This window comes from Paenibacillus sp. FSL M7-1046, assembly GCF_038007405.1.
In the GTDB taxonomy this organism is placed as follows: Bacteria; Bacillota; Bacilli; order Paenibacillales; family Paenibacillaceae; genus Paenibacillus_AQ.
The window spans coordinates 3,863,154-3,920,824 of sequence record NZ_JBBOXB010000001.1; the positions used below are offsets into that span (position 1 = coordinate 3,863,154).

Sequence of the window (57,671 nt, forward strand, 5' to 3'; positions counted from 1 at the left end):
CGAAATCAGCGGACTTGATGATCTGAAGCAGGATGAGGACGTTCTCGATACATGGTTCAGCTCCAATCTGTGGCCGTTCGCTACACTGGGCTGGCCGGATGAAAGCAGCAGCGACTATCAGCGGTTTTATCCGAACAATGTCCTGGTTACCGGCTATGACATCATTTACTTCTGGGTAGCGCGCATGATCTTCTCCGCGCTGGAGTTCACCGGCAAAAAGCCGTTCTCCGATGTATTCATGCACGGCTTGGTGCGGGATGCCGAAGGACGTAAGATGTCCAAATCGCTCGGCAACGGGATCGATCCGCTGGATGTTATCGAGCAATATGGTGCAGATGCTATGCGTTATATGATTTCGACAGGCAGCACAGCCGGACAGGATCTGCGTTTCCGCATGGAGAAGGTAGAGCAGGCGCGTAATTTTGCCAATAAGATCTGGAATGCCTCGCGCTTTGCACTGATGAATCTGGAAGGCGTAAACTTTGCAGATATTGACATTACAGGTGAGCTTAGCACGGCGGACCGCTGGATTCTGCATCGCTTGAACGAAACTTCTCGTGATATTACGCGTCTAATTGACTCGTACGAGTACGGCGAGACCGGCCGCCTCTTGTATAACTTCATTTGGGATGATCTGTGTGACTGGTATATCGAGTTCGCGAAGCTGTCGCTTTATGGAGCTGACGCTGCTGCCAAAGCAAAGACGCAATCGGTGCTGGCCTATGTGCTGGACCGTACGCTGCGCCTGATTCACCCGTTCATGCCGTTCATTACCGAAGAAATTTGGCAGCATCTACCGCATGAAGGCGAAACGATCACCCTGGCGGAATGGCCAAAATATGATGCGGCGCTTGAGAATCCGCAGGCAGTGGCAGAAATGACCCTGCTGATGGACATCATTCGTGCAGTTCGTAATATCCGCGCCGAGGTGAATGTGCCGATGAGCAAGAAGGTAGAGCTGATCATCAAAGCCGGAAATGAAGACACCTTGAGCATCATTACCCGCAACGACAATTACATTGGACGCTTCTGCAACACATCTTCGTTCGAAGCAAGCCTTGATCCGCAGACACCGGATAAAGTCATGTCCGCAGTAGTTACGGGCGCAGAGCTTCTTCTGCCGCTGTCGGGGCTGATCGATATTGAGCAGGAAATTATCCGTCTGGAAAAAGAAGTTCAGAGTCTGAACAGCGAAGTAGAGCGCGTGGAGAAGAAGCTCGGCAATCAGGGCTTCGTGGCCAAGGCGCCGGCAAAAGTCATCGAAGAGGAACGTGCAAAGCAGGCGGACTATTCCGCAAAACGCGAGAAAGTGCTCGCCCGCATCGCAGAGCTGAGAGGATAAGGGATATGGAAGAGATCATCGGGAGCGGCGGTACCGCTCCCTTAAGTTCCTATACAGAAGCGGTAGAATGGATCAACAGTCTGATTCCTTTCGGCATCCGTCCGGGTCTGGAGCGGATTGAGCTGCTGATGGAGAAGCTGGACCGTCCGCATCGCAAGCTGAAATTCATTCACGTGGCAGGGACGAACGGAAAGGGCTCAACCTGCGCTTTTTTGACCAGTGTGCTGATCCAGAGCGGTTACAGTGTAGGGACCTTTACTTCGCCCTATATCACCAAGTTCACTAACCGTTTCCAGTACAATGGGACGGATATTCCCGAAGATACTTTGCTGGAGCTGTCGAATAAGCTTCGCCCGCTGGTACAGGAAATTGCAGACAGCGAGCTTGGTTCACCGACGATGTTCGAGGTGGCCACAGCGCTGGCGATTCTCTACTTCGGGGAGGTCTGTTATCCGGATGTAGTCGTATGGGAGACGGGGCTTGGGGGAAGGCTGGATGTAACAAACATCGTGACACCTATTGTGTCCGTGATTACGAATGTCGGACATGATCATACCGATGTGCTGGGAGATACGCTGGAGGAAATTGCCGGTGAGAAGGCCGGAATTATCAAACCGGGTGTTCCTGCAGTCAGCTGTGTGAGCCAGCCGGAAGCGATAGCGGTGCTTAAGGCCAAAGCGGCAGACAGCCGCTCTACCCTCTATCTGGCCGGAGAAGATTTCAGCTATGAGCTAGCCGGAATCAAAGACGGCGTGCAGAGCTTTAACTTTAAGGGGCCTTTCCGCTCCTTTGAGATCGGCATTGCCATGAAAGGCGAGCATCAGCTCAGCAATGCGGCCGGGGCCATGATGGCGCTGGAGGTTCTGCGGCAATATATGGCCTTTATGCTGGAGGATGAGGATGTGCTGGAGGGTTTCAGAAGCACATTCTGGGCAGGGAGGCTGGAAGAGGTAAGTGCTTCTCCGCGCATTGTACTGGATGGGGCGCACAACCCCGAAGGTGCGGAGAGCCTGGCCAAGAGCCTTCCGCAGTTTTATAAATACGGTAAATTAAATTTGCTCATGGGGATGCTGGCAAATAAGCATCATGAGTCATACTTCAAGCATATACTGCCTATAGTGGATACGCTCATCCTGACCGAACCGGATTTCCGGAAGAAAATGGACGCGGAAGATCTGCAGGCCATCGCAGAACGTCTGCGTGAGAAATATGCTAAAGAAAACTTAAAAATCATAGTAGAACGTAATTGGGGTAAGGCGCTGCAACTGCTGCAATCGATCACAGCGGAAGACGACCTTGCTGTCGTGTCCGGAACGCTGTATTTGATTTCTGATGTACGAAGTACGCTTTTGCAGCAACCCGATTCTGAAAAAGGCTGGTGACGAACTGTTGGATACTACTGAACGTGTGCATTTTATAGGGATCGGCGGCTACGGAATGAGCGCGATTGCCCGGGTGATGCTGGAAATGGGATATACGGTTACGGGCTCCGATGTGGCAGCTCAGGAATTAACCGAGAAATTGATTGCCAAAGGTGCCAAAGTCTATATTGGACATACTGCGGAACAGGTTAAGGGTGCAGATCTGGTTGTTTATTCTACGGCACTCGCAAGTGATAATGTGGAATGGGTAGAGGCAGAACGTCTCAAAATCCCGGTTCTGCACCGCTCGCAAATGCTGGCCCGGCTGCTGAATGAACGCAAAGGGGTAGCTGTCGCCGGCGCGCACGGCAAAACTACCACCTCTTCGATGATCGCGCTGATCATGGAAGATTGCGGAGTGGACCCGACCTATATTATCGGTGGAGAGATTATGAATGTCGGTACGAATGCCAAGGCAGGACAAGGGGAGTATGTTGTGGCCGAAGCGGATGAAAGTGACGGCTCTTTCCTGCAGTATCATCCTTGGCTGGGGATCGTAACGAATATTGAAGCGGATCATCTGGAGAATTACGGCGGTGACTTCGGCCGCCTGAAGGCCGCTTACGTGCAGTTTATGAACCAGCTGCGCGAAGACGGCACCGCGATTGTGTGTGCAGATGATGAGACTGTCAGCGCCCTTTTACCTGAGGTTAAGGGCTCGGTGATTACCTACGGTATTCATCAGAACGCTGATTATATAGCCACTGACATCGTGCTCGGCGACCGGCAGGTGGCGTATACAATGAACAGCGGCGGTCAAGTGCTGGGGCGCATTGAGCTCTCCATTCCCGGACAGTACAATCTGTACAATTCAATGGCTGCGGTCATTGCATGTCTGAAGTCAGGGATTGCATTTGAAGAAATCGCTGCAGCTATCGTGAAATTCCATGGAGCGAAGCGCCGGTTTCAGGTGCTTGGCGAAATCAATGATATTCTTGTAATAGACGATTACGCCCATCATCCAACGGAGATCCAGGCAACGATCAGCGCAGCCAAAGCAACCGGCAAACGGATTATTGCCGTGTTCCAGCCGCAGCGCTACACCCGTACCTTCTTTCTGCTGGATGCGTTCAGCCGCGCCTTCAGCGAAGCTGATGAAGTGATCATTACTGATATCTATTCGCCGGCCGGAGAGAAGCAGATTGAAGGCGTCACTTCCGCAAAGCTGGTGGAGCTGATTATTCAGAACAGCAACGCCGGTGCAAGGCATCTGCCTACCAAAGAAGCCGTGCTGGCTGACCTGCGGGGCCGTATCGCTCCCGGTGATCTGGTGATCACGATGGGCGCAGGAGATATCTGGAAGGTTGGGTATGCACTGGCTGATGACTTGCGGGAACTTGAAAAATAAGAATAGAATGACTTCTGTGAGCCGTTAATGCAGAACTGATTCTCATGAAGCCAAAGCGTATTTTGTCCGTTATGCCGGACAAAATACGCTTTTTGCTATAGAGTCTTAAATCTGCAAATGATGTTGCGGGCAGAGTCTTGGAATGCTATAGTTTTGTGACAACAGAGTACTGATTTCCGTGTATATGGTGGTGTATTCATGAACTTCCAGCTTGATATTACAACGCTGTTATACTTGTTTATTTTTGGGAATTTATTTATTGCCTTGCTCGTCACCTTTTACCGCTTCTACTTCCCGAAGGACATTGCTTCATGCGTATTTATTGCTGCAAAGTGGGTGCATGTCCTGTATTGGAGTTCAATCCTGCTGTGGGATGTTATCCCGCGGTTTATTGGAATTCCACTGAGCAATGGGCTCATTCTTGCCGGAGGCTTCATGGAGATTGCAGCGCTGCTAATGATGATGGGCATGTTCGGGCGGAAGGTGAAGCTGTACTATTTAGTGCTGATCGTGGGCAGTGTAATCAGCTTTTGTATAATCGCGCTGTTTTTTAACCGTCCGAATTTGCGGGTCGCGTCTACATCGCTGTGGTCGATGTTTTTTGTGATTTTGCCGGCGTATCTTCTGACCTCTAACAAGGAGAGAACACCGCTTCAGAGTATGCTGGGATTCGTATTTTATGCGTTTGGCCTGTCAATGCTGGGACGGGCGTTCACGGCTCTGTTTCTGGAACCCGGCATGGGCGCCTTGTCTGCGAATACCGTGCAATATCTATATTATCTGGGAATGTTCTTTTTGCTGATTGTAGGTACCGCAGCCTTTATTCTCCTCTCCAATGAGCATTCTTATAAAAAGCTGAAGAAAATGGCCACCTACGACACGTTGACCGGGATCTTGAGCCGGCGGGCTTTTCTTCTGGAGGCAGAAGTGAAGCTGACTCTCGCGGTCAGAAAACAGGAGTATTATTCCCTTTTACTGCTGGATCTGGACCACTTCAAGGAAGTCAATGATACCTATGGTCATGATAAAGGGGATAAGGTATTGCAGGATTTTGCATTTACGATTGAGAGCAGCCTTGGAAACGACGATTTGTTCGGCAGAGTGGGCGGCGAAGAGTTTGCCGTTCTGCTCTATGGGCTGAACGAAGAGGACAGCGGCCGCAAAGCGGAACAGCTGCGCACCGCTGTGATGGATGCCCCAAAGTTGAATCTGCCTTGCGGGTATACAGTCAGCATCGGTGTGATTACCGTTCTGCCCACTCCCCGGACATTCTTTAATATGCTGTATAAGCTCTCAGACCGGGCATTATACCAGGCGAAGCAGCAAGGCCGAAATTGTGTAGTGATCTCCCGGTAAGCGCAGATGCTCAGGTGGATTGGAGAATACATATGCCTATGGTTATAGATGCAGGAAGGTGAAATTTATAGCTGTCCATTTTGATCTTAAGACATTGCTCGTTTGCCTTTTTTTCGCTGATCTTTTTACGGTGCTGCTGGTATTGGCCTACCATTCCCGTTACCCGAGGGATGGAACCTCCAGATTATTTATTGTTGCAAAGCTGCTTCAGCTGGTGATCCTGATTTTGCTGCTGCTGGAGGATTCTACACCCTTCAAGTTTCTTCGGTTGATCCTTGCGCTGGGCTGCCTGGCGGGAGCAACCGCAGAGATGTTAGCTCTGCTGAAGCTGCTCGGAGCAAGCACAGACCGGGTGATGAGAAGGTACTATACGCTTGCAGGCTGCTCCGGGGCCGGACTGCTGGTGATAGAAATGCTGTTTCCCTTGAGGGTTCAGCCTATTGTCATCGTCTGGACATCCCTGTCCATTGTGGGGCTGATGGCTTATCCGGTGTATATTCTCTGCGTGAAGCTGAAAGAGACTCCGCTGCAAAAAATTATGGGCCTGCTCTACAGCCTCGTGATGTTGTCGCTGCTGGGACGGGCGGTTGAGCCGTTCTTAGGAACCGAGGCAGCAGAAACTGCGGCTTCGGGGTTGTTGCAAGCGTTTTTTTATATTGCTGTCTATCTGTTGTTGTTCCTGTGGACAGCAGGTTTTATGCTGCCTTCCCGGGAGCGGATCTATGCAGAGCTGGAGCGGGTATCGACCTATGACGAGCTGACTGGAATTCTTAACCGCAGAGCGTTTGTGCAACGTGCCGGCCCCCTGCTTGCTGCTGCTGCCAATGAAGCTTCCCCTTTCTCGTTCCTGCTGCTGGACGTGGATCATTTCAAGAGTATAAATGATACCTATGGCCATGATACCGGGGACAAGGTGCTGCGGGATTTTGCAGGTAAAATCGAAGGGCAGCTCGCTAACGGTGATCTGTTCGGCAGGTTCGGCGGCGAGGAATTCGCCGTGTTTCTGCACCGTGCGGACGAGGCAGCAAGTGATGAAATCGCCGAACGGCTGCGCCTTTCCGTACTTGATACGGTTGTCGAAGGGCTACCGATGCCCTATACCATAAGCATCGGGGTAATTACCGTCACCTCGGCAGAAATGGTTCCGCTGAATACACTGTATAAGCTGAGTGATAACGCCTTGTACGAAGCGAAGCAGCAGGGCCGGAATTGTGTCTCCAGAAGCCGGCTAACGAGAACCTTGCCTCTGCCCTAACGGGAGGGGCGAGGTTCTTGACATTCCGGAAATTCGGGCTTTTTTGAAATTTTTTTCTCGAAAATCCATAAAACGACAAAAAGAAGATACACTTTGGGGTAATATATGCTAGACACATAACATCGCTATAGAACATACAGAAAAAAATGGAGATTAGGAGACAAAAATATGAGGGAGAAATTACTGTTCATATCCGCAGAGAATCCGTTTCCGCAAGATAGTGGAGGCAAGCTCAGAACCGGAAATATTCTAAATATTCTGCTAACCAAATATGATGTGGATCTCCTGACCTTCAGGAATCAGAGGCAGGTTGATAAAGAAGAGGCCATACCCGCACTTACTGTGCATGAAGTGGAACGAACCATGAATTACCGCAAGGCGATGCTGCGTTCACTTTATACATGGCGCAACTGTTCTTATATGAGCCATGTCGATGTGGACATGAAGGATGCAATTAAGAGACTGTGTAATCAGAACAGCTACAGCCATGTGTTTATTTCACACAGCTTGCTTGGCTGCTGCATTGATATTGTACGGAGCGAGTTGCCGGAGGCTGTCATTGTCACCGATGCCCATAATTTCGAGAGCAACCTGTCAGCCCAGCTGGCGCATAAGAAAAGCGGATTCGCTAAGCTTTTCTATTCATTGAATGCGCATTGGACGAAACGGGATGAGCTGAAGCTGATGGACAAAACCAACCTGCTGCTGACTACTTCGGAACAGGATGGTTTAGCGTTCAAGTCGATCTCTGTCAAGAATGCAAATAAAGTGCATGTTATCCCTAATTTCATCCGTATCAGCGATTACCGTACAACTGTTAATGCCCCTAAGGAAAAATGGATTATTCTTCCGGGTAATATGAACTATTTCCCAAATGTGAATGCAGCGACCTACTTTTTCCGTGATATTTATCCGCTTGTGAAAGCCCGGGTACCAGAAATCAAATGGTATATCGTAGGACGGGATGTACATCCTGAGGTGGCTGCTCTGGGTGGAAAAGATCCTTCCATTGTGATTACCGGCTATGTGGACAGCGTAGCGGATTATGTCCGTAAGGCCCAGGTAGTTATCGCCCCCTTGCAGGAAGGCAGCGGAACACGTCTGAAGATCCTTGAGGCATGGGCGCTGAAGACACCTGTTGTGTCTAGCACAAAGGGAGCTGAAGGCCTGTTGTACGAGCATTCCCGGAATATTCTGATTGCTGATGATCCCGTAACTTTTGCAGACAGTGTGGTGAACCTTCTCCTGGATCGTGAACAGGGCCTGGTACTCGCAGACCGGGCGCATGAGACACTGATGGCAAATTATGAGGCTGAAAGTGTCAGGGAAAAGCTGCTCAGTTTGGTCTAAATTAAATAAATAATCTTTTCTCCCATAAATCGACAATCTTTCGATTGAAAATGCGGTACTATTGATCTACAACTAAAGTTTCATAAAAAGTGGCAGGACGCTTACCTCTCCTGCTTTTTTTTTCTGAATCTTATTAGAAGAACAATCATTTTCATAGAACCAAGGAGCTATAGTCATGAGAGAGAGAATGCTGTTCCTATCCGCACATCATCATTATCCGGAAGATTCTGAGAGAGAAATAAGAACGGAGAATTATCTAGGCATATTGCTGGAGAGATTCGATATTGATCTGTTGGAATATTGCCACTGCGACTGGGAGGCCACCTATACGGCTGGACCGGCGCTTAAAGTCCACAGGGTAACACGGGTGCCCGGGAAGCGAAGCTCATTGCTCGGTTCCTTGAACAAGCTGCGCAGCAGCACTATTTTGGCCGATGCCAACAAAGACTTGCGTGCGGAGATCACTGCGCTCAGCCGTTTGCATACATACAGCCATGTGTTTATAACGCATCCCTTGCTTGGAAACTGCATTGATATGATCTCTTCTTTGTTACCCGACGCAATGATTATTACGGATGCCCATCGTTTGGAGAGCAGGCAGTCGGAAGGAAAAGCTGCCGGCAAAAGGGGTTTAAGCAGACGTTACCATCAATTGAATGCAGCATTGTACCGCCGGGAAGAACGCAAATTAATGAATAAAACGGCTCTGCTGCTGACAGCCTCCGAGTGGGATGCCCTGTCCTTTAAGGCTTTATCCTTTGCAGATGCCGGCAAGGTGCATGTAGTCCCTCCATTTATCGATTTGAATGACTATTGCGCTGCTGAACCGGCCGTTAAAGACAACTCCATTGTCCTTCACTGGAATATGCATACGAACCAGGGCAGAAATGCTGCATTGGTATTCTATCGAAAGGTTTACCCTTTCATTAAGGCGAAAGTACCGGACTGCAGATGTTATATTTTCAGTGGTCAGACACATCCCGAAATCCTGGCTTTGGCCAAAAGTGATCCCTCAATTGTAATTGTTGAAGAGCCTAGGCAGGAGGGGGAATACATACGCCGGGCGAGGGTCGTTCTCGCAACATTGCGTGAAGGCTGCGGCGGGCATTCGAAGATTCTGGAGGCATGGGCGCTCAAGACTCCGGTAGTTACTAGCCTGAAGGGCTCGGAAGAATTGATCTGTGAGCCGGGGCGGAATATTTTGCTGGCAGGCACAACCGGCGGGATAGCCGACCATGTGGTGAAGCTGCTCCAGACACCGGAGCTGGGTGCAATTATTGCGGACCATGCCTACCGGACGCTGCAGAAACATTACGAAGCGGACAATGTTAGGGCTAAAGTGCTCAGCTTGGTCTAATCATATCAAAATAGCATAATCCTCTCTTCTCTATCATATATTCTCATATAGATTAGACGATAGCGAGGTGTGACGCTTGATGAACGGAAGAATGACTTTCCGGTTTGATATCGATAAGGACAAGGGCAAGCTTGAACCGGTGGAACGGCGTTCCAGTGCGGGACTGGGGACGGCAAGAGACTATGAGAACAAGGAGCTTCACCGCACTCCGGTTTCCCAGCATCATACAGGGGCCTACGATACCGGCTTTACTATTGGAGGGGAAGAACCGCCGGATGATATCGGGAATGACGATCTGGAACCTTATAATTCTCACGGTCAGGAGTGGGAGGGAGCCAGATGGGAAGCCGAGCCGTCCAAGCAGCCGTTGTTAGCCCCGTATCCTGACCCCGATGTGTGGGAGAGGGCTCCGCAGTATCCTGGTGAGGAGTGGAATGATAGCGCTGAGCGGTTCGGTGACATTTCAATGTCAAGTGCCGGATATGGCGGCTCTTATCATACCCGCCGTCCCTCCTACTGGTGGAAGTTTGCACTTTCCATAGCTGGAGCCGTTGGTACGGGACTGCTGCTCGGATACGCTGCATTGTCTTTCATCAGCGGAGGGAGTCCGCAGGTTGGAGAGTATGCCAAGCCAGACGCTGCAGCCATGCAGAATCAGAACGCCGGGACAGCTAACCAGCCGGTAGCCGGAGACACGGGCTTGCCGAATGCTGGTCCAGCGGGCAGCGAAGTAGGCCGCATTCAGGTAGCGGTAGCGGCGCAAAGCTATTATCTGCTGCAATATGGCGTGTTCAGCACACCTGATGGAGCTGCGCAGGCTCAGCAGGAACTGCTTACCGCCGGACTTGCCGCAGGGCTGGATCCTTCAGACGGCAACCGGGTGTACGCAGGGATATCGCCTGACCGCGAACAGGCCAAGCTGCTGAGCAGCGGCCTGAAGAATCAGGGGATTGAGCTTTATGTAAGAGGGGTGGAGCTGCCGGCCGCAGAGCAGGTTGCTTATGCCGGAACGCCGCAAGCTGTGGAAGGTTATTTCGCAGCCAGCGGGCAACTGCTTAATGAGCTGAGCAGCCTGTCCGCATCCTTGTTAAGCGGGGAAGTCCAGACGTTGGACAAATCGGCAGTCAGCAATTTTCATATGGAGTGGACCGAGGCGCTCAAATTACTGAAGCCGGGTCTGACCCCTGAAGGGCAGAGCATATGCGCCGGGCTTGAGAAAGCTATGAGCCGGGGAATAGCTGCCCTGAATGAATATGAGAAGAACAAAGCACCAGGTCTGCTTTGGGAAGTGCAGGAATCCATGTTGAGCTTCCTGACCGGTCAGAAGGGCCTGATGTCAACTTTGGTGTAAGCGTAAATACAAAATCCCCCATCCGGCTGCGTCTGTTGGATGGGGGATTTTATGTGTTGCTTGCAGGGTTATACTCAGGTAAGGTTAAATGAGCCGCAACCCCAGTTAGCTCCACTACACAGTTGCCTCGTGACTGCTTGTATGGTAATCATTTCCGCACCGGATTTTGCGTTTGTATTGAACTCAGTTTCACCGTATAATAATTAAGGTGTCAAAAAATGGCGAGGGAAGACTTAGATGAAGAAGAAAAATGTAGGAACACTGCTGTTATTTCTCATTCTGGGCTGGCTGGCCGGAGCGTGGATCGCGAAGCTGCTGGAGCCTGTAAAAACTTTGTCTTTTCTTACAACCTCGACGGTACTCAAGTGGTCCCCGCAAGCCGATTTGGACATCATAACCTATGACATCACTATTCATTTGAAATTGTGCTTGCTCAGTCTTGCCGGAATGATAACTGCCGTATGGCTGTACCGGAGGCTGTAATGGTCACTGCTGATTGGGAAGGGGCGTTTATACGTGGGATCTGACAATTCACGCCTCATTATTCTTGCTTCGGGTTCGCCGCGCCGCCGGGAATTACTGTCTTTGCTGGGTTTGCCTTTCGAGGTGATTTCCAGTGATGCGGACGAGAGTACACCGCCGGACTTCACGCCGGAGATGATTGTGCGCAGTCTGGCTTTGCGTAAAGCGGAGGCTGTGGTCCATGCTGCCGGCAAGCGTAATGCCGTTATCGTCGGCAGCGACACGATTGTTGTGCTGGATGATAAGGTGCTTGGTAAACCTGTGGACGAGCAGGACAGCAGGGTTATGCTGGGATTGCTTCAAGGCAAGACCCATCAGGTGTACACCGGAGTAGCCTGCATCGGGCTGCCAGAGGGCAAGATTCTGGTAGAGCACCGGGTAACCTCAGTAACTATGAGAGCATTAAGCGAAGCGGAAATCTCCGCCTACATAGCGACTGGAGAACCTGCCGACAAGGCCGGTTCCTATGCGATACAAGGACTTGGTGCCACCCTGGTGGAGAAGATTGAAGGCTGTTACTTTAATGTGGTTGGACTGCCGTTGTCGCTGCTTGGGCGTATGCTGTCCCGGGTTGGCATTTCGGTGCTGGGCCGGCAAGGATAGCGGAGGAAAGAGGGATCGGGATGGAGTCGCAAACATTTATGCTGCGGGACCTCCCCCATGAAGAACGACCACGAGAGCGCATGATGCATTATGGGGCGGAATCATTAAGTCAAGCGGAGCTTCTGGCTATACTGCTGCGTACAGGCACACGCCGGGAATCAGCTATTCATATCGCCCAGCAATTGCTGGGACGGGCTGGTGGTCTCCGCGGACTGGCGGACCTGAGCATTGACGAACTGACGAATATTAAAGGCATCGGCCCTGCCAAGGCCGTGCAACTGAAAGCTGGCATAGAGCTGGGAAGACGGATGGCGAACTCCAGGCTTACCGAGCCGGTTACCATCCGCAGTCCGCAGGACGCGGCGGAGATTCTGACCGAGCAGCTGCGTTATTTGCAGAAGGAGCATTTTGTCTGTCTCTTTTTGAATACGAAGAATCACGTTATAGCGCAGGAGACATTGTCCATGGGCAGTCTCAACGCCTCTATTGTGCATCCCCGTGAGGTGTTTCGGGCAGCCATGAAATGCAGCAGCGCAGCCATTATATGCGCACATAATCATCCGAGCGGCGATCCTACGCCAAGTCCGGAGGATATCTCCCTGACATCCAGACTTCTTCAGGCAGGCGAGATTGTCGGAATTGACGTACTGGATCACCTGATTATCGGAGACAGCAGCTTTGTAAGTTTGAAAGAAAAAGGGTACATGTAATATAATTGTCCAGATTCACTGGGAAAAGGAGAATACAAGCATGTTAGGTGGTTTTACGAAAGATTTAGGGATTGACCTGGGGACAGCAAATACGCTCGTCTACGTACGCGGCAAGGGGATTGTGGTAAGAGAACCTTCCGTGGTGGCCATTAATACCGATACCAAGACAATTGAAGCTGTAGGCGAATCCGCCAAAAAAATGATCGGCCGTACACCGGGCAATATTCGTGCCATTCGTCCGATGAAGGACGGAGTTATTGCCGATTTCGAAACGACGGCAACCATGATCAAATATTTTATCCGTCAGGCCCAGAAGCAGCGTTCGATGTTCCAGCGCCACCCGAATGTAATGGTCTGCGTTCCGTCCGGCATCACTGCAGTTGAGCAGCGTGCCGTTGAGGATGCTACCAAGCAGGCGGGGGCCCGCGAAGCTTATATTATCGAAGAGCCGTTTGCCGCTGCTATTGGTGCGGATCTTCCGGTATGGGAGCCGACAGGCAGTATGGTCGTTGATATCGGCGGCGGTACTACCGAAGTGGCTGTCATCTCTCTGGGCGGAATCGTGACCAGCCGTTCAGTTCGCGTAGCCGGTGATGAGGCTGATGAGTCGATCATCCAGTACATCAAACGCCAATACAACCTGATGATCGGGGAGCGCACCTCGGAGCAGCTCAAGATGGACGTGGGTTCTGCCCTGCCGCTGGAGAAAGCCGAAACGATGGAAATCCGCGGCCGCGATCTGGTGACCGGACTGCCGAAGACACTCACGATTACTTCCGATGAAATTTGCGAAGCTTTGTCGGATACGGTCAATGCCATTGTCGAAGCAGTTAAAGTGACTCTGGAGAAATGTCCGCCGGAGCTTGCTGCCGATATTATGGATCGTGGTATTGTCCTTACGGGCGGAGGTGCGCTGCTGCGCAATTTGGACAAGCTGCTGGCACGTGAGACTGGAATGCCGGTGATTGTCGCCGATAACCCGCTGGACTGTGTAGCTATCGGAACAGGCAAAGCGCTTGAGAATATTCATCTCTTCAAGAGCCGCAGCGGATCGAGCCTGCGCTCCAAACGTTAGAATCCGACTTGGTTTGTTGCCTGTCAACCCCTGTTGTGGGAGAAATACGGTTGTTAGAGGGTGTTGAAATTGTTTAAGCTGTTTAACAATAAACGTCTATTCATATTGCTGATTACACTAGTCATGTTTATCGTAGTAATGGGGTTCAGCCTGGGGACAAGAAAGTCCTTGTCCTGGCCTGAGAATTTCCTCCGTGATACGACCGGTTTCGTGCAGAATCTGTTCTACAAGCCCGCTGGATATGTAGCGGGCTTGTTCCAAGATATCCGGGAGTTGAGTGAACTGGCCGAGGAAAATAAACGCCTGAAGATTCTAGCTGCCCAATATACGATAGATAAAGCGAATTACAATTTTATTAAGTCGCGTTATGAGGATCTTCAGGAGCAGCTTCATTTCACTAAAGCGCAGAAGGAATTATATAAATATACCTATACTAATGCCCAGGTTCTTAGCCTGACCACGGAACCCAGCAATAGCACGCTTGTGATCGACCTTGGCTCCAGTGATGGCATGAAGCCCAATATGTCTGTAATTTCCGTAGATGGGCTCGTAGGTGTTATCAGTAAGGTGAGCAATTTTACTTCTACAGTGAAGCTGATGACTATGATGGATGTGAATGATCCGAATTCCCAGCCGCCTATAGCGGCCACAGCCATCGGTAAAGAGGGTAAGACCTTCGGCATGATTGAAAGCTATGATCAGGAAACCGGAATGCTCAAGATGAACAAGATTCCGCAGGGCGACCCTATCGCTGTGAAGGATACTATCGTTACCTCCGGCATCGGGAGATTGTATCCACAAGGTTTGACGATAGGAACCGTAATGAGTGTTGAGGAAGGACAATTCGGATTAACTTCGACTGCAATCATCAAGCCCAGTGCCGAATTTCAGGACTGGAAACTGCTGATTGTTGTATCTCAGGAGGAGCGTGCCGAATAGTGAAGATGCGCAGGTCGGTTCTTATTCTCTTATTGTTTCTTCTGTTTATCTTGGAAGGCGCCATTCTGCCCTGGCTGCTTCCGGACGCCTGGCAGTTGCGGATTATTCCGAATCTTGTATTTATCGTGATCCTGTTCGTCACGGTATACCATCATCGTCATACTGCACTTATACTAGGATTATCTTTTGGCATGCTGCATGATGTCATTTATTACGGCAGAATTCTCGGTGCTCATTCCTTTGCCATGGGGTTGTCCGCCTATTTAATTGGTCTCATTTTTCAGATCCCGCGCGCACCGCTGCCGATGATGATGACTGTTGTCCTGCTTGGCAGTCTGCTTCAGGACAGCGTACTGTTCGCTATTTACAGCGTGTTTAATTTAAACCAGGAGCCTTATAATTGGGCGCTCCTGCATCATATGCTGCCTACCATGCTGTTTCATTTTGCTATGGCCCTGCTCCTCTACATTCCGCTGCGGCGTCAACTCGAGCTGCTGAAGAAGGAGACCCGTAAGGAGGAAACGGCGTGAAGCGGCCTGCATTTCTTTCGGCTGAAAGAAGGAATTTGCCCGGCCCGGCACGAATGATTCAGGATAGGGGGACAGGCATATGACAGTAAAATCCAAGCATGTGAGGATTAAGGGCATCAAGGACGGCCTGGTATTCCTGCTAGACGACAAGTGTCCCTTTGAAGATCTCTTAAGCGAGCTTCGCTATAAGCTGGAGCACAGCCATCAAAATATTCTGACTGGACCGATTGTGCATGTAGATATTAAGCTGGGCAGCCGAATTGTGACGGAGGATGACAAGGCAGCTGTGCTGGAGATTCTCAAAAGTCAGGGCAATTTGCTGATTCGTTCCATTGAAGCGTTCGAAGTGCCGGGCATTGAGGATACCGACGCATTGTTTCTGATGAGCGGCATGGTTCGTTCCGGCCAGGTGTTGCATCATCAAGGTAATTTGCTGTTGTTGGGCGATGTGAACCCGGGAGGAATAATTACATGCTCGGGTGATATTTATATCCTCGGTGCGCTCAGAGGTATGGCTCATGCTGGAGTAGACGGCAATCAGGAAGCAATTATTGCTGCTTCTCTGCTGTCTCCGACACAGCTGAGGATCGCCGACGTTATCAGCCGGCCTCCGGATGAATGGGGAACCCGGGAGAGCACCATGGAATTTGCTTATTTATCAAGCGGAGCGATGCAGATCGACAAAATTCATAATATAGTCAGATTACGTCAGGGTTTAAATGTGTTTAAAGGGGTGTAGCCTCCATGGGAGAAGCGATTGTCGTAACCTCGGGCAAAGGCGGAGTTGGCAAAACGACCACAACAGCCAATATTGGAACCGCACTTGCATTGCAGGGCAAAAAAGTATGTCTGGTTGATACCGATATTGGGCTGCGCAATTTGGATGTAGTCATGGGGCTGGAGAACCGGATCGTTTATGATCTGGTGGATGTGGCAGAAGGGCGCTGCCGGTTGAATCAGGCACTGGTCAAGGACAAGCGTTTTGATGAGCTGTACATGCTGCCTGCGGCTCAGACCAAAGACAAGACCTCCGTGACCCCGGAGCAGGTGAAGGATATTATTCTTGAACTCAAGAAGGAATATGAATATATTCTGATTGATTGTCCTGCCGGGATCGAGCATGGTTTCCGTAACGCCATTGCGGGTGCCGACAAGGCGATTGTAGTCACTACGCCAGAGCATGCGGCAGTGCGGGATGCAGACCGGATTATCGGTCTTCTGGAGCAGTCTCATGTGGAGTCGCCAAAGCTGGTCGTTAACCGTATTCGGCCTGGATTGGTGAAGTCGGGGGACATGCTGGACATTGAGGATATTCTTCAGGTACTGAACATCGATCTGATCGGAATTGTTCCGGATGATGAGCTGGTCATTAAAGCGGCGAACAGCGGGGAGCCAACGGTGATGAATCCCGACTCTTCTGCAGCGATAGCCTACCGTAATATTGCCCGGCGGATTCTGGGGGACGCAGTGCCTTTGATGCAGCTGGACCGCAAGCCGGGGGCTTTCAAGAAATTAAAGAAATTTTTCGGCATGGCTTGAACCTGCTGCAAGCAATCCTATAAAGTTATCCCTTAGATAAGAAACCCCGCCGGCAGAGAAATCTGCGGCGGGATTTTTTGTGATAAATAGGTTGCCGGAGGGTTATGGGCTGTAGCCGCAGATACCAATAAGTTTGGGCGCCAAAAGAAAGCTCGCCGCATTTCCATGTTCCGCTTGGCTAAGGCTTGTTCTAAAGCACCTTCCATACTTCATAAAATGGATATAAAACAAGCCCCCGGAGGGATCGAGATGGAACAGAAATCAGGCGTTAAAGGCCGCCGCAAAGAACGTATCCGCAACCTGCTGGAGGACAACCAGGATACCGTGGCAGTGCCGCCGCTTTTTGCTTTGCCCGAGAAGACAGCAAGCTTTAAGGAATGGGGAGCAGATCTTAAAAATGATCTGGCTCCATCAGCGGAGCCGGATCCCGAGGTCATGTGGAAGGAACGCCGCGGGGGCTGGGAGGACGAGGGAGGCGGCGGCAGATCACATTTTTCTGCCGGATTTATCCGGCGGACTGTCGCAAGCCTCCTTGTATTCGGAGCAGTATGGGGCATATTTTTTCTGCACCAGCCCTGGGCGCTGAAGGCGCAGGATTTTGTTTCGGATGCCCTTAATAAGGATATGGACTTCGCCGCGGCCCAGGTATGGTATGAGGAGCACTTTGACGGTGCGCCTTCGTTCATCCCGATCTTCGGGGACGAGGAACAGCCGGCTCAAAAAGTTACGGCTGCCCACGCCTTGAGCGCTCCACTCGAGGGCAGTATTGTCCGTCCATTTGCGGCTACACTGAAAGGTGTGGAAATTATGCCTGCGGAGGATTCAAAGGGCAGTATCACGGTGAAAAGTGTAGACACGGGACGGGTGTTATCCGTGAACAATGAGGCGCAGGGCGGCATTCGGGTTACTGTACGCCATACGGGCAGCGTAACGGCGGAATACGGTCATTTGAGCGGAACAAAGCTTGCGGTGGATGACTGGATACAGAGCGGTGACACTGTTGGCTGGATGCAGGAGACGAAGGACGCTGAAACAGGGCTGCTTTTTTTTGCAATTATGAAAGACAAGACTTATATTGATCCTGCCGAAGTGGTATCGTTTGATTAGGATATTTGGTATTGAACTGTCGCTGCATCCGCTCTTTGTGCTGATTTTGCTCTTTTCCGTGTTAACTGGACAGTTTCTGGAGCTGCTCACGCTCTTTACCATAGTGCTTATCCACGAATTGGGACATGTCTGCGCAGCTTTGCTCGCCGGGGTTACGGTCAGATCCGTTCAGTTGCTCCCCTTCGGCGGAGTGGCCGTGATTGAGGATCACGGGCGGCTTACGGCGAGCCGGGAGATTGGTATCGCGCTGGCTGGACCGCTGCAGAACGGAATCATGATCCTGCTGGCTGTTATGCTACAGCAGGCAAATGCCGGCAGTACTGCTTTTCTTGCTTATTTTATTCAGGCAAATGCGATTATCGCACTCTTCAATCTCCTGCCGGTTCTTCCCCTGGACGGGGGCAAGGTTCTTCAAGCTGCGCTAAGTATGTTTCTGCCGTATTATTATACTTTGCTGTGGGGCGGCAGAATAAGCATCGGAGCAAGTGTGCTTGTCATTGGCTACGCGCTGCTGCCGCTTGGGACAGGTGGCGGCCTCCGTCTGAATCTGCTGATGATCGGGGCGTTTCTGCTCTATTCCAATAGGACGGATCATCGGAATTTGCCCTACCGCTTCATGGCATTTCTGATGAACAGAGAGGCAATGTATGCGCGCCATTTGCGTTCCAATAGCGAAGCTCGTCCGATTGTTGCGGATTCCGCGAAACCTTTAGATGATATATTGCGTCTATTTAAACGTAATCAATATCATTTTATTTATGTGATGAACGATGATAGAAATATAGTAGCGGTTGTACCGGAGCAGCGCCTGATCTCTACTTATTTTGGAAAGTAGAACAGGGCTTCCGTGCGGCCGGTGGCGATGAATGATTGATTGAAACCCAGAGGTGAAGCCATGAAACAAATGATCGTTCACTGCACACAGCATGTTACCCGGATGGCTCTTCTGGAGAACGGGAGGCTGGTGGAATACGCGGCCGAACGCGACCAGCAGCAAGGTCTGGTCGGCAGTTATTACAAGGGCCGGGTTATGAATGTTTTGCCAGGCATGCAGGCTGCTTTTGTCGATATTGGACAGAAGAAGAATGCTTTTTTATATGTAGACGATGTGCTGCATCCCCATTTGGATAAGCAACCGGCGGTGAAGCCCTCCATTGAGACATTGCTACAGCCCGGCCAGGAGCTTGTCGTTCAGGTCCGCAAAGAGCCGCGGGGCGGCAAAGGAGCACGTGTGACCACCCACTATACACTGCCGGGACGCTGGATGGTATACATGCCTTTCGCAGAATACGTAGGAGTTTCCAAAAAAATCAGCCGGGAATCCGAACGGAGCCGGCTTAAAGCGATCGGTGAGCGGCTGCGCCGCAGTGAAGAGGGGCTGATCATGCGGACAGTCTCCGAGGATGAGCCGGCGGATGCCGTCGAAGGCGACCTGTCCTTTCTGCGTGCGCAGTGGGAGATGATTGTCCGCCGCGCCGAGGAGGCCGTAGCTCCGGCCCTGCTGCACTGCGATCTGAGCATCGTTCAGCGATTTATCAGAGACGCCTTCAATCCGCAGCTTGATGAGCTGATGATTGATTCGGCTCATGCGGTGAGGGAAGCGGAGGCATTCCTGGATGATATGGCTCCCGAAGGGTACAAGCCTGTTGGATTGTACCGGGGACAAGAGTCCATCTTTACCGCATATGGTGTGCAGGAGCAGCTGCATAAAAGCTTCAACCGGAAGATTATTCTGGAGGGCGGGGCAACGCTAATTTGGGACGAGACAGAAGCGCTGACCGTTATTGATGTCAATACAGCACAATACACCGGGAGTACCACGCTTGAGGAGACCGTAACGCGAACAAATCTGCTGGCCGCAGAGGAAATTGGCAGGCTTATCCGTCTACGCGATACCGGAGGCATCATCATTGTTGATTTTATTGATATGGAACGCGAGGAGCACCGCAGGCTAGTAACGGAACGGCTGGAGAGTGTGACGAGCCGGGACCGCACCAAGACGCATATTCTGGGCTGGACACATCTTGGTCTGCTGGAAATGACCCGTAAGAAGGCACGGCATGATTCGGCTAGCTTTGCCCCTGTGATCTGCCAATGCTGTGGAGGGACGGGGAAAGTTGGAGCCTGGCTGGAATAAGAATAATCAGCAAATCCAAACAGCTTCATTTATCCGCTTCTCTATACCATTGACTATCTGGATTAAGTATGATAATATCTTCAAGTATGTGTTTGATTGTTCTAATCCTGCACATGCTGTAACCGCTCCGATCGGGTACATAAGCGCAGATTTCTACGGGGATTTGCCACCTAGACTAGGCGAGTCTGAGACATGAGGAGGTGCAAGTACAATGTATGCAATTATCGAAACTGGCGGTAAGCAGTACAAAGTCCAAGAGGGCGATGTATTGTTCATTGAGAAGCTGGAAGCTGAAGACGGCGCAAGCGTAACGTTTGACCGTGTATTGGCTGTTTCTAACGAAGGTGGTCTGACTGCAGGAACTCCGCTGGTAAGCGGCGCGTCTGTAACAGCTAAAGTCGAGAAACATGGTAAGGGTCATAAGGTTGTAGTTTACAAATACAAACCTAAGAAGAACTACCACAAGAAACAAGGCCATCGTCAACCGTACACTAAAGTAACTATCGAGAAGATTCAAGCGTAAGAAGGTGCGTTAATGATTAACGTGCGGATTACACGGGCTTCAGCTCAAGGTACGATTGTCGGTTTTGCCGTTAAAGGGCATGCGGAATACGCGAAGAATGGCAGGGATATCGTCTGCGCCGGTGTTTCCACCGTCACGGTTGGAACGGTGAATTCGATTGAAAGTCTGACGGGCGTTGTTCTGGATACTTCGATGAAGGATGGTTTTCTAAGCGGAACTCTGGTTCCGGTAGATGATCCCGAAGTTTCCGCCAAGGTTCAGCTATTGCTGGAATCCATGGTGCTTATGCTCCAGGATATCGCTAAATCTTACAGGAAATATATTCAGATACAGGAAGTCATTATTTAAAGAAGGAGGTTGACCAACATGTTGAAATTGGATCTTCAATTATTCGCATCGAAAAAAGGTGTAGGTTCCACAAAAAACGGACGTGATTCCCACTCGAAACGTCTTGGCGTGAAACGTGCTGACGGTCAAGCAGTAACCGGCGGTAACATCCTGGTTCGTCAACGCGGAACTAAAATTCACCCAGGCACTAACGTAGGCATCGGTAAAGATGATACGCTCTTCGCATTGGTGGATGGCGTAGTGAAGTTCGAACGTTGGGGCCGCGATCGCAAAAAAGTGAGCGTGTACCCGGTTGATGTCGCTCCGGTAGCAGCGGCACTGGAAGCGTAAGCTTTCCGAACATTATTTGCATGTAGAAGCCTCCGGCATGAGTGCCGGGGGCTTTTTTGAAATATTAGAATTTATAAGCTTCACGCTATAAATTATCCTTCTATTTCTCGCTGAAGCGGATACCGTCCTTTTGAGGACGGCGAAGCCGGTTCCACTTGACAAAATGGGATTCATCTTTTTAGGGTCGCCACAAAGTATCTGCGTAAGCATCGAACCCAAGACCCCACTTTGTGGGGTTATTTTGCAGGGGAACGGGCGATATTTCATTCACTTGCTCTCTGAATGCTAATGATTGCCGTGAAGGCCTGTGTTATACTGGAAAATGGCATATGCTTCATCAATGTGAATATTGAATTAGACATGAATTTTGCGAACTGAGGGACGGGGAGAAAGAATGAAATCCTGGAAAAGTTTCGTCTGGGCAGTCATGTTATCCGTATTGCTTCCTTTAGGTCTCGTGTATTGGCATACCTCCCTTTTCACATGCCTGCTGCTTGGAATATGGGTAGCTGGGGTGCTTGCTTTCAGCTTTATTTACAACCGGCGTCATTTTGAAGAGGAACTGCGCATACAGGAGAAGACTCTGCAACAGGCGGCGAACCGGACACTGAATCATCATCGTCATGATTGGATGAATGATCTGCAGGTGCTTTACGGATATATCCAGTTGGGCAAGCCTGATAAATCCGTGCAATGTGTGGAAAGAATAAAGGAACGTATAGCGCTTGATAGCCGTATCGCCAAATTGGGAATCCCTTCGCTGGTGTTTTATTTGCAGTCTTTCCGCACATTCCGCAGCAATCTGGAGCTGGAAGTGCAGGTGGAGGAAGGCTTGCAGCTGGAGGACAAGCTAAGTCAGGAGAAAGGCGACGAGCTTACTTCGGTGATTATGCAGACGGTAAGGGCATACCAATACAGCGGACTTGTTCCGCAGGGCGATACCCAAAGACTCCGCCTAAGCTTTATACAGGATGGAGGAGACATTCTGATCTCTTTCGAAGGTGAGGGTGAGCATAGCAATCCCGAGCTGCTGCAGGGGCAAATTTATAATATAGTCCAAGGAAAAATTATGAAGGCGGAGCAGTTGGAGCAGGACAGAGCTCATGTGAAACTGCGTTTACCGCTGGAGATGTAAGGAAGGTGAACATGAATGTTCGTAGATAAGGCTAAGATTTATGTTAAAGGCGGCGACGGAGGCGATGGACTGGTAGCGTTCCGGCGTGAAAAGTATGTGCCGGAAGGCGGGCCTGCCGGCGGTGACGGCGGACGCGGCGGCGACGTTATTTTCCGGGTGGATGAAGGTTTGCGTACACTGATGGATTTTCGTTATCAGCGCCATTTTAAAGCAGAACGTGGTGTAAAAGGCCGCAACAAGAGTCAGCATGGTGCCAATGCCGAGCATATGATCGTGCGGATTCCTCCGGGAACTGTATTGATCGACGACGACACCCAGGAAGTGATCGCCGATATGACCCGTCACGGACAGCAGGTTGTTGTAGCGCGCGGCGGACGGGGCGGACGGGGGAATACCCGGTTTGCCACTGCTGCCAATACAGCGCCTGAGCTGGCTGAGAATGGGGAAGAAGGCCAGGAACGTTATGTAGTGATGGAACTGAAGGTAATGGCTGATGTAGGCTTGGTTGGATTCCCGAGTGTCGGGAAATCGACACTGCTGTCGGTAGTCTCCGCAGCTCAACCGAAGATCGGAGCCTACCACTTCACAACGATTACTCCGAACCTGGGTGTGGTGGATGTCGGCGACGGCCGGAGCTTTGTCATGGCGGATTTGCCCGGACTGATTGAAGGGGCCAGCGAAGGCATCGGCCTGGGACACGAGTTCCTGCGCCATGTCGAGCGCACACGCATTATTATCCACGTCGTGGATATGTCCGGTTCCGAGGGGCGAGATCCCTTTGAGGATTGGGTCATGATTAATGATGAGCTGAAGCAGTACAACGCAAGTCTGATTGACCGTCCGCAGATTGTCGCGGCGAACAAAATGGATATGCCTGAATCGGAGGAGAACCTCAGTTCTTTCCGTGAACGGGTAGCCGAGCTGCGTCCGGATCTGGAGATTATGCCGATCTCCTCACTTACACGCCAAGGGGTGCAGGAGCTGCTCTACCGCGCCACAGATATCCTTGACAGCATTCCGGTTGCTCCGGTGGTTGAAGAGGTGGCAGAAACCTCTGAACGCAAGGTATATAAGCTGGAGGCGGAAGAGGATAACTCCTTCACCATCACCCGCGACAACGATGCGTTTGTTGTTAACAGTCCGCGCATTGAGCGGATGATCAAGCGTATGCAGTTGAGTACGCATGATGCGATCCTGAAGCTGGCCCGTACCCTGCGCCACATGGGTGTAGATGCGGAACTGCGTAAGCGTGGGGCTGTAGAAGGCACGATTGTCCGCATTGCCGATTTCGAATTCGAGTTTGTAGAGAACAGCAGCTACTATTAATAGTGGTGCAGGCTGCACGTTACACGCTATAAAGCAGATAGAAGAAACGCCGACTACGTTTTTCCTGGCAAGGAGGACGGAGGCGGCGTTTTTTTATGTAATATTCTGTTTGGTTTAGGTTAATTGGCATACATTAAAGTGCTGAGAGACTGTCCGTTAGCTGCTTAGAGGACGTGGGGAGCTTCATTCTTGCAGTGTATTCATGACCCCCGTGTGAAAATGTGTTGCGTTATTCGGGTTGAATCCTATATAATGTCCACTAAGAAAACACAAAAGTCTTTGGGGTGAGGACGTTCGTGAAAGAACGCTATTATTTGGTCCGTGAGGACATATTGCCTGATGCTGTGCTGAAGACGATGCAGGTCAAACAGCTGCTTGAGGCGGGAGATGCCAAGACGGTGCACGAGGGTGTTGAGAGGGTTGGACTTAGCCGCAGCGCTTTTTATAAATATAAGGACGGCATACATCTGATTCATCAACTGGAGCGCGAACGCATTGTCACGATCTCCATTGATCTGGAGCATGAGTCCGGTATGCTGTCCAAGGTACTCGGCTGTGTGGCAGTTCACGGAGCCAACGTGCTGACGATCCACCAGAGTATTCCGCTCCAAGGGCGGGCCAATGTTGTGATCTCCGTGGAGATCTCGCATTTGAATGAAGAAATGGGCGACATGCTTGATGGTCTGAAGGAAATTTCTGGAGTGAAGCGCGCTTTTATTATCGGCCAGGGTTAAGATGTTTACGAAGCAGTTTTATCGCGATCATTATTCTGTGAAGTATAGCTTCATATAACTTTTAGGAGGATTCAAATGAAGCCGGTTAAAGTTGGTTTATTGGGGCTGGGAACAGTAGGTACGGGCGTGGTCCGTATCGTAGAAGGAAATCAGGAGGATCTGAGCAGTCAAGTGGGCTCCCCGATTCTCATTGAGCGCATTGCTGTGAAGAATACGGATAAACCCCGTGAAATCGAAGTAGATGCCTCCAAAGTGACTTCAGATCCATGGGAGGTTATCCGTGATCCTGAAATTGATGTCATCGTCGAAGTGATGGGCGGCATTGCCGGAACGAAGGAATATATCCTTGAAGCGCTGGAACGCGGCAAACATATTGTAACCGCCAATAAAGATTTGATGGCGCTGCACGGCTCGGAGATTCTGGCCAAAGCGCAGGAGAAGCAATGTGATGTGTTTTATGAGGCAAGTGTTGCCGGAGGAATTCCGATTATCCGCACGCTGATCGAAGGCTTTTCATCAGATAAGATTATTAAGATTATGGGGATAGTGAATGGAACAACCAATTACATACTGAGCAAAATGAGCCAGGAAGGCGCGTCCTACAATGATGTTCTTAAGGAAGCGCAAGGACTTGGATATGCTGAGTCTGACCCGACCTCCGACGTTGAAGGTCTCGATGCTGCACGCAAGATGGCGATCCTCGGCACGCTTGGCTTCCGTACAAATGTTGAACTCAGCGATGTCAGTGTGAGAGGCATCTCGGGAGTGAGTAAAGAGGATATCGCGTTTGCTAAACGTCTTGGTTATGAAATGAAGCTGCTGGGAATCGCGGAATGTGAAGACGAGGCGTTCAGTATCAGTGTTCAGCCGACAATGATCCGGGCCAGCCATCCGATCGCTTCCGTCAACGGTGTCTATAATGCGGTGTATGTATTCGGGCAAGCGGTAGGAGAGACTATGTTTTATGGTGCGGGAGCAGGTGCGATGCCTACAGCAACCTCTATCGTTGCCGATCTGGTGGCGGTTATCAAGAACCTGAAACTGGGCGTTAACGGTCTTAAGCAGATTGTCCCATATAAGCAAAAGAAGCTGAAGAGCGACGAGGACATCTTTTTCAAGAACTTTTTGCTGCTGCATGTAGATGATAAAGCGGGTGTACTGGCGAAGATCACCCAGGTGTTTGCCGAATACGATGTCAGCCTCGATTCCGTTGTGCAGCAAGCCAACCCAAATAATACTGATGCGGAGATCATAATTGTGACGCACAATGCAAGCAAGGCGAGTATGAATAAGGTAATGCGGCATTTGGAGCAGCTTGCGGTCATCCACCGGATCAAGAGCCATTATCGTGTGGAAGGCTGACAACGGAGTAAGTTCCAGATATCAGGAACCGCGTAAAAATAACGAAGGAGATTTCATCAGCCATGAGTATTTACGGAAGGTCTAGAGTTAAAGTCCCTGCCAGTACCGCCAATCTTGGACCGGGTTTTGATACACTGGGTATGGCCTTGTCGCTGTATGCCTGGATTGAGATGGAGGAAGCTGCGGAAACCGTTTTTCACCTACATGGTGATGAGATGAAGGGTGTGCCCCAGGACAAGAATAACTTGCTCTACCAGGTAGCCCAAATGGTTTTTGCGGAAGCTGGGGTTACCATCCCTGAGTTGTCGATTTCCATGTATTCCGAGATTCCGCTGACACGGGGGCTTGGCAGCAGCGCTTCAGCCATTATTGGCGGAATGGCAGCAGCTAATGCTATGATTGGTACACCGCTGGACAATGCCCGACTGTTTGATATGGCCACTGCACTGGAGAAGCATCCCGACAATGTTGGAGCGTCCCTGTTCGGGGGAATCATTACGGCTGTCTGGGATGGCGGGCATGCCGACTATATCCGTCTGGAGCCGCCACAGGATCTGGAAGTGCTTGTTGTGATCCCTGAATTTGAGCTGGCCACGGTCAAAGCGCGTGGGGTCATTCCCTCCGAAATCACGGTGGGCGATGCAGTGTTTAACATCAGCCGTACCTCATTGCTGACGGCGGCACTGGCCTCTGGCAGGCTTGATCTCATCAGCCGGGCCATGCAGGACCGGCTGCATCAGCCATACCGTGCGCCGCTGGTGCCGGGGATGGAGAAGCTGCTCGCCGAAGCCCCGCAGCATGGAGCGCTGGGAATTGCTCTTAGTGGCGCGGGCCCTACACTTCTTTGTCTGGTCGACCGGCGCGAGGGCAGGAAGCAGGAGCTTGAGCGATTTTTGAAAGAAACGATGCAGCAGCACGGGATCCCGGCTCGCACTCGCTGGCTGCCTCCATGTACTTCCGGGGTTACCACTGAGCTGCTTGAAAGAAACGGGATGCAAAAGCAATCATTTTTGGATATGATAAAAGGAGAAATACAGTCATGAAGTCAATAGCGGTATTGCCGCAGGGTACCGTCTCCCACGAAGCGCTGCTGCACTTGTTTGGTGCTGAGTCTGTAAAGCTTGAACATCATAAGCTGATTTCCGACGTTTTTCTCTCTACGGCAGGCGGTGCCACTGATTACAGTGTCATTCCCATTGAGAACACGATTGAAGGTTCGGTCAGTCTGCATATCGATTGGCTCATTAATGAAGTGAATCTTCCAATGCAGGCGGAGTGGATCTTTCCGTCGATACAGAATCTCATCTGCAACCCGCAGGAGTTCAAGGATGACAGCGGAAATAAGGATTATACTAAGATTGTAAAGATCCTTTCCCATTCTGTTGCCATGGCCCAATGCCTGCAGTTTATCCGTGAGCATGCCCCTTGGGCTGAGCTGGAGTCGGTCGGAAGCACTTCCGAAGCAGTGGAAATTGTAAAGAACAATCCGGGTAAAGGTTGGGCAGCAATCGGCACGGCACTCGGTGCCACAACGCATGGCCTGGAGATCCTTGACCGGAAAATCACAGACCACCATAATAATTACACAAGGTTTGTGCTTGTAGGCCCGCACAAGCTGAAGATTCCCCGCAAGAGTGTTGGAGACAAGACGAGTATTCTTGTAACCCTGCCGGAGGATTTTCCGGGAGCCTTACATCAGGTGCTGTCTGCATTTGCATGGCGGCGTCTGAATTTATCGCGTATTGAATCACGGCCTACGAAGAAGAAACTGGGTACTTATTATTTTTACATTGATGTGCTGGAACCGATAGAATCGGTCCTGCTCCCGGCGGCGATTGAGGAGATCAAAGCATTGGGCTGTCAGGTGCGGATTCTTGGCTCCTATCCCACATACACCTATGAGGAAGAGAAAGCGGAGGTGCAGTAAGTTCATGGCTGAGCAATGGATCTATCTGGATGGACAACACGTAACAAAGGAAAATGCAAAGGTATCCGTTTTTGATCATGGATTCTTATATGGAGACGGCATTTTCGAAGGCATTCGCATTTATAACGGCAACATCTTCAAATGCAAAGAGCATCTGGACAGGCTGTATGATTCGGCCAAGTCAATTATGCTGGACATTCCGCTGACTTACGATGAAATGCTGGAGGCTATGGCTGAGACGATTCGCTTGAACGATATGCGCAACGGCTATATCCGTCTGATCGTTTCGCGGGGGCCCGGAAATCTGGGGCTGGATCCACGGCGTTGCCCTAAGGCGAGTGTGATTATCATTGTGGAGCAGCTGGCTATCTATCCGGAGCAGGCTTACCTTAACGGTTTGCGGGCGGTTTCCGTATCACAGCGGCGCAATATCCCGGATGCACTGAATCCGAAGATCAAATCACTCAACTACCTCAATAACATCCTCGTCAAGATTCAGTCCAATCTCGCTGAGGCTGACGAAGCGATTATGATGAACGCTCAAGGGTACGTAACGGAAGGTTCGGGGGATAATATCTTCATCGTCAAAAGAGGTGTGGTGTACACGCCGCCTTGCTACCTTGGTGCACTTGAAGGAATTACCCGTCTGGCCATTATCGAACTCTGTGAGAAGCTGGGACTTCCGCTGAAGGAAGAGCCGTTCACCATGCATGATGTCTATATTGCCGACGAAGTCTTTTTCACCGGAACGGCAGCCGAGGTTATTGCAGCCCGCGAAATCGATGGACGGATTATCGGAGCAGGGCATGCCGGACCGATTACACTGCAATTGCTTGAAGAATTCCGTAATGCGGTGGATAAAGACGGCTACAAAGTCTGGGAATAGTGATTCAACTAAATTATTGATTTAACATAAGCAAATCCTTTCATGCCAGTCATGAAAGGATTTTTTTTGTTCACATGATGTCAATCGCCCATGGGCTGCATAAGATGTAGTAACGAAGGAGGCGGCTGTACCGCATTTTACGATGCTTGAGAGCAGAGCCGGGAAATCGGAATTGCCTAGAGCGGGGGTTGCAGCATAGCTGTAAAGAATGCATCGCTTCACAACTCTTTGGCATATGCCGTCTAGGTCAGGAATGTGTCGTACTGATCTGGATGCATAGGCTCACAAAATTTGTAGGAGGTAAATGCTGCGTGAAAATACACATTGTTAAAAAAGGCGATACGCTGTATGCATTATCACAAAAGTATGGAGTAACGCTCCAAAAGATTATTGAGGCTAACCCGCAGATCAGTAATCCAGAAGTGCTTGTTATTGGGGATAAAGTTAAAATCCCTGCGGCTCCGATGCTTGTTCCGGAAAACAATGAGCTTTACTACAAGCACACCGTTAAACAAGGCGATACGTTGTGGAAATTATCCAAAGCATGGGGAATTACCTTGAAAGAGATCATTGACGCCAATCCGCATCTCAAGAATCCTAATGCGCTCATGACCGGTGAAGTTGTCAATATTCCCAAAAAGGCGAATGAGCCGACTCCAATTCAGGCTCAGTCCATGCAACCTATGCAATCCAATGCGAATGCGAATGCAACTCCGGTTCAGCCGCTTGCTGTATCGCCTGAGGTGGTAGACAAAACAAAGGTTGGCGGAAAAACCTATACCGGACCGAAGGAAGAGCCCGTTAAGACGATCTCCCCTGTCTCAACCCCGGCTCCGAATCCCGCACCGGCTCCTGTTCAGGTTGCCGCACCTCTTCCGAATAAAGCGCCTGAAGTAGCTCCCATTCAGGAAGTAGTGCATGAAACACAAAGTCTGTTTGTACAAATTTCTGTGCCTGCGCAGGAAGCCATAACCTATGAGATGCCCAAAGAAAAGGAGAAATCTGAGGTGCAGCCGGCAACCTGGCCTGACCATAAGGACTCACCATGCGAAAAAACAGCAGGTTATCCCGGGTTAAACGAAAATCCATATTATTTCGATTGCCCCCCGGCATATCCGTATTATGAGCAGCCGATGCCAGTGATGGGTATGAATGCGGCCCCGGGTTTTATCCAGCCGAACGCGTATATGCCGGACTGTGCTTCTCCGTATGATTATCCGGGTAACATGTATCCCGCAACTGACTATTCCAATGCTTGGTATCCAAATGCAGCCCCCGAGTATGTAAATGCGGCTATGGCTGAGAATAATCCTCCTGTTGATTATTCTGCGTACGCAGTTCCGCAGTACGGCGGTCAGTCCATGAACCTTCCTTGGCCGACCTGCGGCTGTGGTGGAGGAATGCCGGTTCAGCCCTATACTTATGAGCAGCCTGCATATAATAATATGTCACCCTATATGCCACAGCCCGGTGCGGTTTCTCCTTACGGAGCTGGACCCTTCTCAATGCCGAATGAGGCCGCTGTTGCCCCGTTAGGAATACATGGGATTCCTGGATATCCGATGTATCCGGGGATGGAGAATTATGCTCATCACAATCGTGTGCCAGAAATTCTTGAGCCGGAGGTTATTGCGCAGAATGTTCCTCAAGCAGCGGAAGCCGTCAGTGCAGGAACCGCAGTTAAGAACAAAGCCAGCTCGGGAAAAGCGGGTACACCAAAAGTTAAAACCTCAGGTCTATCTGCTGACAAATCAAATAAAACTGCACCTAAACAACGTTCGAAACAATCAGGCCGCACGGGAACTTCGAAGAAAAGTAAAAATCCATGGATATCAAATTAAATTAGGCTTGGATTGAGATTTGCCTATTGCACCAGAGGGCCTGCATCTTATGATGCAGGCCCTCTGGTGTTTGTCTATTCATCATTAGGAAGAGCGTCATGCATAGTATAGCTAACGATACTAATAGTACTAAAATAAAAATGGTAAATCCTGTGGGTTGTTTTTGTTAGAGGTTACATGTTATATTATAAATCCAGTCGCAAGCAGAAGGAATGCTTGGATGATTGGAACGTGTTGAACGATTGATATTGCTAACATGATGAAAAATAAGTGTTGCATTGAATCGGAAAACATGATATATTATAAGAGTTGCTGGTGACGAGATAAACGACACTGACAACGAGCTTGATCTTTGAAAACTGAACAACGAGTGAGTATGGAAATCACGCAAGTGAGATCCGAAATTAGAGAATGTAAATTCTCGTCAGATGTTTCAAATTGAGCAATCGCTCTTTCTAAATACCAATTTGGAGAGTTTGATCCTGGCTCAGGACGAACGCTGGCGGCGTGCCTAATACATGCAAGTCGAGCGGAGTTATGAAGGAGCTTGCTCTGGATTAACTTAGCGGCGGACGGGTGAGTAACACGTAGGCAACCTACCTCTTTGACTGGGATAACTACCGGAAACGGTAGCTAATACCGGATAATTCCTTTGTTCACATGGACGAAGGATGAAAGGCGGAGCAATCTGCTACAAGGAGATGGGCCTGCGGCGCATTAGCTAGTTGGTGGGGTAACGGCCCACCAAGGCGACGATGCGTAGCCGACCTGAGAGGGTGAACGGCCACACTGGGACTGAGACACGGCCCAGACTCCTACGGGAGGCAGCAGTAGGGAATCTTCCGCAATGGGCGAAAGCCTGACGGAGCAACGCCGCGTGAGTGATGAAGGTTTTCGGATCGTAAAGCTCTGTTGCCAGGGAAGAACGTCCGGTAGAGTAACTGCTACCGGAGTGACGGTACCTGAGAAGAAAGCCCCGGCTAACTACGTGCCAGCAGCCGCGGTAATACGTAGGGGGCAAGCGTTGTCCGGAATTATTGGGCGTAAAGCGCGCGCAGGCGGCTATTTAAGTCTGGTGTTTAAACCTTGGGCTCAACCTGAGGTCGCACTGGAAACTGGGTGGCTTGAGTACAGAAGAGGAAAGTGGAATTCCACGTGTAGCGGTGAAATGCGTAGATATGTGGAGGAACACCAGTGGCGAAGGCGACTTTCTGGGCTGTAACTGACGCTGAGGCGCGAAAGCGTGGGGAGCAAACAGGATTAGATACCCTGGTAGTCCACGCCGTAAACGATGAGTGCTAGGTGTTAGGGGTTTCGATACCCTTGGTGCCGAAGTTAACACAGTAAGCACTCCGCCTGGGGAGTACGGTCGCAAGACTGAAACTCAAAGGAATTGACGGGGACCCGCACAAGCAGTGGAGTATGTGGTTTAATTCGAAGCAACGCGAAGAACCTTACCAGGTCTTGACATCCCTCTGAATCCACTAGAGATAGTGGCGGCCTTCGGGACAGAGGAGACAGGTGGTGCATGGTTGTCGTCAGCTCGTGTCGTGAGATGTTGGGTTAAGTCCCGCAACGAGCGCAACCCTTGACTTTAGTTGCCAGCAGGTAGTGCTGGGCACTCTAGAGTGACTGCCGGTGACAAACCGGAGGAAGGTGGGGATGACGTCAAATCATCATGCCCCTTATGACCTGGGCTACACACGTACTACAATGGCCGGTACAACGGGAAGCGAAGCCGCGAGGTGGAGCCAATCCCAGCAAAGCCGGTCTCAGTTCGGATTGCAGGCTGCAACTCGCCTGCATGAAGTCGGAATTGCTAGTAATCGCGGATCAGCATGCCGCGGTGAATACGTTCCCGGGTCTTGTACACACCGCCCGTCACACCACGAGAGTTTACAACACCCGAAGTCGGTGGGGTAACCCGCAAGGGAGCCAGCCGCCGAAGGTGGGGTAGATGATTGGGGTGAAGTCGTAACAAGGTAGCCGTATCGGAAGGTGCGGCTGGATCACCTCCTTTCTATGGAGAATCGTTTCCTGCAACGGAAACATTCAAATCGGAAGTATTACTTCCAAAACTCAGGTTTAGGCCTGTTACTCACTCGTTGGTCAGTTTTGAGAGTTTAAGCTCTCAAGTAGTACCTTGATCCTTGAAAACTGGATACCGAAACGAATTTGCGTTTTAGAATATCTTTTAGCTGAAACTTGTGTAAACAAGTTTTAATTAATAGTGATACTGAGCGAAGGTTTTGGATTGTGAGCGACTTTTGCCTTTAAACAGACTGGCGGACAGAGTGGTCTGGAAGCGCTGTTTAAAACAAGATGAGCGAATAAACCAAATACCAGAGCGATTGGTTAAGCTAATAAGAGCACACGGAGGATGCCTAGGCGCCAGGAGCCGACGAAGGACGTGGCGAACAACGAAACTGCCTCGGGGAGCTGTAAGCAAGCTTTGATCCGGGGGTGTCCGAATGGGGAAACCCAGCTGTGGTAATTCGCAGTTACTTCTCTCTGAATACATAGGGGAGATAGAGGCAGACCAGGGGAACTGAAACATCTAAGTACCCTGAGGAAGAGAAAACAATAGTGATTCCGTCAGTAGCGGCGAGCGAACGCGGAACAGCCTAAACCAAGGGGCTTGCCCCTTGGGGTTGTGGGACGTCTCACATGGAGTTACAAAGGAATATGGTAGGTGAAGAGGTCTGGAAAGGCCCGCGATAGAGGTAAAAGCCCTGTAACCTAAACTGTGTTCTCTCCGAGACGGATCCCGAGTAGTGCGGGGCACGTGAAACCCCGTATGAATCCAGCAGGACCATCTGCTAAGGCTAAATACTACCTGGCGACCGATAGTGAAACAGTACCGTGAGGGAAAGGTGAAAAGCACCCCGGAAGGGGAGTGAAATAGAACCTGAAACCGTGTGCTTACAAAAAGTCAGAGCCCGATCTATGGGTGATGGCGTGCCTTTTGTAGAATGAACCGGCGAGTTACGTTTAACATGCAAGGTTAAGGTGAGAAGCCGGAGCCGCAGCGAAAGCGAGTCTGAATAGGGCGATTTAGTATGTGGACGTAGACCCGAAACCGTGTGATCTACCCCTGTCCAGGGTGAAGGTGCGGTAACACGCACTGGAGGCCCGAACCCACGTATGTTGAAAAATGCGGGGATGAGGTGGGGGTAGCGGAGAAATTCCAATCGAACTCGGAGATAGCTGGTTCTCCCCGAAATAGCTTTAGGGCTAGCCTCGGTGAATGGAGTGGTGGAGGTAGAGCACTGATTGGGTGCGGGGCCCGCAAGGGTTACCAAGCTCAGTCAAACTCCGAATGCCATTAACTTCTTGCCGGGAGTCAGACAGTGAGTGCTAAGATCCATTGTCAAAAGGGAAACAGCCCAGACCATCAGCTAAGGTCCCCAAGTGTGTGTTAAGTGGGAAAGGATGTGGAGTTGCACAGACAACCAGGATGTTGGCTTAGAAGCAGCCACCATTGAAAGAGTGCGTAATAGCTCACTGGTCGAGTGACTCTGCGCCGAAAATGTAACGGGGCTAAACACACCACCGAAGCTATGGCTAGATACTATGTATCTGGGGTAGGGGAGCGTTGTATGCAGGTTGAAGGTGTACCGTAAGGAGCGCTGGACAGCATACAAGTGAGAATGCCGGTATGAGTAACGAAAAGATCAGTGAGAATCTGATCCGCCGAAAGCCCAAGGTTTCCTGAGGAAGGCTCGTCCGCTCAGGGTAAGTCGGGACCTAAGGCGAGGCCGAAAGGCGTAGTCGAAGGACAACAGTTTGAAATTACTGTACCACCGTAATCCGCTATGAGCGATGGGGTGACGCAGGAGGGTAGTGACGCGGACTGATGGATGTCCGTCTAAGCAGTGAGGCTGGTGTGTAGGCAAATCCGCACACCATTAAGGCTGGGCTGTGATGGGGAGCGAAAATTATAGTAGCGAAGGTCATGATCTCACACTGCCAAGAAAAGCCTCTAGTCAGGAGAAGGTGCCCGTACCGCAAACCGACACAGGTAGGCGAGAAGAGAATTCTAAGGCGCGCGGAAGAACTCTCGTTAAGGAACTCGGCAAAATGACCCCGTAACTTCGGGAGAAGGGGTGCCTCGGTAGGGTGAATAGCCCGAGGGGGCCGCAGTGAAAAGGCCCAAGCGACTGTTTAGCAAAAACACAGGTCTGTGCGAAGCCGCAAGGCGAAGTATACGGGCTGACGCCTGCCCGGTGCTGGAAGGTTAAGGGGAGCGGTTAGGAGCAATCCGAAGCTGTGAACCGAAGCCCCAGTAAACGGCGGCCGTAACTATAACGGTCCTAAGGTAGCGAAATTCCTTGTCAGGTAAATTCTGACCCGCACGAATGGCGTAACGACTTGGGCGCTGTCTCAACGAGAGATCCGGTGAAATTTTAATACCTGTGAAGATGCAGGTTACCCGCGACAAGACGGAAAGACCCCATGGAGCTTTACTGCAGCTTGATATTGAATTTGGGTACGATCTGTACAGGATAGGTGGGAGCCGTAGAGGCAGGAGCGCAAGCTTCTGCGGAGGCGCCGTTGGGATACCACCCTGATCGTATCTAGGTTCTAACCTGGTACCCTAATCGGGTACGGGGACCGTGTCAGGCGGGCAGTTTGACTGGGGCGGTCGCCTCCTAAAGAGTAACGGAGGCGTTCAAAGGTTCCCTCAGAATGGTTGGAAATCATTCGAAGAGTGCAAAGGCATAAGGGAGCTTGACTGCGAGACCAACAAGTCGAGCAGGGACGAAAGTCGGACTTAGTGATCCGGTGGTACCGCATGGAAGGGCCATCGCTCAACGGATAAAAGCTACCCTGGGGATAACAGGCTTATCTCCCCCAAGAGTCCACATCGACGGGGAGGTTTGGCACCTCGATGTCGGCTCATCGCATCCTGGGGCTGAAGTAGGTCCCAAGGGTTGGGCTGTTCGCCCATTAAAGCGGTACGCGAGCTGGGTTCAGAACGTCGTGAGACAGTTCGGTCCCTATCTGTCGTGGGCGCAGGAAATTTGAGAGGAGCTGTCCTTAGTACGAGAGGACCGGGATGGACGTACCGCTGGTGCATCAGTTGTTCCGCCAGGAGCATGGCTGAGTAGCTACGTACGGACGGGATAAGCGCTGAAAGCATCTAAGCGTGAAGCCCCCCTCAAGATGAGATTTCCCAATACGTAAGACCCCTTGAAGACGACGAGGTAGATAGGTTGGAGGTGGAAGTGCAGCAATGCATGGAGCTGACCAATACTAATCGGTCGAGGGCTTATCCAAAAACTACCCCAAAAAGTGAAGAAGAGGCTGACGAAGCCGATTCCGAATACTTTCCGGGGGCCCCGAAGAGATGAAGGGCAGACGCAATTTTCGTTTCGGATTCAGTTTTCAGGAATCAAGTTCTGATTCATGAGGCCCAAGTGGCCAAGTAATGAAGATTTGTTTTCAGCATTTGGCGATGCTGAGACCTGAATTTAGCATTTGTACCGCAAATGCCCGTTTGGTGGCGATAGCGGAGGGGTTCCACGCGTACCCATCCCGAACACGACCGTTAAGCCCTCCAGCGCCGATGGTACTTGGACCGAAGGGTCCTGGGAGAGTAGGACGCCGCCAAGCACAGAGACCCCTGTTGATTTAATCAGCAGGGGTCTTTTGTTTATGCTACGTTTCGCTAATACCAGGAATGGAAAGAACTCAAGGGGAGACTATTAATGATCATATGGATTAATGGGGCGTTTGGATCGGGAAAGACGGAAACGGCTTATGCACTAAACCGCAGAATACCACAATCTTTTGTGTTCGATCCGGAGAATGCAGGATATTACATCCGAGAGAGCATTCCGCGCGAGATTTCCCAAGATGATTTTCAGGATCATCCTCTTTGGCGTGAAATAAACTATTCTATGCTAAAATACATAGAATCTCAGTACAGTGGAACTATTATTGTGCCTATGACCGTTACGGATTCCGGCTACTTTATGGAGATTGTTGGCAGACTAAGGCAAGAAGGCGTGGAGGTTCATCATTTCACCTTATGTGCTTCCCAGGAGACACTGCTTAGAAGATTGAATAGCCGGGGTGACTCCAATAACTCTTGGCCCGCCCAACAGATTGAGCGATGTCTCAAGGGCCTTGCACAGGAGATATTTCAATGCCACCTGAATAATGACCAGTTGACAGTTGAAGAAGTAGTAGAGGCTATAGCGTTACAGCTGGGTATCACCCTGTTACCCGCATAACTTCAGCTCTAATTATTGCAGATTAGCTAGCTTAAGATCTTACTGAAAGAAATAAATAAATATAAAATCCTTATAAACTATTGCTATATAGTCTTATAATTGATATAATATTTTTTGTTGTCACAAAAGACAACTTTATTGTGGCCCGTTGGTCAAGGGGTTAAGACACCTCCCTTTCACGGAGGTAACATGGGTTCGAATCCCATACGGGTCATCAACTTTTTATCGAATTTCGCTGATAAAGATTGCTTTTATCAGAAGAATGTGTTAAGATCATTAAGTTGCTTCTTTCATTGGAGGCTTAGCTCAGCTGGGAGAGCATCTGCCTTACAAGCAGAGGGTCGGGGGTTCGAACCCCTCAGCCTCCACCAGAGGATTCCCTGAATAGCGGAATGTTTTACTTCTGGGAAGATCAAAGAAATAAACACTTTTTACTGACGCGGGGTGGAGCAGCCCGGTAGCTCGTCGGGCTCATAACCCGAAGGCCGCAGGTTCAAATCCTGCCCCCGCAATTATTTGGAACCGTGGTGTAGTTGGCCTAACATGCCTGCCTGTCACGCAGGAGATCGCGGGTTCGAATCCCGTCGGTTCCGCCATTTATGGCACCGGGTAGAATCTCAGCAATATCATACATACTGTGTGCGGACGTGGCTCAGCGGTAGAGCATCGCCTTGCCAAGGCGAGGGTCGCGGGTTCGATTCCCGTCGTCCGCTCCATAATATGCGCCCTTAGCTCAGCTGGATAGAGCGTTTGACTACGAATCAAAAGGCCGGGAGTTCGAATCTCTCAGGGCGCGCCATTTTTACTCTAATAATTAAATATACGCCGGCGTGGCGGAATGGCAGACGCGCTCGACTCAAAATCGAGTGGGAAACCGTGGAGGTTCGAGTCCTCTCGCCGGTATTAGCTAAAAAGGTTATGAAATTGTATAAATACAATTTCATAACCTTTTTTTATATTTAATGGTCTGACTCCATGTTTTTACAAAGGAGACTTTTGACGAGGTTTGCAATTGTTAAATAATCACTATGACGGAGCCATTCCTGGACATCCTTCAAGCAGACCCCATTGCATCCACATTGAGATAGTCCAGTAGTCCTTACAGTAAGAATCCTTGCAGAAGTATCATCTTATCCTAATGTTGTTTAAAAAGCAGCAGCAGTTCGTAGAAAGCGTCTACCAGCGGCAGCGTCCGCTGGCTTGCTTTATCCTTTGATTGATCCTTCTCAATCGTGATTAGCTTTCGATTAAGCTACCTTTCACAAATGCACTTGGCAAGGCAACAAGAATAATCACCGGCGCATCCGCAGTCCTGCGGGTACACCAGTGATTGACTGGAAAGCGGGAAGATGATAATGAGCAGCGGCGGCTTTTATCCCAATTCTGTCTGTGAATAATTCAGCTTGTATTCCTTGGGACTCATTCCGGTGTATTTGGAGAACACATGGGTGAAATAAGCAGGTGTCTCAATACCGACTGCTTCCGCGACTTCAAATACTTTACTCGCCGGATTCCTGAGTAATTTCTTGGCCATTTCAATCCGGTACTTGTTGATTGCGTCGATGATGGACTCGCCGGTTACTTTCTTGTAAAGGCGGCTGAGGTAGCTGCTGTTGATATGGATATGGTCCGCAATAATCTGCAGATTCAGGTTCTGGTTGTAATGCTCTCTTATAAATTTCTGGCATTCTATAACAATGTAATTGGGCTGCTTGTCATTAAATGCCACTGCCCTCGAGCAGCTTCGAATCAAGCGCTTTAAGGTGTCTGCCAACAGCTGAATGCTCTTGCTCTCCTGGATTTGCTTATAAACCATGGATTGGCTTTCATCCAACTCCGGTGCGAAGGGGTGGCTGGCGCTCAGCAAACGGAAACAGTATGAACCGATAAGCAGACAAGCCACCTTTACATTCTCAATCGGCTCTTTGATACTCCTGTAGCTCTCAAGTAACTGATCCAGTTGATCAATTGCCAGATCGCTTTGTCCTTGTTGCAGATATTCAACAATTTGCTCTGCGGCATGATGGGGAGGAGCTCCGGGAGTGAGTGTCTGGTTAGTATGAGGCATATAAACAGCCACATAATTATCGCTATAAAAGCTGCCTTGCAGCGCTTCTCTTGCCTCACGGTAAGCCTTTGACAGCGTCAGCACATCCCGGTGTATCAAACTGATGCCGATATTAAGATGGAATCGTCTAAAGTTCTCTGCCATGGCGAGAACTTCATTGCAAATCGTGAGCAAGGCTTGTGTGGAGACTGCTGCGTTGCCGCCGCCCATGGAGACAATAGCCAGCAAGGAGTTTTTTTTCATTGCCATTATATAAGAGGGCCGTTTCTCGAAGGCTAGCACAAGGAATTGGCGAATGGAAGCCAAGAACCGGTGATATTCATTCGTTGGGGGGGAGCTGAGCGTATCCTTAACCTCCAGATGGACTCCGAAATAGTTCTCCAATTGCAAACCAAGCTCTCTTGAGCGGCTGAACAAACTCGCTTCATCGCTGATCAAGCCTTCAACGGCCTCCTTCAGAAATTTCTCACTGATTTCGGAAAGATTGTCGTTGATTTTGCTCTCCAGCTGTCTCAATTTCTGCTTCTGTTCTTTCTCCTTTTCTAGCAGCCGCGTTGCTTTTTCAATCGCCCCGGGAATCTTCTCTGTGGGATTGGACTTGACCACAAAATCTACTACTTCATACTGAATGGCAGTTTGGGCATAGGAGAAGTCAGCGAAGGCTGTAAGGAGGATGACCTTGATCTGCGGAAAGTTCCGGTGTACATGGTCCGATAAAGCAAGACCGTCCATCCCCGGCATGCGGATATCGGTTACAATAATATCGATATCATAATGGCTGAGCATCTCCACGGCTTCCATCCCATTGGAGGCTTCACAAATTACCTCACATTGGAGAGCCCCCCAATCAATAAAACACTTCAGCCCTTTTTTGATAACAGGCTCATCATCAACGATCATTACGTTATACATGCGATAGTTCCCCCTGATCTACTGGTATGTGAAGGGTAACTTTGGCTCCCGCCCCAAATTCGCTCTCGACATCAACTCCATAAGGCTCGCCGTAGACCAGCTTGACCCGCTTATGTGTGTTGATCAGACCAATATTGTTGTGGCCTTGTTTGCGCATAGTCATGCTTTCGAAATTACTCCAATTCCGGGGGACATACTCAAATCCATTGCCATTGTCCGTAATCTCGAAATAGATCGAATCGTTTCTGCGGTAAATGTGGATGTGGATGATTCCTTTGCCCAGCTTTTTTTCCACACCGTGAACAACGGCATTTTCCACCAAAGGTTCGACACTAAGCTTGGGAAGCAACAGATCCAGTATGGCCTCGTCCTCAATATGGATTGTATACTCAATTTTATCCTCAAACCTTTCTTTCTGCAGATAAAGATAAAATTTGATATAATCCAGTTCCTGACGAATCGGGACCTTGGCCAGACTATTGGAATAAATACCTGCTTGCAGCAGCTCCGTAAGGGACGTCACCATTTTGTAAACGGTCTCATCTTTAGATAATTTTGCTTTGTAGCCAATGGTAATCAACGTATTGAACAGGAAATGGGGATTCATCTGGGCCTGCAAAAATTTGATCTCCGACTCTTTGATCAGCAGGTGCTTCTCATAAACTTCCTTGATGAGATAATTGATTTCTTCCGTCATTCTGTTGAAGGTGGTACTTAACTGATTGAGCTCCACATCTTTGTAGGCCGGCATCCTTGTGTTGTAATCACCTTTCTTTACCTTACGAATACTCCGCAGCAGATCACGGATGACTCGGGTAAAGCGAAGAGATAACAGGACGCCTGCTGCGAGGGATATGAAAGCAATCAGAGCGATAATCCAAATGTAATTACGCATGCTTTCGGACAACTTGGAGAGTACTTGCTTCTTAGGGATGCCTGCAATGAAGGTAAGCCCGGTTGTGCCGATACTGCGGGAAACAGCCAGGTAGCTTTCCTGGTTGATCTTGACTTCACTTACTTCGGCATTGTCTTTCAGCGCATAGACAGCGGGAGAAACGATAGAACCCAACTCTTGCTTATCGGCACTGGAATAGATGGCTCCCCGGTTATCAATGATGTATGCCATAGCACCCGGGAAGGCGAGCAGCCCGGAATATTTCTCTGCTAAATCCGCCTCATTCGTGCCAAAAATCAGCACAAGGCGCTGCTGGGGAAGGTTGATATTGGATACAATTCGTGTGAAATAGATGGTACGGTCCTCGAGGTTTGGAGTGATAATTTCCTTGCCCCGAACGATGCCATTAACCGAATGATAGACAGCGAGATTGTTCTTGTTAATTTGTTCAAGGTTGGGCTGTGACTTTAGAACGGATATATAATTGTCCGCATCAAAAAAAACATAAGCCGTTGACAGCAGGCTGATATTCCAAGCGTTGTTGAACATAAGGCTGTATCTCAGGTCTTCTTCCATTTCACTTTTATTGATAAATATTTTGTAGTAGTCGTCTCCCGGAGACACATCCTCGATTGACCAGGTTCGTACCGTTTTATTGGCGAGGAAATGCAGAGAGGTATTATCAATAATCTGAAAAGATTTCTCGATATTGTCGTTGGTCTGGCGGATCAGAAGAGACAGATTATCATTGGCATTCCTCGTCAGAATCCCGGAGATGCTCCAATAGAAATAGCAGCCAGCGAAAGTCATCGGCAGAAGAATAAGAAGAAAGATTATAATCACAATTTTATTCCTTACCGGAATGCGGGAGATAACTCCATAAATTGGGCGAAGGCTGAGACGTCGCATGATCTGTTCATTGGACATGCTATCTGCTCCTTGATTGATGATACTATAGTAAAGCTATTATATAATCTTTTTTCTGTGGCGAATAGCCGAACAGAACGAAATGCAGCCATTTCCGGCCATGTGGTAAAGAAAACAACAAAGAGTTAAAGAAATCTGAAAGCCCTTTCAGTTGTCCCGCTGTTTTGCCATATTTGCTCAAGATATTATAAAAGATAATACCGAAAAACCAATTCATTCGCATTTTTCTTTGTTCTACAATGAGAGCTGTAACAAACCGCAATTGGCCGCAGCGTTACGACCCTGCATCAAGCCATCATTATTAAAAGGGGGATTTGATTTGAGAAAGCCATTCTACAAAGCGAGCTGTACCTTAGCAAGCACTCTGATTCTGGCCATGTCCATTTCGGCATGCGGATCACAGAATTCATCAGAGAACAGCGGGGCGCCCGCAACTGCTGCACCATCCGTCTCGGGTCAGGCAAGCACCGCTCCTACTGCCAAGGCGCCGGTGAAAATTTCTTATCTTACCTTCCGGGTGGGCACTCATGCATCAGCCAAGCTGGAGGAGGAACAGATCAAGCAGTTTAATGCCAAGTATGGTGATGAAGTGGAAGTTGTGGTTGAAGAAATCCCAAGTGATTCCGCGTATGAGGACAAACTGAAGATTCTGGCAGCCTCCGGGGATGTTCCGGATGTCGTCATGGGCAAGAACGGAATTAATGACATTTTGATCAAGGGTAATCTTGCAACCCCTTTCAATGACTATTTGGATAAGGACCCGGAATGGAAGGCAGCAGTCGGCGAAGCGGCGCTTGCTGCCAATACCCGGGATGGAAAGGTCTGGTCGATCAGCGATCAGAAGCAGAACATCGGTTATTTCTACAACAAGGAAATGTTTGAGCAGGCAGGGATCAAGCCGGCGCAAACTTGGGATGAATTTATGAGCAACAACGAAAAGCTCAAGGCAGCAGGCTTTGTTCCGCTCGCGTTGATGACCGGGGAGAATGCCTGGACAACCAACCTGATTCTTGCTGCCATCGTCGGCACAAACGGGGATAATGGCAATTCGTTCATGAACACACTGCACCCCTCCAACTTTAATACGCCAGAAATGATTCAAGCACTCAACTTGATGAAGACGATACTGGAGAAGTATACGACCAAGGATGCGCTTGGTGCCGGATACGCCAATGCAGCGAACACCTTCTGCCAGAACAAAGCGGCAATGATTGCCAATGGACCTTGGATGATCGGTGACTTTAGCGATCCGGCCAAATCCAGTGAAGGGTTCGATAAAAAGGTGGGTGTCGCAGCATTTCCGAACAACAGTTTGATCTCGACATATGAGGTTGGCTATATGATAGGAGCCAAAACACCGGAAACACGCGCCGCCGCCGAGAAATTCATCCGTTTCAAGACGGGGTTGGAGGGACAGACCATCGCGCTTGAATATGGCAATGTGATGCCGGTATCCAATGAGATTCAGCCTTCGGATGCGCTTAAGCAGAAATATCCGATTTTTGTTGAAGCCATAGCTGTAGCCCAAAAGACGCAGGTTCATTATGGATCGTTTGACTCCATCGTCTATCCCAACATAACCGACGCCTGGAAGAATCTTTATCCGAAGCTGGTATTCGGCCGATCGACGGCAGAGGAGATTACCAAGGATCTGACGGATCTTGCAGCCAAAAGTAAATAAACAGCAAGCTGACGATTGAGAGTACGAATTGTCCGATTGGGGAGGACCATATGGATGGTTAGGAAAAATAGAGGGTACATCACACTTTTCTTGTTGCCGACTGTTGCACTGTTTATTATTGTCTATGCCGTATCGCTTGTCATTCTGTTCGGTACATCCTTTACAGAATGGTCGGCCGGACGAAAACCGGTTTTTATCGGTCTCGTCAACTATATCCAACTATTTACTGACGATTCTGATTTTCGTCAGAGCTTTATAAATACGGTTGTCTGGGTTTTGCTTCAGTCCACGATCCACGTCGCCATCGGTACGGTATTCGCGATTATTCTCAGTATGAAAGAATTCTATTGGAAGTTTGCGCGAACGGTTTACATGTTTCCCAACATCATCTCAGGCGCAGCCGTTGGTATGCTGTTCTTATGCATGCTTAATCCTGATTTCGGTGCAGTGAACAGCATTGTCCGCTTGTTTGGTAATGCGGATTACGCTCAGAACTGGTTCATGGATTACGCAACCGCCTTTTTCTCTGTCACAATGACCTGGTTGCCCTATGCGGCTGTCGTTACCATCCTGATTCTGGCCGAGATTGCAGCAATTCCGGAAAGCCTGTTTGAATCGGCGCGTATCGACGGGGCCAGTGAGTTGAAAATCAATCTGTATATCATCCTTCCTATGCTGCGTAATATTATTGGCACCTGCGTGATTCTAGCCGGAACAAGTATGCTGCAGAAGATGGATATTATTATGATGACGACAGGTGGCGGACCCGGCAATGAAACAATGAATCTGCCCATTTATATTTACAAGACCGCACTCATGGACAATAACTTTGGTTATTCCAATTCGGTGGGCGTCTTCCTAATCGGCTTTGGCTTGATTTTTGTCCTGCTTTGCCGAAATCTGTTCAGAATAGGCAGCTCCCATAACTGAATGGAGCGACTGGGGTGAGAATGTTGAAAAAAGGTTTGGTTGTGCTCAAGTATGGGTTTGTGCTCCTGCTTGTACTGTTGTCGCTTGGTCCGTTCCTGTGGGTGCTGATGGCTTCATTTAAGACAAATGCCGAGATTTTGACCAATTCGCTCGGCTGGCCAAGCAGCTTCCGCTTTTCCAATTACTCCATGGCCTTCAAAATTGCGCCGATTTCCCGGTTTTACATCAACAGTGTGATCGTTGGTATCTTCGGGACATTATTGAATTTGCTTCTTCTCGGAATGGCAGCCTATGTCCTGGCACGCTTTCAATTCCGCTGCAAGAAGCTGCTGATGGGAGCGTTCTCCCTTTCTCTGCTGATTCCGGGTGCTGCCATGCTGCAACCGCTATATTTGACGGTTAACACGTTGGGGCTTTACGACAAGCTGATTGGACTTATTATCGTTTATGCCGGCTTTGGTTTGCCGGTCTCGCTCTATATTCTATCAAGCTATTTCCTGACTATTCCCAAGGAAATGGAGGAATCGGCTTATCTGGACGGTGCCAGCTTCATCAAGACGTTCTTCAAAATTATTTTGCCGATATCGAAGCCGGGCTTCGGCACGGCGGGTGTGATGCAGTTTCTGCTCTGCTGGAATGAATTTCAATTCGCTATAATTCTGACGACGGGCAATCAAAGCCGTACACTGCCGCTTGCGCTCTACTATTTTAAAAGCCAATTTGCCAGTGATTACGGAGTCATGTTTGCTGCTACGATAATCGTTATCATACCAAGTATCCTGGTTTATATCGTGTTGCAGAAGCAAGTTGTATCCGGACTTGCCGCAGGAGCGGTCAAGGGATGATGAACCGGATGAGGACAAAAGAGAAAACACCAGAGAAATTGAGGGGTTGCAGATGAACGAGGAAAACCTGTGGTGCCTGAAAGAAAACGGGTATCACGCCGAACTGCACAAGCATTATGAAGGACTCTTTACCCAAGGAAATGGCTACATGCATGTCCGCGGAAGCTTTGAGGAGGGGTGCAGTGATGCGCCCCAGGATGAGGACTATCTGCGCTTTCCCGATAACGTAACGCTTGAGAAGCCGCGGCATCCCAAATCTAAGCAGGGAACCTATATCCCGGGCATTGTCGGCCGGCATCCGCTGCTGAAGGAGGAAATTGTCAATCTCCCTTATTATTTGGGGCTTGAATTTCTGTCTGACGGTGAGAGTCTGGATATGGATCGGTGCCGGATCAGCGGCTACAGGCGCTGGCTGGATTTGCGTGATGGAAGCCTTCATCGTTCATTTGTATGGGAAACGGCAGAGGGTATGCAGCTTCACTATACATTTAACCGGTACATCAGCATAGTGGATACCCATCTTTGTATCCAGCGGGTACAGATTGAGGTGTTGTCAGGTGAAGGAAGGCTGGAGGTGAAGGCCACCCTCCGGGCGGATGTGCGCACCAATGGAATGAATCATTTTGCCCGGATTGTTCCCTGGGCGGAATCAAAGGGGAGCCTGTCACTCGATACCTTAACGGAGGAGGGCAATCAAATCTTCATGCTGTCTGCGCTGGAAGTCTCTGAAGCGATGACCTGGCATACTGAAAACACCCAGACGCTGGCTGCGCTACGTGGTGATTGCAGGCTGCAGACCGGGGACCGGTTGACTGTCAGCAAGCTGACTTCGGTGACGACGGATCGGGACATGGAGGAGGGAACGGTCCGCGACAGGGCGCTTAATCATCTTGGCCACGCCCGCGATTTGGGCTGGGAACAGCTTTATAACCGGCATGCTGCCAAGTGGAAAAGCAAATGGCAGGATGCTGATATCCGCATCAAGGGTGATGATACGGCACAAGTAAGCGTCCGCGCTTCTCTCTATCATCTGATCCGCTCCAATGCGGAACAGGATGCGCGGGTGGCAATCTGTGCCAAGGGCTATGCCGGGGAGGCCTATTTCGGCAGGTATTTCTGGGATACGGAGATCAACCTGCTGCCCTTCTTCCTGCATACCAACCCGCAGGCCGCCCGCAATCTGCTTCTTTTCCGCTACAATACGCTCGAGGGGGCCAGGCGCAACGCGCGGAATTATGGATACCGGGGAGCGCGATATGCCTGGGAGTCCTCGTTAAGCGGCGAAGAGCAATGTGCCAACTGGCAGTACGCTGATCATGAAATTCATATAACGGCGGATGTAGTTTATGCCCTGTACCACTACGTGAATGCTACAGGAGATGGTGAATTTCTGGAGAGCTACGGAATTGATATTCTGGTTGAGACGGCCCGCTATTGGTCGGATCGGGTGGATTGGAACCGGGAGGGGTATGGCGAGCTGCTCGGCGTTATGGGGCCGGATGAATATTTGCCATTCACCCGTAACAATGCCTTTACCAATCGCATGGTCAAATTCAGTCTGGAGCAGACCGTTGCTTGTCTGGACAGCCTGCAAAGTAATAAGCCGGATAGTTATGCGTCTGCGGTAGAGCGACTGGGCATTCATCCGGATGAACGGGAGCTCTTCCGGCACACGGCGGAGAAGCTGAGGCTGCCTTACAACAGCAGGATGGAAATTGTTCCGCAATCCGACGATTTCGCCCACTATGCAGATGTGGAATTTGAAAGTCTCTGGACAGACCGGTCCAGGCCATTTGGCCATTTCATTTCCCAAGAGCGCAATTATCGCTCCAAGGCGTTAAAGCAGGCGGATGTTCTGGAATTAATGCTGCTGTTTCCACAGGAATTCTCCCAGGAGCAGATGAAAGCGTCCTATGCGTATTATGAGCCGATCACGACCCATGATTCCTCCTTGTCAGCGGCGGTTCACGGCATTGTGGCATCCTGGCTGAATCAAAAGGAAGAAGCGGGAGGTTTTCTGCAGCGGGTGATGGCTATCGATCTCTCCTTGGAGAAAAAGGGTGCTGCTGAGGGGATTCACATCGCCAATTGCGGGGGCCTGTGGCAGCTCATCGTTTACGGATTTGCCGGTTTGACGAGTGCGATGTGGAGCGAGACCCTTCACCTGCAACCCCGGCTACCTGAGGGCTGGGAGGAGCTGAGCCTCCAGATCGTTTGGCGAGGGGAGCGCTACCGGGTAACGGTTAATCCAGGTGCTTATGAAGTGCACAAGCTGGACGGGAGGGAGGAAGCTATTGCGAGCAAAACCATTTGAGGCAGCCATCTTTGATTTGGACGGGGTCATTGCCGATACCGCAAAATTTCACTACAAAGCCTGGAAGCGTCTTGCCGGGGAGTTAGGGTTCGCTTTCAGCGAAAGAGAGAATGAGCAGCTTGAGCCCGTTTTTCTGATAAGCCATATCGGCGTAGCCAATCACACCGGGGCGGAAGACGGCCTAAATGAATAATAAGCGAACTACCTTATTGACACTGACGCAAATGCGGCCGGATATTCCGTATGCGCTGCCAGGTGGCGGTTTTGTCACTCTGACGCTTTTTACAGATCGCTTGGGCTCACAGCTGCATCTGTTGACCGTATCCAACGGCAGGCTTGTTTTTACCGTGATTCTGGAACGGGGTATGGACATTGGGGGAGTCTGGCTGGACTCTGAGAAGATCAGCTGGAAGCGTGATGAGCGATATCTGCTGCATCCGGAACACGTGGACCTGTCTGACAATGAGCATTCAGGCTGGGATTCGGGCTTCTATGCGGCTGTGGCTGCCATCGGTCCTGAAATCTTCGGCACACCCGATGAGATAAGAACCGTCCATGGGACGGGGTCTTATTCCCCGGCGTTACTGGAATCGATAAGACTGGTTTGGGATGAGAGGCAGATTTGCTTGGAGGGCAACGTTCCAGTGAGAGGGTATGGAACGTTGCCTGTTTATGAAAAAACAATCCGGATGATAACGAATTACGGGGCAGCTGCGCTGTTCCGGGAGGATACGGTGCGGAATTTAACGGATACACCCCAACCTGTAGACGATGGTTACCATATCCAGCTGGCGGGGACTTTTATGTCGGGCGGCGGAAGTTATGTTCTGCCGGTTTCGTCAAAAAAACTGCTGCTCCGTGACTCTGCCCCTCCAGAGGAAGATCCGTTTGCCGTCTACGATTCCGAAACCAGGCTGGACCCGATCCGCTGTTATCAATACGTTCCTGAGCCAGTGGAGGGGCTGTCCGATCTGCCGCAGGTCCGCGACTACTGCGCTGCTGCAGGCGATGGCCAGGAGCTGACGGCCGAGATGCTGGTGAATGCAGGAAAAGATGCCGCAGCCTATGTGATTCGTTCCCTGCAATGTTATCCCCGTTCACTGGTAGCCAAACGGGCGATCGTGGACTGCATGTATGCTCTGGAGCCCTGTAAGACCAGACCCAATTCTATAAAGCAAAAAACGATAGACGGCGAAATTGTCTATATCGGACCCCGTGGACAGTGTACCGGCTGGATCATCTTGGGGGCGACACGTGATCCGCAGGAAATTACAGCCCTTACGCACTTGATCCGAAGTGCTGCGAAGTGAGACAAAACAAAAACACCTTCAAGAGGATGGAACCTATCGTAAGATAGGAGATAACCCTGGAGGTGTTTTCACGTTCGGATTTAAGCGGAAAAATAACCAGTCACCGGTGGACTTCCGGTGACTGGTTGCTTAACCCATGCAAGGTGTTTTCTTTAATTTGCCCCGGGGCTTTCCTCAAATATGGCCTTAACAGTCACCGCCTCATCGGGCATGGTAAAGGTATTTCCGGCAATGTTTAACCCTATTGGACGGATAACCTTCCATCCCTTGAAGATATAGCCCGCCTCAGGTGTGGCTGTTAGCGTAACTTCTGTATCCTTTGCCGCAGAAGCTACATTGGCGCTTGCTGTGCCGCGACCCTCGGTTTCGACTGTGATGCTGTGACTGACCGGTGTAGAGCTGTCAACAATGTTGACGGTGAACTTGACCGGATTCCCTGTATCAAAGGAGATTGTAAATTCCGCCCTATTACTCTTTTTAAGTCCAAGCGCAGCCAGATATCCGTTCTTGATGGTCAAGGTGTTTCCTGTGACGACGTAGTCATCCGGTATTACTGGATTTCCGTTGTATACTACCTCTGTTACAGAGCTTGCTTTATTCCATGTGATAATAGTGCTTGCATCACCGGGTGCATGGAGATCGTAGTTTACACTTTCGGGATTGATTTCCGCATCATCTGCCGGAACCTTGCTAACCTCGGTCACTGCGCTGAATTCACTGTAGCTGAGGTTACGAATTTCAATTCTCATGCGTTGATTATCTTTAGCCTGGTCATCAGCTAACCTTACAATTGCACCGTCATTATTGGATGCTCCTTCTACAGTGATTACTTTTCTATTGCTTTTGTTCATTATTTTATAGTAGTCACCGTCTTTTTCCAATTTCCACTGTTGAGTATCAGGTATTGAGTCTCCGGAAGCTTTTATATTTTGACAGATTTGCTGTATGGCTGAACCCGGAAGAATGTCGATTACATGACCGCTTTGAACAGACTGTATTTGGTAATATCCTGTGCCGAGATCCAAGAATCTCCACAATTGATTATTGCCATCACCATTTGCCCATTGGTTAATCACAGCTTTCGGATCACTTGAAACTTTGTCAACATCCAATGCCTTTCCGCTGTGCTTGGGTTGGATTTTAACCATCTTTTCAGGAATTATTTTCTTAGCACTCGAACTCATATATCCGCCGCTGAATTTATCAATTGTGAGACTGTCGATATTAAATTTTCCGGTATCACCTGCTTTACGTATGAATTTAACTACATTTTTTCCGGCTTTCAGGTTTACTGACTCTGTTGCATCCGTCCAGGTATCCCAGTTCGTTGTCGGAGGTAATGAAACTTGTTTTATTCTCTCTTCGTTAACATACATGGTCATTGTTATATTTGACTTCTGCGCGCCAGAATATCTCAAGGTTGATGTATATGAAGCTGTATTTGGTACGTTTACTTCATATTTGATTGAATCTCCTTCTTGCTCAAAGCCGGCTACAAATCCGTTGCCTTCATACCATAAATGATCCTTAGCAATCTTTAAGCTCCCTTCTCTGGTTGCTTCCTCTGCCTGATATCTCCAGGGAGTACGTTTGTTAAGATGGATACTGTCCATATTTATAATGCCTGAATTATCCGTTTCAGATTTATAAGTGATGGTGTTTTTTCCCTCTTTCAGACTTAAAGTCTCAAGCTTTTCTCTCCAGACAGTAAGTCCTCCAGTAGCCGGGAAGGTTATATTTTTAACATATGTGCCGTTCAAATACAGACCTAAGGTTTTACCTGCAGTTTCTTTTGCATATCTCAGCTTTACATCATAGGACGCTGCATTCTCAACATTAATAGAAAACTCCACCGATGAGTTAGCTTTTGATAGCCCGGTTACATAACCGATTCCCATATTGCCATCTTTTGCGTAAACTACTTTAGCATCTGTTGATCCCGTAGTTTTTGCATTTTCTGCTCCATAATGCCAGGTAGTTGCTTCGGTAACGGTTATATAATCAAGATTTACATTACCGGTGTCGCCCTGGTCATATTTATACATGATGGTATTTTCCCCTTCATTGAGGAAAACATTGTCATAACGATCAGCCCAGTTGTCCCAGCTTTTTAAACTAAAGAAATCTACCTGTTTGATTTTTTGGCCATTTACATACATACTCATGGTTCTGTCATCATTAAACCCTAAGCTGTAGCCCAGCTTAACTGAATAGTTGCCTGCATTAGCGGCATTTACCTTAAAGGTGACCGCAGAATTTGAAATCCATAATCCGCCGGCAAAACCGGTTCCGCTATATCCCGGATGGTTTTTATCTACCTTTGCATTTCCGGACAATTCGGCACTTTCTGCTTCGTACAATGTGCTTCTTTTTATAATCATGGCATCCAGAGCCAACGTGCTCTTGCCGAAAAGACGGATCTTGTTGCTTCCGGCGTTAAGCTTAATGTTATAAGCTGATTTAATATCGAAGTTGGCATCAAAGCCTGCATTGGATGTAAATGAAATTGTTCGGGAAGCCTCTTGGTTGACGCCCATTTTCATGTTAACAGTATCCGCCGTATTATTATTGTATCTGAAATCCAGTGAGTAGGTTCCTGTAGCGTTCGTGTTTACAGTAAACTCTACATAGTCATTGTCGCTGCTGTTATTGAATTTTTCATATACGCTGCTCGAAGCATAAGCACTTTTTCCAACTACTTTTGAAACTCCTGACAACCTTGCATCCTCAGCTTCATAAATTTCACTTTTTTCCTCTCCTGAGGGTCTGCCCAGAATGGTGCCGGGATTTGAAGGGATTCCGGGATTTATGAAATCATTATCATTCCAATTTATACGTTGAGCTCTTATTCCTCTGTTTCCGCCGCCTTGTCCATGGGTCGGTATGCCATGGTACATGATCCAATCCTCTGTACCGTCTTCGGACTTAAGGAACAAAGGCGATCCCGGTCCATAAGAACTGTTTTCATCCGATCGTTTCATGACAGGTTCAGGATGTTTCTTCCAGGATTCGGCTTTCATAACATCAGATGTTGCATCAGCTACGGATACCCCGACAGAATAGTTATCATTCATAAAGCTGCTTGCGGAATAGGCGAAATAGATCTTGCCGTTTCGTTCAACTACTGCAGCGCCCTCATTTATACTGTCGTGATGTTTTTCCCAGTCATATTGCGGCATTGCCACTGTAGCTTCTTCGCCTTCCAATGTCCACGGGTTCTTCATTTTGACAATCGTTGGACTCTCGTCAAATTTGGTTTTTGCAGGATCATTAGGGTCAGGGAAATAGTAGTATTTTGTATAGGTGAAGTAGCTTTCCCCTTTAATGGATACAACGCCGCATGCCAAACCATAGCCTTGCGTATTCAGAAGTCCCTTCTTGGTGGTAATCTGACCATCGCTGTCTGCATTAGCGGATTCTCCCTTGAGCTCCCAGGTTCCTTCAAAAGGATCGGGAGAGGAGTTCTCCAGGACGTAGGAACTTGGATGTCCATATCCAAAGCTTTCCTCTGGACCTGAAGAGAAATAAATATACCATTTTCCTTCCAGTCTATATATATATGGGCCCCACACAAACCCGGAATTACCCGGTTTCTTCCAAACGATTTTGCTTTTTGCAGTGGATACGCCGAGAATGGTTTCATGTCTTTTTAATGTGATATTATTATCGCCAGAAAAAGCTGAATAGTAATAACCGTCTGCAGCCCTGGCAATTGTAGGATCAGCACCGCCCATAAGCGGGTTTACATAATTAGAAGTTACATCTGCATTAGAGATGCCTGACAGCAATAATGAAAGTATTATCGCAAAGGATAACATAATAAAACTTTTTTTCTTCATAGTAATCTCCTTCTCTAATTAATTTTTAATAAGAACGAAGGATAGCTTTCATGCGATCACTGTGCCAGATTTTAAAACGGTATGTTCACTATACACCCCCCTTAAAGATACGGACCAATGACTGTAACCGCTTGCAATTTTTCTGTAGTACTACGCATTCATTATAAAATAAAAGCGGAACTGTTTTTCGGCATCATGTTTTGCGATATTTTGAGGGATTATATTTGCAGGAGAAGAGTCGTGAATAGAAACTCGATTTCCTTGCTTTTTTTTTAGTTTTCTTATGCTATTTTTACTTTATGCCCGATTATTATTTTTCAATAAGCTGCTTTACTTGCTCAGGAAGCTCTTCAGGCGATATTTCCTCCCAATGTGTTACACCGCGCAGGAAGGTTGCCAACAGCTTCAAACTTGCATTCTTCTGAAGCTGTTTGCTGGCAGTGAAGCTTAATTTCTTGGTATTCCCTTGAGCTGTGTATCCGGTAAGTTCATAATTGTATCTGCTGTATCAGGATAAAGCCATATCTTTATGCTTCAGCGGATGAATTGACCACGCCGCAAACAGCGCAATAAACGTAACATTCATGAAGAAAAAGGATAGGTTCTCTGGAGGTGTCAATTCCCGCTGGCTCAGCACACTCATACCGATGGTCAACAGGGAGTAGGGGAACAACATACCGATTTTCGCTACATACATGACCAGACCAAGGAAGACTGCACAGAGACTTCTGTAATTGTTCTTCAGTAATTAATATAGAGAGGTCTTCTTGCTTCCGGCTGAAGATAACCTTACAGTTACCTTAAATAAGAATTGAAAATATCGAGTTTCCGGCTAGATCAGGTATACTAAACAGGGTGATGCGAATTGGATATCATAAAAAATAAAAAAGTAGATCTGCAGGATGGAAAAGCCGGATGCGGCCATTCTGGATGTTATGCTGCCTGACGGAGATGGATTTTCTCTTCTTTCCGCAATCAGAACATTTTCGGACATGCCGGTGCTGTTTCTCTCCGCGCGTGGAGAGGATGAAGACCGGTTGCTTGGCCTTGGGCTGGGCGCGGATGATTATATCGTCAAGCCTTTTCTGCCGAGAGAATTGATTTTACGGCTGATGGCCATTTTAAAGCGGGCATATGCCTTCAATGCTCCCGAGAGGCTCCCTGTCTTCCGCCTGGGCAGACAGACAATAGATTTGGAAAGCGCTGTTGTGCGTAGAGAGGGCACCGAGCTTCCTCTGACAGCCAAAGAACACGCAATACTAATTAAACTGCATGAGAACCAAGGAAGAATCGTAACAAGCGACGCCCTATGTCAGGCGGTATGGGGAGATGACAGCTTCGGCTATGAGAATACATTAATGGTACATGTGCGGAGAATCCGTGAAAAAATAGAAGAGGAACCATCCAAGCACCCGCTGCCGGAGCCGGCGCTTTGAGCTGATTAATATTAACATTGATGAATCCATAAGGAGTGCCATGAATATGTTCAAAATTATGATTGTGGAGGATGATCCCAAAATTGCGGATCTTCTGCTGTCTGCTATTTTAAAGTACGGTTATGATGTGGTGCGGGTGAAGGACTTTCAACAGGTGTTTGAGGAATTCCAGCAGGTTAAGCCGGAGCTGGTGCTGCTTGACGTGAATCTCCCGAGTTACGACGGTTATTACTGGTGCCGGCAAATCCGCCGGATTTCCACCTGCCCGGTACTGTTTATTTCGGCCCGTGAAGGTGAAATGGATCAGATTATGGCACTTGAGAATGGCGGGGATGACTATATCACCAAGCCATTTCATTCGGGGGTTGTTCTGGCCAAGATTCACAGCCATCTCCGCCGTGCCTACGGGGAGTATGCGGCGAGACGCGAGGAGCCGGTGATAGAGCTGGAGGGGCTTACTCTCTATCCCGAAAGGCTTGAGCTGCAGCTGGGACAATCCATGGTGACCTTGACTAAAAAAGAATCGGATATAATAGAGAGCCTCATGGAGCGCTACCCAAGGGTGGCCAGCAGGGAGGCTTTACTGGAGAAGCTGTGGGATCCGCAAGCTTTTGTAGATGAAAATACGCTCAACGTAAATATTACACGGGTCCGGAAGAAGTTCCAGGAGCTTGACATCGAGGAAGCTGTACTTACGGTCAGGGGATCAGGCTATAAGTTGAACATCACCTGGACAGAGGGCAGCCAATGAAGCTGTTTATCCGGGAGCATACTTTATTGATTGCCGTTCAAATTGTTCAATTTGCTGCAATACTATCCATCTACTGGCTCGACGGCTATAATCATCTTTCGACTGCTCTTTATGCAGCCTTCATAGGTTTATTTTTCCTTGGCTGTTATTTGGTTCGGCAATATTTTACCCGGCGCCGCTACTATCTTCGCCTGAGCCGGCCACTGGAAACGCTGGATGAATCTTATCAAAGAATTGATAACACACCTGTATCCAAAGCGCTTGAAGAATTGCTGCATGCTCAGTACCGCCACTCTATGCAGCAGCTCATAGCGGTGAAAAAGCAGCAGGAGCAGCACTTAACCTTTATTGATCAATGGGTTCATCAAATGAAAACGCCGCTGTCGGTCATTGAGCTCACGGTTCAGAACATGGATGAGCCTGAGTTTGCCAGCATCCGTGAGGAGCTGGAGCGGATGCGCAGCGGCCTGCATACGGTGCTATACATGGCCAGGCTCCGTGCCTTTGAAAAGGATTTTCATATCAAACCTGTCGTTCTGCCGCAGCTCGTGAACGAGGTTGTGCATGACCACAAACGCCTGTTCATCCGCAACCGGATATTTCCCGAGGTTCTGGCTGCGGATCCCGGGATTACTGCCCAGAGCGATGAGAAATGGCTGTTCTTTATGCTGTCTCAAATCATTAACAATGCCATCAAATATTCAGCGGCCAAAGATACAGAGGATAAAAGGGTTGTCGTTTCCTGCTACTTACGGAACGCTGAACCCATCATTGAGGTCAGAGATCAGGGGATAGGGATCCAGGCGTCTGATCTCAAACGGGTCTTTGACCCTTTTTTTACTGGCGACAACGGGCGGGGGCTGCGTGAATCTACGGGGATGGGACTGTATTTGACGAAGGAGTCTGCCGACCGTCTCGGGCACCGGCTTGAGCTGGAGACGGAGGTTGGCGTAGGGACAGTGGTGCGCATTGTATTTGCAGCCAATCATTAGCTTACATCCGTGTAATAAAAGTGAAACCTAAATCGATAGTTGATGTTCTGTGTCTCCGGTATAGTGGTTTATAGAAGGATTTAACGCAGGAGAGGAGATAGAAGCATTATGCTGGAGGTAAGACAGGTTAGTAAAATATATGAAGGAAATGTGGCCTACCGGGCTTTGACCGACATTGATTTAACTATTGACGCTGGAGAATTCGTCGGGATTATGGGTCCTTCCGGAAGCGGGAAAACAACACTTCTTAATATGATTGCCACAGTCGACGGCCCAACCACAGGGGAAATTATCATCGACAACAAAGATATAGGAAAGCTGAGCAAAAACGATTTGGCGGTATTTCGCCGCCGGCAGCTAGGCTTTGTTTTTCAGGACTTCAATCTGCTGAATACCCTGACCGTGGAGGAGAATATTGTGCTGCCGCTGACACTGGATGGAACCCAGATCAGCGAAATGAAGCAAAAGGCACAAGCGATTGCCGATAAGCTGGGGATTACCGCCATCATGAAAAAACGCACCTATGAAATCTCCGGGGGGCAGGCCCAGCGGACGGCTATCGCCAGAGCTATGATTCATTCACCCAAGCTGCTGCTGGCGGATGAACCCACCGGTAATCTGGATTCCAAAGCGGCAAAGGATGTCATGGATATGCTGGAAACCATCAACCGGGAACAGAAAACGACCATGATGCTTGTTACCCATGACGCTGTGGCCGCGAGCTATTGCCATCGGGTAGTGTTTATTAAAGATGGCAGATTTTATACGGAGATCCACCGTGGGGACAACCGTCAAAGCTTTTTCCAGAAAATCATTGATACACTTTCGCTGCTGGGGGGATATGGAAATGACGTTCCGTCAATTCGCATTCCGTAACGTCAGCCGGAATAAACGGCTCTACACCGCCTATTTCTTGAGCAGTATGTTTACCGTAATGGTGTTTTTCACCTTTTCCATCTTTGCGTTTCATCCGATGCTCAGCGAAGATCGTATGCAGTCGAGTGCGGTGGTTGCCCTTTCGGTGTCGAAATGGATTATCTATGTGTTTTCCTTTTTTTTCGTGCTTTACTCGATGAGCGCATTTCTGCAATCGCGGAAAAGGGAATTCGGATTAATGATGATGCAGGGTATGACCACCCGCCAGCTGCGGACGATGATTTTTCTGGAGAATATGATTATCGGGTTCGGGGCAACTATTAGTGGTATCGGTCTGGGAATTGTGTTTGCGAAGGGGATTTTGCTTGCCGGAGAGCAGGCGCTTGCGCTCAATGAACAGCTGCAATTCTATTTTCCGTTCAAGGCGATCTTCCTCACGCTGGCTTCATTCATGCTGCTGTTCATCCTGATCTCCCTGTTTATTTCAGTGGTGCTGCGGAGCGGCAAGCTAATCACGCTCATCAAGGCGGATCGTCAGCCCAAGCGGGAGCCGAAGGCTTCACTGTTGCTGTCACTGCTTGTGGTGGCATTGCTAGGGACCAGCTATTTCCTTTCTTTACGGGCCAGCGGCTTGGATGTTGTGTTCTTGCTTCCGCCAGTAGTAATTATGGTGACTATTGGTACGTATCTGCTGTTCACACAGCTCAGTGTATATCTGATCCGGAAGCTGAAGCGAAAAGAGCGTTTTTTCTGGTTTAAGACCAATATGCTGCTGTTCTCCGATCTCTCCTACCGGATGAAAGACAATGCACGCTCCTTTTTTCTGGTCGCCATCATCTCTACAGTTTCATTTAGTGCCATAGGCGCATTGTACGGATTCCAATCCATGCTTAACGGGGCGCTGACGAAGGAAAATCCTTATCTGTTCACATATCTCGCTGCTGATGGCGACAGTAAGGAACAAGCCCATGTAAAACTGATTGATCAGAGCTTAAGCGAATCCAAGGTTACCGCTGAAAAGACTTTACTTGAGCTTAATTATTATAATACTGCTGAAGGCAATCAAACGCTTACCCTAGTAAAGCAAGCCGAGTATAACCATCTTGCGGAGCTGCTTGGAATCAAACCTATTAAGCTTTCTGACGGGAAGGCGGCCATCGTTGATTTTGGGCTGTCGCGGAAAGGCGAAAAGATGCTCCACCAGCCTGTAAAGCTGCAGTCGGGGATAGTTATCGAAGCAACTCAGGCGGTTGTATCTCCGGCGATACGGGGCATTAGCGGCTATTACATTGTCCCTGATGA

45 protein-coding genes, 7 tRNA genes, 3 rRNA genes, 2 pseudogenes and 1 other annotated feature (2 of these 58 cut by a window edge) are annotated in these 57,671 nt (G+C 49.3%); of the genes and pseudogenes, 52 read left to right on the plus strand and 5 right to left on the minus strand.

All coding sequences use genetic code 11. The features are described from left to right. The 41 genes from NYE29_RS16980 to NYE29_RS17180 all read left to right on the plus strand — a co-directional run. Nucleotides 1-1,342, plus strand: partial view of a valine--tRNA ligase gene (locus NYE29_RS16980; protein ID WP_340899740.1) — the final stretch only. Its footprint begins 1,349 nt before the window's first position; only the last 1,342 of its 2,691 coding nucleotides appear in the window; its start codon lies off the left edge, out of view; the stop codon is at nt 1,340-1,342. A 5-nt stretch (nt 1,343-1,347) separates the two neighbouring features. Then, nucleotides 1,348-2,724: a bifunctional folylpolyglutamate synthase/dihydrofolate synthase gene (locus NYE29_RS16985; RefSeq protein WP_340896859.1), complete on the plus strand. Its 1,377-nt coding sequence runs from the start codon at nt 1,348-1,350 to the stop codon at nt 2,722-2,724. After that, entirely contained in the window at nt 2,675-4,111 is a 1,437-nt protein-coding gene (gene murC, locus NYE29_RS16990; RefSeq protein WP_445322174.1) for a UDP-N-acetylmuramate--L-alanine ligase, read from the plus strand. The genes NYE29_RS16985 and murC overlap by 50 nt, the downstream gene beginning before the upstream one ends. 198 nt (nt 4,112-4,309) lie before the next feature. Further along, entirely contained in the window at nt 4,310-5,467 is a 1,158-nt protein-coding gene (locus NYE29_RS16995; protein ID WP_340896860.1) for a GGDEF domain-containing protein, read from the plus strand. Nucleotides 5,468-5,525: 58 nt separating this feature from the next. Then, on the plus strand, nt 5,526-6,722 hold the full coding sequence (locus NYE29_RS17000; protein ID WP_340896861.1) for a GGDEF domain-containing protein: 1,197 nt from the start codon (nt 5,526-5,528) through the stop codon (nt 6,720-6,722). A 168-nt stretch (nt 6,723-6,890) separates the two neighbouring features. Then, nucleotides 6,891-8,072, plus strand: a complete 1,182-nt coding sequence (locus NYE29_RS17005; protein WP_340896862.1) for a glycosyltransferase family 4 protein — start codon at nt 6,891-6,893, stop codon at nt 8,070-8,072. Between the two features lie 175 nt (nt 8,073-8,247). Next, a complete protein-coding gene (locus NYE29_RS17010; RefSeq protein ID WP_340896863.1) occupies nt 8,248-9,429 on the plus strand; it encodes a glycosyltransferase in 1,182 nt (393 codons plus the stop codon). Between the two features lie 79 nt (nt 9,430-9,508). Continuing rightward, complete coding sequence (locus NYE29_RS17015; RefSeq protein ID WP_340896864.1) at nt 9,509-10,780, plus strand: SPOR domain-containing protein; 1,272 nt, start codon at nt 9,509-9,511, stop codon at nt 10,778-10,780. A 237-nt stretch (nt 10,781-11,017) separates the two neighbouring features. Next, nucleotides 11,018-11,263 carry a DUF4321 domain-containing protein gene (locus NYE29_RS17020; protein WP_038595700.1) on the plus strand — a complete coding sequence of 82 codons (246 nt, stop codon included), beginning with the start codon at nt 11,018-11,020 and terminating at the stop codon, nt 11,261-11,263. A gap of 33 nt (nt 11,264-11,296) precedes the next feature. Continuing rightward, complete coding sequence (locus tag NYE29_RS17025) at nt 11,297-11,905, plus strand: Maf family protein (RefSeq protein ID WP_340896865.1); 609 nt, start codon at nt 11,297-11,299, stop codon at nt 11,903-11,905. 20 nt (nt 11,906-11,925) lie between these two features. Next, complete coding sequence (gene radC, locus NYE29_RS17030) at nt 11,926-12,615, plus strand: RadC family protein (protein WP_076114065.1); 690 nt, start codon at nt 11,926-11,928, stop codon at nt 12,613-12,615. A gap of 40 nt (nt 12,616-12,655) precedes the next feature. After that, nucleotides 12,656-13,690, plus strand: a complete 1,035-nt coding sequence (locus NYE29_RS17035; RefSeq protein ID WP_038595693.1) for a rod shape-determining protein — start codon at nt 12,656-12,658, stop codon at nt 13,688-13,690. Between the two features lie 60 nt (nt 13,691-13,750). Further along, entirely contained in the window at nt 13,751-14,629 is an 879-nt protein-coding gene (gene mreC / locus NYE29_RS17040) for a rod shape-determining protein MreC (RefSeq protein WP_076114064.1), read from the plus strand. Next, nucleotides 14,629-15,159, plus strand: coding sequence for a rod shape-determining protein MreD (gene mreD, locus NYE29_RS17045; RefSeq protein WP_076114063.1), 531 nt, complete (start codon nt 14,629-14,631; stop codon nt 15,157-15,159). The genes mreC and mreD overlap by 1 nt, the downstream gene beginning before the upstream one ends. Before the next feature lie 79 nt (nt 15,160-15,238). Next, a complete protein-coding gene (gene minC, locus NYE29_RS17050; protein WP_076114062.1) occupies nt 15,239-15,898 on the plus strand; it encodes a septum site-determining protein MinC in 660 nt (219 codons plus the stop codon). 5 nt (nt 15,899-15,903) lie between these two features. Continuing rightward, a complete protein-coding gene (minD, locus tag NYE29_RS17055) occupies nt 15,904-16,698 on the plus strand; it encodes a septum site-determining protein MinD (protein ID WP_076114061.1) in 795 nt (264 codons plus the stop codon). 249 nt (nt 16,699-16,947) lie between these two features. Further along, nucleotides 16,948-17,805, plus strand: a complete 858-nt coding sequence (locus NYE29_RS17060) for a M23 family metallopeptidase (RefSeq protein ID WP_076114060.1) — start codon at nt 16,948-16,950, stop codon at nt 17,803-17,805. Then, on the plus strand, nt 17,798-18,640 hold the full coding sequence (locus NYE29_RS17065) for a M50 family metallopeptidase (protein ID WP_076114059.1): 843 nt from the start codon (nt 17,798-17,800) through the stop codon (nt 18,638-18,640). The genes NYE29_RS17060 and NYE29_RS17065 overlap by 8 nt, the downstream gene beginning before the upstream one ends. A 60-nt stretch (nt 18,641-18,700) precedes the next feature. Continuing rightward, a complete protein-coding gene (locus tag NYE29_RS17070) occupies nt 18,701-19,942 on the plus strand; it encodes an Rne/Rng family ribonuclease (RefSeq protein ID WP_076114058.1) in 1,242 nt (413 codons plus the stop codon). Nucleotides 19,943-20,052: 110 nt separating this feature from the next. Further along, nucleotides 20,053-20,139 (plus strand) — a sequence feature (ribosomal protein L21 leader region). 14 nt (nt 20,140-20,153) lie between these two features. Beyond that, nucleotides 20,154-20,465, plus strand: a complete 312-nt coding sequence (rplU, locus tag NYE29_RS17075; protein WP_036698983.1) for a 50S ribosomal protein L21 — start codon at nt 20,154-20,156, stop codon at nt 20,463-20,465. A 12-nt stretch (nt 20,466-20,477) separates the two neighbouring features. Beyond that, nucleotides 20,478-20,813: a ribosomal-processing cysteine protease Prp gene (locus NYE29_RS17080; protein ID WP_076114056.1), complete on the plus strand. Its 336-nt coding sequence runs from the start codon at nt 20,478-20,480 to the stop codon at nt 20,811-20,813. A gap of 18 nt (nt 20,814-20,831) precedes the next feature. Beyond that, nucleotides 20,832-21,143, plus strand: a complete 312-nt coding sequence (gene rpmA / locus NYE29_RS17085) for a 50S ribosomal protein L27 (RefSeq protein ID WP_020429282.1) — start codon at nt 20,832-20,834, stop codon at nt 21,141-21,143. A gap of 394 nt (nt 21,144-21,537) precedes the next feature. Then, nucleotides 21,538-22,278: a Spo0B domain-containing protein gene (locus NYE29_RS17090; protein ID WP_038595671.1), complete on the plus strand. Its 741-nt coding sequence runs from the start codon at nt 21,538-21,540 to the stop codon at nt 22,276-22,278. Between the two features lie 15 nt (nt 22,279-22,293). Beyond that, the gene (obgE, locus tag NYE29_RS17095; protein WP_340896866.1) at nt 22,294-23,604 is read left to right on the plus strand and encodes a GTPase ObgE; all 1,311 of its coding nucleotides are present in this window, start codon (nt 22,294-22,296) and stop codon (nt 23,602-23,604) included. A 296-nt stretch (nt 23,605-23,900) separates the two neighbouring features. Further along, on the plus strand, nt 23,901-24,338 hold the full coding sequence (locus NYE29_RS17100) for an ACT domain-containing protein (RefSeq protein WP_340896867.1): 438 nt from the start codon (nt 23,901-23,903) through the stop codon (nt 24,336-24,338). Nucleotides 24,339-24,413: 75 nt separating this feature from the next. Further along, entirely contained in the window at nt 24,414-25,700 is a 1,287-nt protein-coding gene (locus NYE29_RS17105; RefSeq protein ID WP_340896868.1) for a homoserine dehydrogenase, read from the plus strand. A 62-nt stretch (nt 25,701-25,762) separates the two neighbouring features. Further along, entirely contained in the window at nt 25,763-26,743 is a 981-nt protein-coding gene (gene thrB, locus NYE29_RS17110; RefSeq protein ID WP_340896869.1) for a homoserine kinase, read from the plus strand. Beyond that, entirely contained in the window at nt 26,740-27,627 is an 888-nt protein-coding gene (gene pheA, locus NYE29_RS17115) for a prephenate dehydratase (protein ID WP_340896870.1), read from the plus strand. The genes thrB and pheA overlap by 4 nt, the downstream gene beginning before the upstream one ends. Nucleotides 27,628-27,631: 4 nt before the next feature. Beyond that, entirely contained in the window at nt 27,632-28,513 is an 882-nt protein-coding gene (gene ilvE, locus NYE29_RS17120; protein WP_038595656.1) for a branched-chain-amino-acid transaminase, read from the plus strand. A gap of 311 nt (nt 28,514-28,824) precedes the next feature. Next, nucleotides 28,825-30,354 (plus strand): LysM peptidoglycan-binding domain-containing protein, encoded by a 1,530-nt coding sequence (locus tag NYE29_RS17125; protein ID WP_340896872.1) that lies wholly within the window; start codon nt 28,825-28,827, stop codon nt 30,352-30,354. A 464-nt stretch (nt 30,355-30,818) separates the two neighbouring features. Further along, a 16S ribosomal RNA gene (locus NYE29_RS17130) occupies nt 30,819-32,374 on the plus strand. A gap of 333 nt (nt 32,375-32,707) precedes the next feature. Beyond that, nucleotides 32,708-35,634, plus strand: a 23S ribosomal RNA gene (locus NYE29_RS17135). A 219-nt stretch (nt 35,635-35,853) separates the two neighbouring features. Next, nucleotides 35,854-35,970: ribosomal RNA gene (rrf, locus tag NYE29_RS17140) — 5S ribosomal RNA — on the plus strand. Together the 16S, 23S and 5S rRNA genes form the textbook arrangement of a ribosomal RNA operon. A gap of 95 nt (nt 35,971-36,065) precedes the next feature. Beyond that, nucleotides 36,066-36,593, plus strand: a complete 528-nt coding sequence (locus NYE29_RS17145) for an AAA family ATPase (protein WP_340896873.1) — start codon at nt 36,066-36,068, stop codon at nt 36,591-36,593. 142 nt (nt 36,594-36,735) lie between these two features. Next, nucleotides 36,736-36,807 (plus strand) — tRNA-Glu (locus NYE29_RS17150). Between the two features lie 81 nt (nt 36,808-36,888). After that, nucleotides 36,889-36,964: transfer RNA gene (locus NYE29_RS17155), tRNA-Val, on the plus strand. 67 nt (nt 36,965-37,031) lie between these two features. Continuing rightward, a tRNA-Met gene (locus NYE29_RS17160) sits at nt 37,032-37,105 on the plus strand. Between the two features lie 6 nt (nt 37,106-37,111). Continuing rightward, nucleotides 37,112-37,189 (plus strand) — tRNA-Asp (locus NYE29_RS17165). Nucleotides 37,190-37,234: 45 nt separating this feature from the next. Next, nucleotides 37,235-37,309, plus strand: a tRNA-Gly gene (locus tag NYE29_RS17170). Nucleotides 37,310-37,315: 6 nt separating this feature from the next. Beyond that, nucleotides 37,316-37,392: transfer RNA gene (locus NYE29_RS17175), tRNA-Arg, on the plus strand. A gap of 25 nt (nt 37,393-37,417) precedes the next feature. Next, nucleotides 37,418-37,496, plus strand: a tRNA-Leu gene (locus NYE29_RS17180). Nucleotides 37,497-37,965: 469 nt separating this feature from the next. On the opposite strand, the gene NYE29_RS17185 is transcribed toward NYE29_RS17180, so the two are convergent. Next, a complete protein-coding gene (locus NYE29_RS17185; protein ID WP_340896874.1) occupies nt 37,966-39,573 on the minus strand; it encodes a response regulator in 1,608 nt (535 codons plus the stop codon). Next, nucleotides 39,566-41,395 (minus strand): sensor histidine kinase, encoded by a 1,830-nt coding sequence (locus tag NYE29_RS17190; RefSeq protein WP_340896875.1) that lies wholly within the window; start codon nt 41,393-41,395, stop codon nt 39,566-39,568. Before NYE29_RS17190 ends, NYE29_RS17185 begins: the two co-directional genes overlap by 8 nt. 319 nt (nt 41,396-41,714) lie before the next feature. Here NYE29_RS17190 and NYE29_RS17195 point away from each other — a divergent pair, with 319 nt between their 5' ends. The 6 genes from NYE29_RS17195 to NYE29_RS17220 are packed head-to-tail and all read left to right on the plus strand — an operon-like array spanning nt 41,715 to nt 48,475. Next, the gene (locus NYE29_RS17195; RefSeq protein ID WP_340896876.1) at nt 41,715-43,076 is read left to right on the plus strand and encodes an ABC transporter substrate-binding protein; all 1,362 of its coding nucleotides are present in this window, start codon (nt 41,715-41,717) and stop codon (nt 43,074-43,076) included. Between the two features lie 54 nt (nt 43,077-43,130). Then, complete coding sequence (locus NYE29_RS17200) at nt 43,131-44,006, plus strand: carbohydrate ABC transporter permease (protein WP_340896877.1); 876 nt, start codon at nt 43,131-43,133, stop codon at nt 44,004-44,006. Between the two features lie 20 nt (nt 44,007-44,026). Further along, nucleotides 44,027-44,851 carry a carbohydrate ABC transporter permease gene (locus NYE29_RS17205; protein ID WP_340899745.1) on the plus strand — a complete coding sequence of 275 codons (825 nt, stop codon included), beginning with the start codon at nt 44,027-44,029 and terminating at the stop codon, nt 44,849-44,851. A 52-nt stretch (nt 44,852-44,903) separates the two neighbouring features. After that, the gene (locus NYE29_RS17210; RefSeq protein WP_340896878.1) at nt 44,904-47,165 is read left to right on the plus strand and encodes a glycoside hydrolase family 65 protein; all 2,262 of its coding nucleotides are present in this window, start codon (nt 44,904-44,906) and stop codon (nt 47,163-47,165) included. Beyond that, the gene (locus tag NYE29_RS17215) at nt 47,146-47,358 is read left to right on the plus strand and encodes an HAD hydrolase-like protein (RefSeq protein ID WP_340896879.1); all 213 of its coding nucleotides are present in this window, start codon (nt 47,146-47,148) and stop codon (nt 47,356-47,358) included. The genes NYE29_RS17210 and NYE29_RS17215 overlap by 20 nt, the downstream gene beginning before the upstream one ends. After that, complete coding sequence (locus NYE29_RS17220) at nt 47,351-48,475, plus strand: DUF4432 family protein (RefSeq protein ID WP_340896880.1); 1,125 nt, start codon at nt 47,351-47,353, stop codon at nt 48,473-48,475. The genes NYE29_RS17215 and NYE29_RS17220 overlap by 8 nt, the downstream gene beginning before the upstream one ends. Nucleotides 48,476-48,627: 152 nt before the next feature. Here the strand turns inward: NYE29_RS17220 and NYE29_RS17225 are convergent, their stop codons facing one another. The 3 genes and pseudogenes from NYE29_RS17225 to NYE29_RS17230 form a co-directional block, all read right to left on the minus strand. Further along, nucleotides 48,628-52,314, minus strand: coding sequence for a CBM35 domain-containing protein (locus NYE29_RS17225; protein ID WP_340896881.1), 3,687 nt, complete (start codon nt 52,312-52,314; stop codon nt 48,628-48,630). Nucleotides 52,315-52,624: 310 nt separating this feature from the next. Then, nucleotides 52,625-52,807, minus strand: a pseudogene (locus NYE29_RS34605) (YxeA family protein); the annotation flags it as partial. A 15-nt stretch (nt 52,808-52,822) separates the two neighbouring features. Further along, on the minus strand, nt 52,823-53,011 hold the full coding sequence (locus NYE29_RS17230; RefSeq protein ID WP_340896882.1) for a hypothetical protein: 189 nt from the start codon (nt 53,009-53,011) through the stop codon (nt 52,823-52,825). Nucleotides 53,012-53,207: 196 nt separating this feature from the next. On the opposite strand from NYE29_RS17230, the pseudogene NYE29_RS17235 reads away from it, so the two are divergent. From NYE29_RS17235 to NYE29_RS17255, 5 genes and pseudogenes are all read left to right on the plus strand, one after another. Then, nucleotides 53,208-53,750, plus strand: a pseudogene (locus tag NYE29_RS17235) (response regulator transcription factor); the annotation flags it as partial. Between the two features lie 46 nt (nt 53,751-53,796). Then, entirely contained in the window at nt 53,797-54,501 is a 705-nt protein-coding gene (locus tag NYE29_RS17240; protein ID WP_340896883.1) for a response regulator transcription factor, read from the plus strand. Then, the gene (locus tag NYE29_RS17245) at nt 54,498-55,493 is read left to right on the plus strand and encodes a sensor histidine kinase (protein ID WP_340896884.1); all 996 of its coding nucleotides are present in this window, start codon (nt 54,498-54,500) and stop codon (nt 55,491-55,493) included. Before NYE29_RS17240 ends, NYE29_RS17245 begins: the two co-directional genes overlap by 4 nt. A 108-nt stretch (nt 55,494-55,601) precedes the next feature. Beyond that, nucleotides 55,602-56,369, plus strand: a complete 768-nt coding sequence (locus NYE29_RS17250) for an ABC transporter ATP-binding protein (protein WP_038595620.1) — start codon at nt 55,602-55,604, stop codon at nt 56,367-56,369. After that, on the plus strand, nt 56,341-57,671 hold the 5' portion of the coding sequence (locus tag NYE29_RS17255; protein WP_076109175.1) for an ABC transporter permease. It continues 553 nt past the right edge of the window; the window shows 1,331 of its 1,884 coding nt (coding positions 1-1,331); its start codon is at nt 56,341-56,343; the stop codon falls past the right edge of the window. Before NYE29_RS17250 ends, NYE29_RS17255 begins: the two co-directional genes overlap by 29 nt.

Coding starts and splice junctions, on each gene's coding strand:
- NYE29_RS16985 (WP_340896859.1), top strand. CDS start 1,348: ATGGAAGAGATCATCGGGAGCGGCGGTACCGCTCCCTTAAGTTCCTAT.
- murC (WP_445322174.1), top strand. CDS start 2,675: ATGTACGAAGTACGCTTTTGCAGCAACCCGATTCTGAAAAAGGCTGGT.
- NYE29_RS16995 (WP_340896860.1), top strand. CDS start 4,310: ATGAACTTCCAGCTTGATATTACAACGCTGTTATACTTGTTTATTTTT.
- NYE29_RS17005 (WP_340896862.1), top strand. CDS start 6,891: ATGAGGGAGAAATTACTGTTCATATCCGCAGAGAATCCGTTTCCGCAA.
- NYE29_RS17010 (WP_340896863.1), top strand. CDS start 8,248: ATGAGAGAGAGAATGCTGTTCCTATCCGCACATCATCATTATCCGGAA.
- NYE29_RS17015 (WP_340896864.1), top strand. CDS start 9,509: ATGAACGGAAGAATGACTTTCCGGTTTGATATCGATAAGGACAAGGGC.
- NYE29_RS17020 (WP_038595700.1), top strand. CDS start 11,018: ATGAAGAAGAAAAATGTAGGAACACTGCTGTTATTTCTCATTCTGGGC.
- radC (WP_076114065.1), top strand. CDS start 11,926: ATGGAGTCGCAAACATTTATGCTGCGGGACCTCCCCCATGAAGAACGA.
- NYE29_RS17035 (WP_038595693.1), top strand. CDS start 12,656: ATGTTAGGTGGTTTTACGAAAGATTTAGGGATTGACCTGGGGACAGCA.
- minC (WP_076114062.1), top strand. CDS start 15,239: ATGACAGTAAAATCCAAGCATGTGAGGATTAAGGGCATCAAGGACGGC.
- minD (WP_076114061.1), top strand. CDS start 15,904: ATGGGAGAAGCGATTGTCGTAACCTCGGGCAAAGGCGGAGTTGGCAAA.
- NYE29_RS17060 (WP_076114060.1), top strand. CDS start 16,948: ATGGAACAGAAATCAGGCGTTAAAGGCCGCCGCAAAGAACGTATCCGC.
- NYE29_RS17070 (WP_076114058.1), top strand. CDS start 18,701: ATGAAACAAATGATCGTTCACTGCACACAGCATGTTACCCGGATGGCT.
- rplU (WP_036698983.1), top strand. CDS start 20,154: ATGTATGCAATTATCGAAACTGGCGGTAAGCAGTACAAAGTCCAAGAG.
- NYE29_RS17080 (WP_076114056.1), top strand. CDS start 20,478: ATGATTAACGTGCGGATTACACGGGCTTCAGCTCAAGGTACGATTGTC.
- rpmA (WP_020429282.1), top strand. CDS start 20,832: ATGTTGAAATTGGATCTTCAATTATTCGCATCGAAAAAAGGTGTAGGT.
- NYE29_RS17090 (WP_038595671.1), top strand. CDS start 21,538: ATGAAATCCTGGAAAAGTTTCGTCTGGGCAGTCATGTTATCCGTATTG.
- obgE (WP_340896866.1), top strand. CDS start 22,294: ATGTTCGTAGATAAGGCTAAGATTTATGTTAAAGGCGGCGACGGAGGC.
- NYE29_RS17105 (WP_340896868.1), top strand. CDS start 24,414: ATGAAGCCGGTTAAAGTTGGTTTATTGGGGCTGGGAACAGTAGGTACG.
- thrB (WP_340896869.1), top strand. CDS start 25,763: ATGAGTATTTACGGAAGGTCTAGAGTTAAAGTCCCTGCCAGTACCGCC.
- pheA (WP_340896870.1), top strand. CDS start 26,740: ATGAAGTCAATAGCGGTATTGCCGCAGGGTACCGTCTCCCACGAAGCG.
- ilvE (WP_038595656.1), top strand. CDS start 27,632: ATGGCTGAGCAATGGATCTATCTGGATGGACAACACGTAACAAAGGAA.
- NYE29_RS17145 (WP_340896873.1), top strand. CDS start 36,066: ATGATCATATGGATTAATGGGGCGTTTGGATCGGGAAAGACGGAAACG.
- NYE29_RS17185 (WP_340896874.1), bottom strand. CDS start 39,573: ATGTATAACGTAATGATCGTTGATGATGAGCCTGTTATCAAAAAAGGG.
- NYE29_RS17190 (WP_340896875.1), bottom strand. CDS start 41,395: ATGTCCAATGAACAGATCATGCGACGTCTCAGCCTTCGCCCAATTTAT.
- NYE29_RS17200 (WP_340896877.1), top strand. CDS start 43,131: ATGGTTAGGAAAAATAGAGGGTACATCACACTTTTCTTGTTGCCGACT.
- NYE29_RS17205 (WP_340899745.1), top strand. CDS start 44,027: ATGTTGAAAAAAGGTTTGGTTGTGCTCAAGTATGGGTTTGTGCTCCTG.
- NYE29_RS17210 (WP_340896878.1), top strand. CDS start 44,904: ATGAACGAGGAAAACCTGTGGTGCCTGAAAGAAAACGGGTATCACGCC.
- NYE29_RS17220 (WP_340896880.1), top strand. CDS start 47,351: ATGAATAATAAGCGAACTACCTTATTGACACTGACGCAAATGCGGCCG.
- NYE29_RS17225 (WP_340896881.1), bottom strand. CDS start 52,314: ATGAAGAAAAAAAGTTTTATTATGTTATCCTTTGCGATAATACTTTCA.
- NYE29_RS17230 (WP_340896882.1), bottom strand. CDS start 53,011: ATGTATGTAGCGAAAATCGGTATGTTGTTCCCCTACTCCCTGTTGACC.
- NYE29_RS17240 (WP_340896883.1), top strand. CDS start 53,797: ATGTTCAAAATTATGATTGTGGAGGATGATCCCAAAATTGCGGATCTT.
- NYE29_RS17245 (WP_340896884.1), top strand. CDS start 54,498: ATGAAGCTGTTTATCCGGGAGCATACTTTATTGATTGCCGTTCAAATT.
- NYE29_RS17250 (WP_038595620.1), top strand. CDS start 55,602: ATGCTGGAGGTAAGACAGGTTAGTAAAATATATGAAGGAAATGTGGCC.